This is a genomic window from Embleya sp. NPDC005971, assembly GCF_040629175.1.
Taxonomy (GTDB): Bacteria; Actinomycetota; Actinomycetes; order Streptomycetales; family Streptomycetaceae; genus Embleya.
Window position 1 is genome coordinate 1 of the sequence record NZ_JBEXUX010000051.1, and the last position, 57,671, is coordinate 57,671.

At 72.0% G+C, this 57,671-nt stretch carries 41 protein-coding genes (1 of these 41 running past the window's edge); 12 read left to right on the forward strand and 29 right to left on the reverse strand.

From position 1 onward, the window contains the following. Nucleotides 1–174: 174 nt before the first annotated feature. The 15 genes from ABZ374_RS34135 to ABZ374_RS34205 form a co-directional block, all read right to left on the reverse strand. Entirely contained in the window at nt 175–2,310 is a 2,136-nt protein-coding gene (locus ABZ374_RS34135) for a hypothetical protein (RefSeq protein ID WP_360318683.1), read from the reverse strand. 25 nt (nt 2,311–2,335) lie between these two features. After that, the gene (locus ABZ374_RS34140; protein ID WP_360318685.1) at nt 2,336–3,418 is read right to left on the reverse strand and encodes a hypothetical protein; all 1,083 of its coding nucleotides are present in this window, start codon (nt 3,416–3,418) and stop codon (nt 2,336–2,338) included. After that, entirely contained in the window at nt 3,415–5,871 is a 2,457-nt protein-coding gene (locus ABZ374_RS34145; protein WP_360318687.1) for a hypothetical protein, read from the reverse strand. Before ABZ374_RS34145 ends, ABZ374_RS34140 begins: the two co-directional genes overlap by 4 nt. Beyond that, nucleotides 5,868–9,692: a tubulin-like doman-containing protein gene (locus ABZ374_RS34150; protein WP_360318689.1), complete on the reverse strand. Its 3,825-nt coding sequence runs from the start codon at nt 9,690–9,692 to the stop codon at nt 5,868–5,870. Before ABZ374_RS34150 ends, ABZ374_RS34145 begins: the two co-directional genes overlap by 4 nt. Nucleotides 9,693–9,752: 60 nt before the next feature. Further along, nucleotides 9,753–12,062, reverse strand: coding sequence for a vWA domain-containing protein (locus ABZ374_RS34155; protein WP_360318691.1), 2,310 nt, complete (start codon nt 12,060–12,062; stop codon nt 9,753–9,755). 376 nt (nt 12,063–12,438) lie between these two features. Continuing rightward, nucleotides 12,439–13,425: a pseudouridine synthase gene (locus tag ABZ374_RS34160; RefSeq protein ID WP_360318693.1), complete on the reverse strand. Its 987-nt coding sequence runs from the start codon at nt 13,423–13,425 to the stop codon at nt 12,439–12,441. After that, nucleotides 13,425–14,096: an SMC-Scp complex subunit ScpB gene (gene scpB, locus ABZ374_RS34165; protein WP_360318813.1), complete on the reverse strand. Its 672-nt coding sequence runs from the start codon at nt 14,094–14,096 to the stop codon at nt 13,425–13,427. Before scpB ends, ABZ374_RS34160 begins: the two co-directional genes overlap by 1 nt. A 104-nt stretch (nt 14,097–14,200) precedes the next feature. Further along, the gene (locus ABZ374_RS34170; protein ID WP_360318696.1) at nt 14,201–15,214 is read right to left on the reverse strand and encodes a segregation/condensation protein A; all 1,014 of its coding nucleotides are present in this window, start codon (nt 15,212–15,214) and stop codon (nt 14,201–14,203) included. 132 nt (nt 15,215–15,346) lie between these two features. Further along, nucleotides 15,347–15,913, reverse strand: coding sequence for a hypothetical protein (locus ABZ374_RS34175; RefSeq protein ID WP_360318699.1), 567 nt, complete (start codon nt 15,911–15,913; stop codon nt 15,347–15,349). Then, a complete protein-coding gene (locus ABZ374_RS34180) occupies nt 15,898–16,872 on the reverse strand; it encodes an AAA family ATPase (protein WP_020555592.1) in 975 nt (324 codons plus the stop codon). The genes ABZ374_RS34175 and ABZ374_RS34180 overlap by 16 nt, the downstream gene beginning before the upstream one ends. A gap of 354 nt (nt 16,873–17,226) precedes the next feature. Then, on the reverse strand, nt 17,227–18,156 hold the full coding sequence (locus ABZ374_RS34185) for a tyrosine recombinase (protein ID WP_360318702.1): 930 nt from the start codon (nt 18,154–18,156) through the stop codon (nt 17,227–17,229). Between the two features lie 295 nt (nt 18,157–18,451). Continuing rightward, complete coding sequence (gene ald, locus ABZ374_RS34190; protein WP_360318705.1) at nt 18,452–19,567, reverse strand: alanine dehydrogenase; 1,116 nt, start codon at nt 19,565–19,567, stop codon at nt 18,452–18,454. A gap of 200 nt (nt 19,568–19,767) precedes the next feature. After that, nucleotides 19,768–21,888, reverse strand: a complete 2,121-nt coding sequence (locus tag ABZ374_RS34195) for a tetratricopeptide repeat protein (protein WP_360318708.1) — start codon at nt 21,886–21,888, stop codon at nt 19,768–19,770. 176 nt (nt 21,889–22,064) lie between these two features. Continuing rightward, nucleotides 22,065–22,706, reverse strand: coding sequence for an NUDIX hydrolase (locus tag ABZ374_RS34200; RefSeq protein WP_360318711.1), 642 nt, complete (start codon nt 22,704–22,706; stop codon nt 22,065–22,067). Between the two features lie 324 nt (nt 22,707–23,030). Further along, nucleotides 23,031–24,707, reverse strand: coding sequence for a CTP synthase (locus ABZ374_RS34205; RefSeq protein WP_360318816.1), 1,677 nt, complete (start codon nt 24,705–24,707; stop codon nt 23,031–23,033). A gap of 679 nt (nt 24,708–25,386) precedes the next feature. Here ABZ374_RS34205 and ABZ374_RS34210 point away from each other — a divergent pair. Next, nucleotides 25,387–27,207, forward strand: a complete 1,821-nt coding sequence (locus tag ABZ374_RS34210; protein ID WP_360318713.1) for a glycoside hydrolase family 15 protein — start codon at nt 25,387–25,389, stop codon at nt 27,205–27,207. Between the two features lie 121 nt (nt 27,208–27,328). Beyond that, entirely contained in the window at nt 27,329–28,708 is a 1,380-nt protein-coding gene (locus tag ABZ374_RS34215; protein ID WP_360318715.1) for a DUF2254 domain-containing protein, read from the forward strand. A gap of 66 nt (nt 28,709–28,774) precedes the next feature. Here ABZ374_RS34215 and ABZ374_RS34220 read toward each other — a convergent pair whose 3' ends face one another. From ABZ374_RS34220 to steA, 5 genes are read right to left on the reverse strand one after another with little or no spacing between them, the layout of a single operon-like run. Further along, complete coding sequence (locus tag ABZ374_RS34220) at nt 28,775–29,914, reverse strand: glycosyltransferase family 4 protein (protein ID WP_360318717.1); 1,140 nt, start codon at nt 29,912–29,914, stop codon at nt 28,775–28,777. Next, a complete protein-coding gene (locus ABZ374_RS34225) occupies nt 29,892–32,477 on the reverse strand; it encodes a lipid II flippase MurJ (RefSeq protein WP_360318720.1) in 2,586 nt (861 codons plus the stop codon). The genes ABZ374_RS34220 and ABZ374_RS34225 overlap by 23 nt, the downstream gene beginning before the upstream one ends. Before the next feature lie 13 nt (nt 32,478–32,490). Continuing rightward, on the reverse strand, nt 32,491–33,426 hold the full coding sequence (locus ABZ374_RS34230) for a hypothetical protein (RefSeq protein WP_360318722.1): 936 nt from the start codon (nt 33,424–33,426) through the stop codon (nt 32,491–32,493). After that, a complete protein-coding gene (locus tag ABZ374_RS34235; RefSeq protein ID WP_360318724.1) occupies nt 33,423–34,559 on the reverse strand; it encodes a copper transporter in 1,137 nt (378 codons plus the stop codon). Before ABZ374_RS34235 ends, ABZ374_RS34230 begins: the two co-directional genes overlap by 4 nt. After that, nucleotides 34,556–35,731 carry a putative cytokinetic ring protein SteA gene (steA, locus tag ABZ374_RS34240; protein ID WP_360318726.1) on the reverse strand — a complete coding sequence of 392 codons (1,176 nt, stop codon included), beginning with the start codon at nt 35,729–35,731 and terminating at the stop codon, nt 34,556–34,558. The genes ABZ374_RS34235 and steA overlap by 4 nt, the downstream gene beginning before the upstream one ends. 651 nt (nt 35,732–36,382) lie before the next feature. Between steA and ABZ374_RS34245 the strand changes: the two genes are divergently transcribed. The 3 genes from ABZ374_RS34245 (at nt 36,383) to ABZ374_RS34255 (ending at nt 39,401) form a co-directional block, all read left to right on the forward strand. Further along, complete coding sequence (locus ABZ374_RS34245; protein ID WP_360318728.1) at nt 36,383–37,474, forward strand: hypothetical protein; 1,092 nt, start codon at nt 36,383–36,385, stop codon at nt 37,472–37,474. 80 nt (nt 37,475–37,554) lie between these two features. Next, nucleotides 37,555–38,721: a histidine kinase gene (locus ABZ374_RS34250; RefSeq protein ID WP_360318730.1), complete on the forward strand. Its 1,167-nt coding sequence runs from the start codon at nt 37,555–37,557 to the stop codon at nt 38,719–38,721. After that, nucleotides 38,718–39,401: a response regulator transcription factor gene (locus tag ABZ374_RS34255; protein ID WP_360318732.1), complete on the forward strand. Its 684-nt coding sequence runs from the start codon at nt 38,718–38,720 to the stop codon at nt 39,399–39,401. The genes ABZ374_RS34250 and ABZ374_RS34255 overlap by 4 nt, the downstream gene beginning before the upstream one ends. 14 nt (nt 39,402–39,415) lie before the next feature. Here ABZ374_RS34255 and ABZ374_RS34260 read toward each other — a convergent pair whose 3' ends face one another. The 4 genes from ABZ374_RS34260 to ABZ374_RS34275 all read right to left on the reverse strand — a co-directional run bounded on the left by ABZ374_RS34260 (nt 39,416) and on the right by ABZ374_RS34275 (nt 42,173). Next, a complete protein-coding gene (locus ABZ374_RS34260; RefSeq protein WP_360318734.1) occupies nt 39,416–40,189 on the reverse strand; it encodes a hypothetical protein in 774 nt (257 codons plus the stop codon). Then, the gene (locus ABZ374_RS34265; RefSeq protein ID WP_360318736.1) at nt 40,186–40,776 is read right to left on the reverse strand and encodes an RNA polymerase sigma factor; all 591 of its coding nucleotides are present in this window, start codon (nt 40,774–40,776) and stop codon (nt 40,186–40,188) included. The genes ABZ374_RS34260 and ABZ374_RS34265 overlap by 4 nt, the downstream gene beginning before the upstream one ends. Before the next feature lie 157 nt (nt 40,777–40,933). Next, nucleotides 40,934–41,920 (reverse strand): hypothetical protein, encoded by a 987-nt coding sequence (locus ABZ374_RS34270; protein WP_360318739.1) that lies wholly within the window; start codon nt 41,918–41,920, stop codon nt 40,934–40,936. Nucleotides 41,921–41,927: 7 nt separating this feature from the next. Beyond that, entirely contained in the window at nt 41,928–42,173 is a 246-nt protein-coding gene (locus ABZ374_RS34275) for a hypothetical protein (RefSeq protein ID WP_360318742.1), read from the reverse strand. Nucleotides 42,174–44,693: 2,520 nt separating this feature from the next. Here ABZ374_RS34275 and ABZ374_RS34280 point away from each other — a divergent pair. Both ABZ374_RS34280 and ABZ374_RS34285 read left to right on the forward strand, forming a co-directional pair. After that, nucleotides 44,694–45,575 carry a helix-turn-helix transcriptional regulator gene (locus tag ABZ374_RS34280; protein ID WP_360318745.1) on the forward strand — a complete coding sequence of 294 codons (882 nt, stop codon included), beginning with the start codon at nt 44,694–44,696 and terminating at the stop codon, nt 45,573–45,575. A 3-nt stretch (nt 45,576–45,578) separates the two neighbouring features. Further along, nucleotides 45,579–45,770 (forward strand): DUF397 domain-containing protein, encoded by a 192-nt coding sequence (locus ABZ374_RS34285; protein WP_360318748.1) that lies wholly within the window; start codon nt 45,579–45,581, stop codon nt 45,768–45,770. A 98-nt stretch (nt 45,771–45,868) separates the two neighbouring features. On the opposite strand, the gene ABZ374_RS34290 is transcribed toward ABZ374_RS34285, so the two are convergent. Together ABZ374_RS34290 and ABZ374_RS34295 are read right to left on the reverse strand one after the other, a co-directional pair. After that, nucleotides 45,869–46,198, reverse strand: a complete 330-nt coding sequence (locus ABZ374_RS34290) for a hypothetical protein (RefSeq protein ID WP_360318750.1) — start codon at nt 46,196–46,198, stop codon at nt 45,869–45,871. Between the two features lie 440 nt (nt 46,199–46,638). Further along, nucleotides 46,639–47,037 carry a VOC family protein gene (locus tag ABZ374_RS34295; protein ID WP_360318752.1) on the reverse strand — a complete coding sequence of 133 codons (399 nt, stop codon included), beginning with the start codon at nt 47,035–47,037 and terminating at the stop codon, nt 46,639–46,641. A 92-nt stretch (nt 47,038–47,129) separates the two neighbouring features. Here ABZ374_RS34295 and ABZ374_RS34300 point away from each other — a divergent pair, with 92 nt between their 5' ends. The 3 genes from ABZ374_RS34300 (at nt 47,130) to ABZ374_RS34310 (ending at nt 52,684) form a co-directional block, all read left to right on the forward strand. Further along, nucleotides 47,130–48,119 (forward strand): WYL domain-containing protein, encoded by a 990-nt coding sequence (locus ABZ374_RS34300; protein ID WP_360318754.1) that lies wholly within the window; start codon nt 47,130–47,132, stop codon nt 48,117–48,119. Between the two features lie 3,057 nt (nt 48,120–51,176). Continuing rightward, a complete protein-coding gene (locus tag ABZ374_RS34305) occupies nt 51,177–51,479 on the forward strand; it encodes a hypothetical protein (protein ID WP_360318756.1) in 303 nt (100 codons plus the stop codon). 386 nt (nt 51,480–51,865) lie between these two features. Beyond that, entirely contained in the window at nt 51,866–52,684 is an 819-nt protein-coding gene (locus tag ABZ374_RS34310; RefSeq protein ID WP_360318758.1) for a class I SAM-dependent methyltransferase, read from the forward strand. Between the two features lie 33 nt (nt 52,685–52,717). On the opposite strand, the gene ABZ374_RS34315 is transcribed toward ABZ374_RS34310, so the two are convergent. Beyond that, nucleotides 52,718–53,782 carry an NAD(P)-dependent oxidoreductase gene (locus ABZ374_RS34315; protein ID WP_360318760.1) on the reverse strand — a complete coding sequence of 355 codons (1,065 nt, stop codon included), beginning with the start codon at nt 53,780–53,782 and terminating at the stop codon, nt 52,718–52,720. A gap of 201 nt (nt 53,783–53,983) precedes the next feature. Between ABZ374_RS34315 and ABZ374_RS34320 the strand changes: the two genes are divergently transcribed. Both ABZ374_RS34320 and ABZ374_RS34325 read left to right on the forward strand, forming a co-directional pair. Next, nucleotides 53,984–54,778, forward strand: coding sequence for a metal-dependent hydrolase (locus ABZ374_RS34320; RefSeq protein WP_360318762.1), 795 nt, complete (start codon nt 53,984–53,986; stop codon nt 54,776–54,778). A 127-nt stretch (nt 54,779–54,905) separates the two neighbouring features. After that, nucleotides 54,906–55,463, forward strand: coding sequence for a hypothetical protein (locus ABZ374_RS34325; RefSeq protein ID WP_360318764.1), 558 nt, complete (start codon nt 54,906–54,908; stop codon nt 55,461–55,463). A 48-nt stretch (nt 55,464–55,511) separates the two neighbouring features. Here ABZ374_RS34325 and ABZ374_RS34330 read toward each other — a convergent pair whose 3' ends face one another. Further along, nucleotides 55,512–57,125 carry an FAD-dependent oxidoreductase gene (locus ABZ374_RS34330; protein ID WP_360318766.1) on the reverse strand — a complete coding sequence of 538 codons (1,614 nt, stop codon included), beginning with the start codon at nt 57,123–57,125 and terminating at the stop codon, nt 55,512–55,514. 193 nt (nt 57,126–57,318) lie between these two features. Then, nucleotides 57,319–57,671, reverse strand: the 3' end of a protein-coding gene (locus tag ABZ374_RS34335; protein ID WP_360318768.1) for a LacI family DNA-binding transcriptional regulator. It continues 724 nt past the right edge of the window; the window shows 353 of its 1,077 coding nt (coding positions 725–1,077); its start codon lies off the right edge, out of view; it ends in the stop codon at nt 57,319–57,321.

Sequence of the window (57,671 nt, forward strand, 5' to 3'; positions counted from 1 at the left end):
CGGTCCATCGAGACATGGCTGTTCAGTCCCCGGTCCCACTCCCGAAGCTCCCGGGGATCCGGCGAGCCGGCGACCGGACCCATGCCCTGACGGCCGAACAGGTCCCCATAGCTCCACCGATACACGACCTGATCGAGCGGATCGCGCTCGTCCGCTCCGGTCCCCGACGCCATCTCACACCCCCACGCGTTCGACCCCGGCCTGGTCGAGCATGTCGCACATCGCCAGGATCGACACGACGGGTTCGAGAACACGACGCGGCCGAATGCCGCCGGGGAAGCGGCCGTCCCGGTCGCGCGCCCCGGTGGCGGACACGAAATGCATCGTGCAGCGCCGGAATTCCTCGAACGGACTGAGCCAGGCGACCGCGTCGTGGGCGTAGAGGAACGAGTACACGTCGCGGCTCTCGGCGTCCATCCTGGCCGGGTCCACCCGGCCGGGCCTGGGCGGGTGCGAGCCCAGCCAGGCGTCCACCGGCGGCTCGAACCGGATCAGGTCGGACTTGGTCACCGCGACCGCGACCGGCTGGGCGAGCAGCTCGGCCTCCCTCGGCAGCCGGTCCATCACCGCGGCGAAGGTCCGGTCGCCCCGGTAGGCACCGAACGGGTCCTCGCCGTCGCCGGTCAGCCGGCGCAGCTCGGGCAGGTCGACCGCGACCACGGGGTCCACCACGAAGACGAACGCGTCGGCGGCGGCCAGAAACTGCATCTCCCGGCCGCCCCTGGCCAGGTCCTCGCCACTGACGTCGAAGAAGGCGATCGGCCGGGTCCGGCCCGCCGTGCGCAACAGCAGCGCGTCGGCGAACTCCACCAGGTTGCCCTGGTGGTTGACCGTGGTCGCGAGCATCGTCCCGCGCCGGAGCGGGTCGACCCGATTGCGCAGGTAGTCCAGGTGCTGCTCGGGATCCACCGGCAGATGCGTCACGCCGTACGGGCGCAGTCCGCCCGCGTCGATCTCGGCGATCATCGCGGCGAGCAGGTGCGTCTTGCCGGACAGACCGTCACCGATCAGTCCGATCACCAACGGTGGTTCGTGGATCAGGTAGTTGGTCGGCAGGTAGTGCTCGCGGTCCTCGTCTCCGGCGGGGTTGGGACAGCGCATGAAGGTCGCGCGCATCCGGTCGTAGCGCTTGACCGGGTCGGTGACGGTGCTCAGGTCCACCCGTTCGTAGCGCAGCCGGTCGTCGCGTTCGTAGAGGTCGTTCTCGTTCCACCGGATCAGGTCCAGGCAATAGGGGCAGCGCACCTCGGGTCGATTCGGGTCGATGGGGCCGGTCGCCGCGGCGGCGGCCGGTGGGGCGGCGGCGGGCGCCGTCCGGGGTGGCACCCGGGGCATCTCCCGAGTGCCCGCCTCCGGCGGCTCCGCCCGAACTCCGGTCGTCGCGCGCCTGGTCCGGGTCTCCTGGCGGACGCCGAGCGCGTCCAGCCGGCTGCGGATCTCCGCCACCCGGTTCGCCTCGGGCAGCGTGTGCACCTCGGTGGGGGTGTTGAGCAACCGATGGAAACCCGCCCACCCCTCGCCCACGTAGTGCTTCACCATCCGCCGGGCGAGTTCGCGATGCGTGTCGAACGGCTCGTCGCGTCCGGTCAGGTCGACCCGGACCCGGGTTCCGGGCCCGGCGGCGGGCGTCCGGGGCAGGGTGACGAATCGGGGCGCGCCCTTGGGATCGGGGGCGGTGTCGTCGATCTCGAAGGTGGAGAACGTCCACGGCCCCGGCAGCAGCGCGGTGAGCAGGTGTTGCAGGCCCCACAGCAGCGCCGTGCCGTCCTCGGCGGAGGCCGGCAACAGGGCCACCCGGGCCCGGGGGCGGCGCAGCACCGCGGCGGTGAACACCTCCAGCGGGTCGCCGAGCCGGCGGGCCCGCTCGTGCAGACCGCCGGCGGCGAGTTCGAACGCCTCGGCCAGCCGCTCGTCGGCGAGCGGCCGGAGGCCGTAGCCGGCCGGGACCCGGTCGGGATCGAGCGCGCCCGGCGCCGACGCGTCCAGCGAGCCCCACGCGATGGCGTCGAACGGCGCGATGCTGTCCCGGGGACCGACCAGGACGTGCGCGGAGTTGTTCAGGCGTTGCCGGCGCGCGTCGGCGGTGAACGCGCGGCGCACCAGCGCCACGCCCAGCGGGGTGTCGAGCAGACACACGCTGGAGGCCGGGCAGGCCGGGTCGCCGTAGTCCATCGTGACCGCTTCGGCCAGCCGGGTGCGGCTGTGCCAGCCGAAGAGCTCGTCGCGGCCCAGGGAGGTGGCCACCGGGACGATGCCGCGCCGCCCGACCAGCCCGTCGGGGTCCCAGCGGTACACGATCTGATGCAACATCAGCCGACCTCACCTGCCGTCGCGTTCAACTCGGTTGGTTCTTTCCGAAGAGCCGGAACCGGCCCGGCCTCGGCTCGGGCACCGGTGGATTCGCCGGTTTCGGCGGGATGCCGCCCGGTGGCGGGAGGTGGACGGTCGGCGGGGTCTCGGGGCCGGTGCCCGACGGCGGCGGTTGGCCCTGGACCGGCATCCTTCGGCGTTTGCGCTGCAGGGCCGCCTCGTAGCCGCGGCGCCCCTCGGCGAGCGGGTCGTACTGGGCGTGGCCCTGTACGTACGGGTCCGGTTCGGCGAGCCGACGCAGCAGTTCCGCCGCGCCCGGCCGGCGCTGCGGGTCCACCTCGAACACGCCCTGGAACAGGTCGTACAGCAGACCCTGGCTCTCCACCCCGGCCGGGACCATGCCCTGTCGGACCGGGCGGCCGATGGTGACGTGATAGGCGACCTGGGCGGCCGACCACAGATCGTCGCGCGGGTCGGCCGGGCCGGGGCCGCGCAGTGGGCCCGGCGCGGCCCACAGTGCGGTGCCCAGGCTGCTGCGCGGCTCGCCCGCGAGTGCGGCGTGGTCGAAGTCGGCGACGTACAACCGGCGCTGCTCGCGTTGCCAGCGCACGCTGGTGGGGGTCAGGTCGCCGTGTACGACGCCGGCCGTCTCCAGGTGCCGGACGGTGCGAAAGAGCGCCCGTCGGAAGGCGTCCTGTTCCTCGGTCAGCAGCTTGCCCACCACGTCCTCGGCGGGCGGGCAGGGCACCGACTCCAGCAGCAGGAACGGCTCGACGCCGTCGAAGTCGTGCCCGGCGATGCGGGCCAGTTCACGCGGGTGATCGTGCGGCCCGAAGGTGCGCGCGAGCCGCAGCAGCACCCGGATCTCGGTCTCCAGGCCGGCCTCGGCACCGGCCCGGCGACGTGCGTCCAGCGCACCGAGGCGCTTTTGCACGAACGTGCTGCCGTCCTCCAGGTCCCGCACGTCGCGGACGCGGAAGAGTCGGCCGGGCACGGGCGGGTGGTCCGGGCCGAACTCGACGCGGCGTTCCACCGACCGGCCCTCGGGGTCGGTGTAGCCGAGCTTTTCCTCCCCGGCCTCGCCCGGCCGCCCGGCGGCCGGGCTCACGAGGCCCATCCGTCGTCGCGCCGGGCACTCGATCCGCCCGCGTGGTCCGGGCCGCCGCTCGGCCCGCCGTCGACGCTCTCCTCCCACATCCGCGCGTCGTCCACCGAACCCGGCAGCAGCGGCAGCAGGCGCAACACGCCGGCCATCCGACCACCGCCGGTCCACACCAGCTCGTGGTCCACGAGTTGGCCGTCGCCGCGCTCACGCAGGGCCTCGCGAACGGCCGGCCGGACCCCGCGCGGCGCGAAGCGCACACTGCGAATGTGCGTGGGGACGTGGTCGAGCAGCATCAACTGGTCGGTGGCGCACAGTTGCAGCATGGACCGGTCCGCAGGCTGGGCGAGCAGCCCGGCGATCCGGTCCGCGTCGCCGCCGGCCGCGTTCGCGACGTGCGGGCGGTCCTGGGTACGGCGCGCGAACGGCGGCGCGGCCTGGATCCCGTGGTGCGCCAAGTGGTCGGCGTACGAGCGCAACACGCGCCGCAGTTCGGCCTCCGTGCCCTGCCGGGACGCCTCCGCCGGGTCCCCTTCGAGCAGCGCCCACATCGGTTCGAACGCCGCGTGCAGCCCGTCCACCAGGTCGCCGAGCACGACGTCGTACAGACTCGGGCCCGCGCTCGGCGGCGGCGTCGAGGGCGGCGCGGGGCGACCGGGGGTCGGCGGGCCGCCGATGCCGTACCCGGTCGTGGTCGGTTCGGGACCGGCCGCCTCGGTGCCGAGTTGCCGCTCGACCGCGGTCGCGTCCTCGGCGAGCACCTTGGCGCTCTCCTCCAGCAGCGCGGCCAGCACGATCGCCCGGTCCACCGCCTCGCGGCGCGGACCCGCCAGCGCCCAGTCGTTCCACATCGTGCGCACCAGCAGCGCGTGCAGTGCGTGCAGCGCCCCGCCGGCCGCGCCGAGCGCCAACATCCGCTCCCAGCGCCGCACCCGCTGGGTCCAGTCCAGACCGGGCAGCACCACGAGCACGGCGAGGCCGAGCACGAGGGCGAGCGGACCGACGCCGGTCGGCGGCTCCCAGGCACGCCCGGCGAGCACCCCGCCGACCGCGCCGACCAGCGCGATCAGGCCGGCCGGCACGATCATCGCCAACGCCTCGGCGGGCAGCATGGCGTGGCCCGGCCGGTCGGGGCGGCGCAGCGCGATCAGCGTCGACCCGAACACCACGAGCAGCACCGCGAGCGCGGCGCCGACCACCGCGAAGGCGGGCCACAGCGCGGTCAGGAACGCACCGACCAGCAGCCCGCCGGCGACCCCGACGTGGGCCGAGCCGAGCGGGAAGGCGGGCGGGCGGGTGTAGTGCGCGAGGAAGGCGTCCGAGCAGATCCGGTCCACCTCGAAGGCTCGGGAGGCACCCGCGCCGGGGCTGATCCGGTCGGCCAACTCGCGCAGCCGCTCGGCCAGTCCGCGCAGCCCCTCGGGTCGGTCGAAGGCGGCGGCGGTGCGCTCGCGCAGCGCGCCGGCCACCGAGGTCACGCTCAGCCCGGCGGGCTCGGGGAGCAGCACGCCGACCTGGTCCAGCCAGGCTCGTCCGTCCGCGTCGAAGCCGGCCGCGCCCCGGCCCACGGTCTGCCGGACCAGGTCCCGATATTCGCCCAGCGCGGTCGCGGACTCGACGACCCCGTCGTGGATCGAGCGCCCGTCGCGACCGGCCGTGCCGTACAGCGCGAGCGGTCCGGCCAGCGCGGCCAGGCGCCGCTGCGCGTGCCCGAAACCCTGGTCGGCGTGCGCCCACCGGGCGCCGAGCGGGCTGTCGGCGCGCACACATTCGCGGATGCCGCCGCCGGCCGCGGCGAGCCCGGCGCCCTGGTTGTCGGCGAGGGCCGCGAGCGGCTCGGGCCAGGGCTCGTCCACCCCGCCCTCGGTGCCGACCAGCCGCTGTGTCGCGCGGATCCGAGCCCGCTGTACCGCGTCGTCGCGGATCCGGTGCACGAACGCGTTCAGTCCCGGCGCCGCGATCGAGCGGGGCATCTCGGTCACCCCGGCGAGCACCTGATCGAACACCTCGGGCTCGGTGAGCACGTCCACCAGCGGCGCGAGCGCGTCCGCGTCGTCCGGGCGCAGCGTGGTCCCGGGCGCCCGGCCCGGGGCCCAATCGGTGCCCCGGACGTCGCCGACCCACAACGTGGCCGCGTCGGTGCCCACGAGTTGGCCCGGGCGGCGCAGCACGATCGAGCCGTCCACGGGCGAGCCCACCGCGACGCACACGACCCGGATGTAGTCGCTGCCGAAGATGCGTTCGTAGGCCCGCCGGTGGGCGACCAGTTCGTCCACGGAGTCGAGCACGAGCACCCGGTCGGCGGCCACGTTCAGGGTGCCGGCGGGCACCCGGGTACGCGCGTACGCGGTCTGGACGTCGGCGAACCGCCGGGCCGCCATCACCGCTTCGTACTCGGTGCGCAGGTCGACCACGACCACCAACGGGTGTGGTGCGCCCGCGTCGACGGAGTGGGTCACCAGCCACCCCCGGGCAGTTCGCGCTCGTCGTGCTCGTCCGGCAGCGGCCGCGTGCGGTCCAGGCCGTCCAGCCGCACCGTGCGGTCCTCGGGGTCGCGGTCCTCGCGCCCGGCCCGCTCGCGCGGGTCGAACGGGCCGCGGGCGTCCCGGGCCCGGTAGGGATCGTGCGGATCGCCCGCGCCCCGCGCGTCCAGCGGCCCCCGGGTCTCGCGCGACTCCCCCGGGTCGTACGGGTCGTAGGGGTCGTACGGCTCCCGCCGGGACCTCCGCTCGGCGGCCGGCGGCCGATCCGGGCGGTCCGACCGATCCGGGCCGTCCCGCTCGTCCCGGTCGCGGTCGCGCTGCCCGGGCTTGTCCAGGTTCGGCCGGCGCACGTCGCCGGTCTCGGGCAACTCGCGCGGGTCGCGCGCCTCGCGCCACTCCTGCGGGTCACGCGGCGGTCGATCCCGCCATTCGCGCGGACCGCCCGGGTCGTCCCGATCATCGCGATCGTCGCGAACCGGCCGCGGGTCCCGTCGCCCGGTCCACTCGTCCCGATCGTCGCGCTCGTCGCGCACCCGCTCGGCCGACCGCCGCTCCCGGCCGGTGCCGCGCTCGTCCCGGTCCCGGTCCCGCCGATCGGACCCGTCGCCGCGCCCGCCGAACCCGTCGCCGACGCCCGCCGCCGGGTCGTCGTACTCCAGCTCGCGCAGCGAGTCCCGGGTGCTGCTCTGGTGCGGGAAGGACAGGTCGAGCGCGGCGGGCAGGGTGACCTCCCACAACCGCAGCAGCTCCTCCGCCCAGCCCCGACTGCGCTCCGGCAGCCGATCGCGCAGCTCCTTGAGCACCTTGATCTGTCGCGGTGCGACCTCGTGCACGAAGTGCCGGTACAGCGGCGCGGGTTCACTCACCCGCGAGCCCAGGCCCTCGGGATAGGTGAGCATCAGTTGCTTGGCGAACTCCCGGCGCACCGAGGCGTCGTCGGTCAGCGTCCACTCCTCGTAGGCACGCAGCAGGCTGCCCCACGAGGAGGCCCGGTCGAACGGGCGCAGCGGCAGCTTCATCACGGTCGGCCCGTGCGGCAGCCGGATGTCGATCACCTCGGGCGAGGACCGGTCCCCGCGCGCGACCTCGACCTGCCCGTTCCACATCGCGCACAACAACCGGTGCAGGATGTACGCCCGGTGCCCCTCGGTCGTGGCCAGCCAGTCGTAGGTGAAGCCCAGCCGCTGACGCCACTTGAGGAAGTCGACCGGATCCTGCCGGTCCAGCGAGCGCGACCACTGGGCGAGCACCTGGCGCACCTCGGGCACCTCGGTCAGGCTCATCGCGCTGCGGAAGAGCACCACCACGATCGACTCCTGCTCGACCGCGCGGAACTCGATCTTGCGGGACGGCTCGTTGGGGATGTTCAGCATGCGTTCCAGGTACTGCCGCACCTCCATGTCGTGCGAGGTGCCCGGGTGGGCGATCAGCACCTTGAGTTCGCCGCTGCCCTCGGGCGAGAAGCCGTTGGGCAACATGCCCGCGAGCTTTTGCACGAACTGTTCGAGGTCCTCCTCGCCCACTGCGGCGCCGCGCCGGGTGGCCGCCCGGGTGAGCAGGTCGCGCACCGGCGGCAACAGCGGCTGCGCGTTGAGCTCGCCGGCCTGCACGAACAGGGTCTTGACCAGTTGCTTGATCTGGTCGCGCACGTAGGTGACGGCGAGCTGGCCGCCCTCGCGCTCCTCGCCCAGTTCGTAGGCGCGCTGCCAGATGCCCGCGCCGAGCAGCTTGCCGACGATCTGCGCGGCGCCGGCCGTCTCGGGCAGCCGCTCGCGGTCCACGAAGCGGCGCAACACCTGGCGGTAGAACGACTCCAGGTTGCCCTGCGGCGGCAGCAGGTAGGAGACCCCCGAGCGCTGCCGGTACAGCTCGCGGGTGGCCCGGCCGAAGTTCGCCTCCTCCTGGTCGCGGTGGTCGTTGAACGCCTGTCCCAGGCCGTCCACCACCTGCCGCAGGTAGATCATCTTGCGGTCCCACACCTCGGCCTGACCGCCCCACTGGGCATGCCAGTTGCGCCGCGAGCGCCACTCGAACCACTGCTGCTGCGCACCCAGTGCGCGCTGCACCTCGGGGTCGCCCCACTTGGCCTTGACCACGCCGCCCGCGCGGTCCTTGATCGCCGGTATGTGCGGCGCGTTCACGGTGATGCCGGGGGGCGGGGTCGGTTCGGTGCTGCAGTGCGCGAGCAGTCCGGCCGCCCCGGGCCGATCCGAGTCGCTGTACAACCGTCGATCGCCGAAGAGCACCCGGCGGGCCCGGAACAGGTCGCCGTCGGCGAGCAGTTGCCGAATCCCGCGGGCGTGGTTGAAGTCCTCGGCCAACTGTGCGGTGTGCGAGCGCAGTTGGGCCTCCTGCTGACGCAGGGCCTGCTCCATCGCCCGGGTCCGCGCGTTGAGCGCCTGCATGATGCCCGCGGCGCCCTTGGCCGGCGCCGGGTCGGCGACGTGCGGCGGTGCGCACAACCACAGTTCGCCCAGGCCGGACACCGACATGAAGGACTTGATCTGCTCCAGGTTGGCCTCGGCCGACACCCGCACGTCCGAGGTCAGGTCGCGCACGGCCTGGGCGAGCAGTCGCCCCGCGACGATGTCGGCGAGTTCGTCCACCGGTACGGCCATCGAGGCGACCAGGCTGGTGGACACCCCACAGGCGCCGATCCCGCTGGGCGCCGGGATCTCGCGGCGGACCCCCTCGTTGATGAAGCTGTCCGCGAACGACTGGTACAGGTCGCCCTGGATGACCGCGTTTTCCAACTCGGGTCCGCCCGGGTTGAGTCCGGTGCCGATCAGCGACATCACCAGGGACACCACCGAGCGGTGCAGGTCCTCGCGCTCGATCCCGCTGGTGCGACTGAACAGGAAGCCGGTCTGGACGGTGCCCGCCTTGAGCCGGGTGGACTCCAGCCCGGGGTAGCGCACCGCCAGGTTGCCCGCCGGCGCGCCGAGCCCGGTGTCGAGTTCCTCCTGCGCGTACTGCCCGTTCTGGTCGTCGACCAGTTGGAACAGGTCGAGCAGCGCCCGTCCGGCGTTGAGCACCGCGGGTCGCCCGCCGCCGCGTTCGTCGTCGAACGCGGACGGCATCAGCACCAGCGGATAGATCTTGATCCCGTCGTAGCCCTGCGAGAACGCCTCGCCGATCAGGTGCAGGTAGTCGTAGAAGATCCCGCAACCGGTGCCGCCGGCGACCGAGAACGCGACGAAGACGTCGCACGTGTTGCGGTTGTTCTGGCTGCCGCTGAGCGCCATCAGGTGGTCGTTGCCGTTGCTGATCAGGCCGACCGCACGACGCAACGGGTCCATCGCGGGCGCGAGTCCGTGCCGGAAGGTCTCGAACAGGGCCGCGCGGCCGACGGTGGGCAACTGCCCCGCGCCGCGCCGCAGCGGCGTCACCCGCGGCTCGCCCTCGCGGGCGGGCAACCACGGGATGGTCTCCTCCGCCGCGTTGATCCGCAGCGAACGGGCCACCTCCGGATAGGTGTTCAGCGGCGGCACGAGCTGGGTGGTCAGGTGCGCGTTGCGGTCCGCGGCGGCCCGGTGCGCGGGCGGCGCGGCGCGCAGTCGCTGGCGCTGCAACTCGTTCTCGTTGAGGTCGGCGTAGACGAACTGGATGCAGTTGGGCAGTTGGTACGGGGCCAGTTGGCCACCGAGCCGCTGCATCAGGCCGGTGCCGTCGGCACCGCACAGCTCCTCACGCAGCCGGCGTTCGAGTTCGGCTCCGATCAGACATCCGGTACCGCCCAGACCCACGAACAGCATGGACTGGTGGATGGACATGCCCCTGCGGCCTTGCGCTGCCACGGGCCCTCCTCGAAAAGTGCGTGACGTGCGAGTTCAGGTGCCGGGGACCCCGGTTCGCGCTCAGCGCGGGGGTCCGTAGCCGAACGTGGTGTCGTCGGGGCCCGCACCGGGCGCGGGATCCGCGGCGGGTCCCGTGCCGTACGGGCCGTACGGGTTGTACGGCCGATCGGATCCGTAGGCGTTCTCGCCGTACGGTCGCGGCGACCCGGTCGGGGCCGCGCCGTACGAGCCGTAGGGATCACCCGAACCGGGACTCGCGTCGGCGGGCGGCCCGTGCTGGACCCGATCGTCGGTGAAGCCGAGCGCGAGCCCGGGCTCGACCTCGGTGGGCCGGCCCGCTTCCAGGTGCAGGTGTGCGCCGAGCGGAGTCTCCACGTCCAGAGTGCCGGTCGCCGCGGTTCGCCGCACGATCCACGCGGTTCCGGGTTCGTGCATGTACAGCGGAATCAACTGCGGCGGGAAGCCGGTGGTGTCCAGCCGGAACCACATCGCCTCGGCCCGCTCGTTCAGCGGCCGGGTCTCCACGCCGATCGGCTGCCCGTCGCGGTACAGCCGCAGCGCGATCGGTCCGATCCGACGTGCCCGCCCGCGCCGCTTGGCGAGGAAGCCGAACAACGCGAGCAGCAGTGCGAGCAGCACGACGCCCCCGATCACCAGCCACAGGTACTCGTCCCAAAAGCCCGGCGGCGGTTCGACGGTGATGGTGCGGGTGGTCTCGAAGAGCACCCGGTCGCCGTCGGTGGTGTCCAGCACCCGGACCCGGCCGGTGTGGTCGCCCTTGGCGATGTTCTTGCCGAAGGCGAGTTCGAAGCCGAAGTTGTCGGCGCCGGTGGTCACCTTCTGCTCGGCCCCGGTGATCCGCAGCCCGGTGTCGGCCGGGAAGTCGGCGATCACCCGCAGGTTGTGCGGCTTGTTGTCGTTGACCTTCCAGGAGACGGTGCCGGCCACGCTGCCGCCGGGTTCGATCGTGTTGTCGCCCCACTTGATCTCGGCCGAGACCGTGGCCGGTCCCCCGCCGAGGGTGACCGTCTTGACCTCCCGGGTGCCGGCCACGCCCGGCGCGGTGATGGTGCCGGTGAAGCTGACCGGGCCGGTGATGCCGCCCGGGATCCGGTAGTCGCTGAAGAACTCGCCCTTGTCGCCGGGGCGAAGCGGGATGTCCGCCTTGAGTCCGGGTCCCTCGACGTGGCCGGACACGGTGACGCCCTTGAGCGCGGCCGGATCGGTCAGGTTCTTCTCCCGGGTCTGGAGGAAGACGCTGAACTTGACCGACTCGTCGGCGCTGGGCTGCGGCGGGTTGAGCTGGACGTAGGACTTGACCACGCCCTGCCACAGCGCCGCCGCGCTGACCGGCCCAAAGACCCCGGGGCGGGCCTTGAGGTGGATCCGCCACTTGCCCGCGACGGGATCGGTGATCCGCAACGTCTCGGTGCGCGAGCCCTGCCCGCGCCGCTCGGTGCCGGGCGCGTTGTCGGCCTGCTTGCCGTCCGGATCGAAGAACGTGGTCTCGATCTCGCCGGCGGCCTTCTGCACCTGGATGACCACGTCGGTGGCGATCGCCGGGATCGTCACGTTCAGGTCGGCCTCGCCGTTCACCTCGGTCGAGTCGGTCTGGGTGACCCCGGCGCAGCGCGCGGTCGCGAACGCCTTCTGCAGGGTCTGCACGACCTCGCCGGAATCCTTGACCGTGATCGCCGCGGGCTTGTCCCCGGGCCGCTCCGAGCACGTCGACGGCGCGCCGCCGGCCGCCATCCGAGCCAGTTGCGCGGCGTCGATCCCGCTGCCGAAGCCCAGTGGCCAGATCTGTACGCCGGCCGCCTTCGCCTGGGCCAGCGCGGCGGTCAGGCCCTTGTCCAACTCGCCCGGGATCCGGGCGGGGTCGTTGCCGTAGCCTTCGCCGGGCCCGACCGACATCGCGCCGTCGGTCAGCACGAACAGCACCTTGGCCTGCCCTGCGGGTGCCCCGGCCAGCATGTTCACGCCCTGGCGCAGTGCGGCCGGGATGTCGGTGTTGTTGCCCTCCTGGTCGGTGCGCGCGTGGAGCTTCTCGGCACACTTGGCCGCCGCCGGGTCGGACACCACGGTCAGTGCGCAGACCACGTCCACCGGCGGGTTCGCGCCGGCGCCGCTGCCGAAGCCGATCACGCCCACTCGCGAGTCGGGTGAGAGTTCGCCGATCGCGGCGAGCGTCGCGGCGTCCTTCTCCCGGTCCAGGTCGGGGCCCTTGAGACTGCCGGACTCGTCGACCAGGACCGCGTACGAGATCGGCTCGACCTTCAGGCTCGGATCGCCCACCGCGGGGTCCGCCGCCCGGGCCGCGCCGGGTGTCAGCGCCACCACGAGCGCGCCGAACAGAACTGCGGTGGCCAACCGCCGTGGACGCCGTGTGGAGGGCGCCGGCCGTGGCGCTCCCCGGCGGACAGGCAGCACCAAAGTGGCGTCCCCCCTGCTGTCGGCCCCGCGTGCGCGAGGCACACCTCGGGTATTCGGCAACGTTCTAGCAGCACATGGGGGGTTGCGGGCACCGATCGCGATCACTGGCACACGCTCGGTTCCGAACCGTTATTCGGCCAATACCCGGGCACCCCCGTGCGGGCTTCCACGATGCACCATCGGGCAGGCCGGCGGAACCGAATCGGCCAGATACGAACAACGGCCGCAGCGGTTCCACCCGGAAGTGGAACTACTGCGGCCGTCAAGGCAGTTGGATGCCCGCGCCGAAACGCGACGAAACCTGCGAAGGGTCCTACAGGTCGACCTGGCGAAACAGCAGGCCGATCTCCTCGTTGGACAACCGGCGGGTGCGGCCCGGCTTCTGGTCGCCGAGTTGGATCGGACCGAACTGGGTGCGCACCAGCCGCTCGACCGGGAAGCCCAGCTCGGCCAGCATGCGCCGGACGATGTGCTTGCGACCCTCGTGCAGCACCACCTCGACGAGGTAGTTGTGCCCGACGCTGTCCACGATCCGGAAGCTGTCCGCGCGGGCGACGCCGTCCTCCAACTCGACCCCGGCCTTGAGCTTCTTGCCCAGGTCGCGCGGGATCGGGCCCTGGATCGAGGCGAGGTAGGTCTTGCGCACCTCGTACCGGGGGTGGGTCAGTCGGTTGGACAGCTCACCGTGGTTGGTGAGCAGGATCAGGCCCTCGGTCTCGGTGTCCAGCCGGCCGACGTGGAACAGGCGCTGCTCGAACTCGGTGATGTAGTCCGCGATGGTGAACCGGCCGTCCGGGTCGAACATGGTGGACACCACGCCGGTCGGCTTGTTGAACGCGATGTAGGTCTCCGCCGGGCGGGTCGGGATGCGCATCCCGTCGACCTTGATCTCCACCGTGTCCGGGTCGACCCGCTTGCCCTGCTCGGTGACCCGCTCGTCGTTGACCTGGACCCGGCCGGCCTCGATCAGGTTCTCGCAGTGCCGGCGGCTGCCGATGCCCGCGTCCGCCATCACCTTCTGCAGGCGGACGCCCTCCTGCTGCTCGCGCTCGTTGCGCTCGGTGGAGCGCATCGTGGTGGGACGACGGTCCGGGCGACCGGTGCTCGCCGACGGGCGGCGGTCCTTGCCACCCGCCGCGCCCGACTTCGGCTGCCCACCCGCGCCGCCTCGACGATTGTCGTCGGCGACCCGGCGGGGCTGCGGAGTGTTGCTGCCGCGCCCGGTGCCCCCGCGCTTGTTCACCGAGCGTTCGTTGCCTCGGTCGTTGCCGCCGGAGCCTTGCCTGTTGGTGGGTGCCATCAAACTTCCGTAGTCGTCTCGCCGTCGTCGAGGTCGGCGTGCACCGCCCCGGTATCCCTCCCAGTATCCCCGCTCCGCGCAAGCGGGGACGCCGCGCGGGTCGCGAAGCCGTCCGGGGGCCCTTCGCCCTCCGCCTCCAGCGCCTCGATCTCGGGCAGGAAAGGGGCCAATTCCGGCAACTCGTCGAGCGAACGCAGGCCCATCCGCTCCAGGAAGAACTCCGTGGTGCGGTACAGCGTGGCCTGGGTCTCGTACTCGACGCCGTATTCCTCCACCAGGCCGCGCGCCAGCAGCGTGCGCATCACCCCGTCGCAGTTGACCCCGCGCACCGAGGAGATCCGGCCGCGGCTGACCGGCTGGCGATAGGCCACCACGGCGAGCGTCTCCAGGGCGGCCTGGGTCAGCCTGGACTGCCGGCCGTCCAGGACGAAGCGTTCGACGGCGGCGGCGTGCTCGGGGCGGCTGTAGAACCGCCAGCCGCCGGCCACCTCGCGCAGGTCGAAGCCGCGGCCCTGGGCGGTGTACTCCAGCGCCAGGGTGCGCAGCGTGGCCAGCACCTCGGCGAGCGGGCGATCGAGCACCTCGGCGAGCAGGTGTTCGGAGACCGGCTCCTGAACCACCATCAGGATGGCCTCCAGAGCCGCCGGGAGCGGACCGTTGGACACCGGCAGGGTGGGCGGCGGGGTCCGGACCCGAGCGGCCCTGGGAGCGGGCACGGCGGCCTCCGGCCCGGCCGTCTCGTCGTCCGGCTCGATCCAAAAGCCCTCGTCGTCGCTCACGCGTCCTCCTCGCCCTCGCGCACCACCGTGTCGAACTCGTCGAACTCGGCGAACTCCCGGCCCACCATCGACTCCCCGTCCGAGCCGGCCGTCCAGCGCACGGTCAGCTCACCCAACGCCTCGGCCTGGTCGAACCCCACCGCCAACTCGCGAAAGAGTTCGAGCAGCACCAGGAATCGGGCGATCACGTGCAGCGTGTCCGGTGCGTCCCGGGCCAACTCGGCGAACGTCGCGCTGCCGGTGCGCCGCAGCCGTTCGACCACTATCGCCGCCTGCTCCCGCACGCTCACCCGCTGCACATGGATGTGTTCGATCGACACGATCCGCGGCGCCTTGGGGGTCATCGCCTTCGCCGCCAGCCTGGCGAACCTGTCCAGCGACGTGGTGATCACCACCTCGGGCAGCAGGCCCCGATAGCGCGGCTCCAGCGAGACCTCACGCGGATAGCGGCGGGACTCCTCCGCCCAGCGATCCTCCAGAATGCCCGCGATCTGCTTGTACGCCCGGTACTGGAGCAGCCGCGCGAACAGGAGGTCCCGGGCCTCCAGCAGGGCCAGGTCCTCCTCGTCCTCGACCTCGGCGGCCGGGAGCAGCCGGGCCGCCTTCAGGTCGAGCAGGGTCGCCGCGATCAGCAGGAACTCGGTGGCCTGGCCCAGGTCCCAGTCCGGGCCCTGGGCCCGGATGTGGGCGATGAACTCGTCGGTGACCCGGGACAGCGCGACCTCGGTGACATCCAGCTTGTGCTTCGCGATCAAGCCGAGGAGCAGATCGAACGGGCCCTCGAAGTTGGCCAGGCTGACCCGGAAACCGGTGCCGTCGTCCGCCGGGGGCCCAGGATCGGGCGCGGGAGCGGCGGGAGCGGGGACGGGGAGTGTCGCCGGGACGGGCCGCGGCGCGGATTCCGATCCCGTCCGCCCGGCCGCCGCGGCCGGCTCCCGGGGTGCGGCGGGCCGACCCGGGCCGCGCCCGAGGGTGCGTCGGGTGGGGTCGGGACGGTTGTCGTTGGACATGGTGCGCTCAATGGTGCGGGCCGCGACTGCGGGAAACGGCACGGACCCGCCGGGCGGTGGTCCGAATTGGGCCACTCGGGGGACCGGCGGGTCCGTCGAGACTTCGCGAAGCGGGGTTCGCTCGAATGTCGCTTAAGAGCCACGCAGACGACGGACGAGAATGCTCGCCTCGCCGCGCGCCTCCAGGTCGGCCAGGACCACCGCGACCGCCTCACGCACTATCCGACCGCGGTCCACGGCCAGGCCGTAGTCGCCGCGCAGGCTGAGGCGTGCGTGTTCGAGGTCCATCAGTTCCTCGGCCGACACGTAGACCGTGATCTTCTCGTCGTGTCGCTCGCGTCCGCTCGGGCGGCGCTGCGCACGTGTCCGTCGGTGCGCCGGGCGCGCGTTGGGATCGACTCCCGCGGCGGCGGCGGACATCGAGGACGCGCCCGAGGGCGTGGGTGCTTCCCGGCGACCGGGCACGGGATGCGGTTGTACGGCGTGCTGTTCGGCCTCTCCGGGGCCACCGTCCGCGCCGGACGACTCGTGTCGCTCGGTGCTGTCGGAACCTGCTCCGACCGGCGGGACCTGTGCGGGCACGGTGCCGCGCGACTCCCCCGAATCCCCGCCGGCGTTCTGCTGCTGTTGCCGCAGCATGGCGCCACCGGTGGTCCGGAACAGTTCGTCGGCACCCGGGAGACTCACTCGGCGCGACACCGGGCGAGCACCTCCCTGGCCAGTTGGCGATAGGCGGCTGCGCCCACCGAGTTGGAGGCGTAGGTGGTGATCGGTTCGCCCGCGACCGTGGTCTCGGGGAACCTGACGGTGCGTCCGATCACGGTGTGGAAGACCTGGTCGCCGAACGCCTCGGTGACGCGGGCCAGGACCTCCCGGCCGTGCACGGTGCGCACGTCGTACATCGTCGCCAGAATGCCGTCGAGCACGAGGTCGGGGTTGAGCCGCTCGTGCACCTTCTCGATCGTCTCGGTCAGCAGCGCGACGCCGCGCAGTGCGAAGAACTCGCACTCCAGCGGCACGATGACGCTGTTCGCCGCGGTGAGCGCGTTGACCGTGAGCAGACCGAGCGAAGGCTGGCAGTCGATGATGATGTAGTCGTAGTCGTTGACCAGCGGCCGGATCGCGCGCGAGAGTGTGGTCTCGCGGGCCACCTCGGTGACCAGTTGCACCTCGGCGGCCGACAAGTCGATGTTGCTGGGCAACAGGTCCATGCCGGGGATGATCGTCTTCAGCAGGACGTCGTCCGCGCTGAGATGACTCTCCATCAGCAGGTTGTAGACCGTGAGTTCGAGCTCCATCGGGTTGACGCCCAGGCCCACCGACAGGGCGCCCTGGGGGTCGAAGTCCACGAGCAGCACTCGTCGACCGTATTCGGCCAGCGCGGCACCCAGGTTGATGGTCGACGTGGTCTTGCCGACGCCGCCCTTCTGGTTGCACATCGCGATGATCTTCGCCGGGCCGTGCTCGCTCACCGGCGCCGGAATCGGGAAGTACGGCAGGGCGCGGCCGGTCGGGCCGACCCGCTCGCGCCGCTGCGTGGCGGCGTCGGGGGCGAGGGTCGCGGCGTACTCCGGATCCGGTTCGTAGTCCGCGTCGGGGTCGAACGGTCCGCCACGCAGTTCCTCGGCGTAGCGCAACTCGTCGTCGTAGTAGTACATGTCGTAGGCGTACTCGTGCGCGTCCGGACCATCGAGCCCGTCTTGCCCGGCCTGGTTGGCCGGGGCGGTCTGGCCCACCTGAGCGGCGCTGTCCGTGCGCGTCCCCTGCTGGTCCTGTAGGCCGTCGGCGGGCCCGTAGGAAGAGGTAGTCGGCGCTGCACGGCCCGGCGCCGCCCCTGGCTGGGCACCCCCGGGAGCAAATGTCGACTCGTTCACAAGTCGTCTTACCTCCTTGCCGACCAGGTCATTTCTTGCTTCGTCAGCCTGAATCCTTGCCGACGGATCGCGACTCTATGGCGTTGCGGACGGTCGCAGCAAGGCGAACCGCCCGACGTATGCAACATGTGAGGCGATCTAGTCAAGCGCCCGAGGGTGGGATCCTGCGTACACCTGACGGGGTCCATCGGGGGTTTCGCGGCCGTAGACCCGGGTCGTGGACACCGAGGAATGACCCAGGAGTTCCTGGACGACCCGGACATCGGCCCCACCGTCGAGCAAATGTGTGGCGAACGAACGCCGCAGTGTCCGCGGGGAGATGGGCTCCGACAGCCCGGCCCGCGCGGCGGCGCCGCGGAGCACGGCCCAGCCGCTCTGCCGTGACAATCGGCCGCCTCGCGCGTTGAGAAAGACGGCGGCGCCGCCGGGCCCCGCGGCGGCGAGTTCGGGGCGCGCCCGGGTCAGGTACACATCGAGCGCGTCCAGGACGGGCACGCCCAACGGCACCACCCGCCGGCGACCGCCCGGCCCGACCAGGGCGACGGTCCGCGCGGACAGGTCCAGGTCGTCCAGATCCGCCCCGATCGCCTCGGAAACGCGCGCACCGGTCCCGTACAGCAGTTCCAGCAAGGCCCGGTCGCGCGGCCCGTACGGCGCGGCACCCGTCGAGGCGGCGGCCAACAACGCCTCGACCCGCTCGACCGAAAGCGCCTCGCCCCGCCGCGACTTCGGCACGCCCGGCCGCACGTCCCGCGCGACGTCGACCGCGACCAACCCCTCGCGCAGCGCGAACCGATGCAACCCCCGCACCGCCACCAGAGCCCGAGCCACCGACGCCTCGGCCGCCCCCGCCTCCCGCAACGCACCCGCGAACGCGGTCACATCCTCCCCCCGCACCCCCTCCGGCGAACCGACCCCCCGCCCCCTCAACCAGGAGAGGTAACGCCGCAAATCCCCCCGATAAGCCGCAACCGTCCCCCGCCCCACTCCACCCTCACCGGCCACACAAGCCAAATACGCCCCGACAACCCCATCCACACCCTCATTCTGCCCCCCAAAACACCACATGCCGCACACCCACGCCTTTGTGGATGTACGGCACGCAATGCAACCAGCCCAACACCTCAACCCCAACCGAGCCCCTCAGCCCGGCCGGCGCATGAGGCCACCCAGCCCCGCCGGCGTTTGAGGCGAATCAGCCCCGCCGGCGCTTGAGGCGAACCCAGCCCGGCCGGCGCATGAGGCCACTCAGCCCCACCGGCGTTTGAGGCGAATCAGCCCCGCCGGCGCTTGAGGCGAACCCAGCCCGGCCGGCGCTTGAGGCCACTCAAGCCCGGCCGGCGCTTGAGGCCAAGCCCGGGCGTCAGCCCAGGACGTCCTCCAACGACACAGCCGGCAGGCCAAGTGCCTCGCCGACCGCAGCGTTCGTAAGCCGCCCCTCATGCGTCGAAAGCCCAAGCGCCAACGCCCGGTCCGCCTTCGCCGCATCCCGCCACCCACGGTTCGCAAGCTGCACGATGTACGGCAGCGTCGCGTTCGTGAGCGCATAGGTGGACGTGTGCGGCACCGCGCCCGGCATGTTCGCGACGCAGTAGAAGATCGAGTTGTGCACCTTGTACACCGGGTCGTCGTGCGTCGTGGCGTGCGAGTCCTCGAAGCACCCACCCTGGTCGATCGCGATGTCGACCAGCACCGAGCCCGGCTTCATCCGCGACACCAGCTCGTTGGTGATCAGCTTCGGCGCCTTCGCACCGGGAATCAGCACCGCGCCGATGACCAGGTCCGCGTCCAGCACGGCCTTCTCGATCTCGTACGTGTTCGACGCGACGGTCTGCAGGTGACCCTGGTAGATCCGGTCCGCGTCGCGCAGCGCCTGGATGTTGCGGTCCAGCAAAAGCACCTCGGCCTGCATGCCCAGCGCGATCGCCGCCGCGTTCATGCCCGAGACACCGGCGCCGATCACGACGACCTTCGCGGCGTAGACACCGGAGACGCCACCCATCAGGGTGCCGCGACCGCCGCCCTGCGCCATCAGGTGGTACGAGCCGACCTGCGGCGCGAGCCGACCGGCCACCTCGGACATCGGAGCGAGCAGCGGCAGCGCCCCGTTGGGAAGCTGCACCGTCTCGTACGCGATGGACGTGGTCCCGGCGTCGAGCAGCGCCTCGGTGCACTCCTTGCCCGCGGCGAGGTGCAGGTAGGTGAAGAGCGTCTGGTCCTTGCGCAGCCGCCCGAACTCCGACGCGATCGGCTCCTTGACCTTCAGGATCAGGTCGCCGGTCGCCCAGACGTCGTCCGCCGTGGGGAGAATGGTCGCCCCCGCGGCCACGTACTCCCCGTTCGGGATGGAGGAGCCGACGCCCGCGTCGTGCTCGATGTAGACCTCGTGCCCGTTACGCACGAGCTCGTGCACGCCGGCGGGCGTGATCGCCACGCGGTACTCGTGGTTCTTGACCTCGCGGGGGATACCGACCTTCACGGCTATCAAGTCCTGTCGACAGAGGGTTGGGCACCAGCGAGCCCAGGCATGCAAATGCACGCCGTACCTCGTGGTGTTCCTAGCTTAGTGCGGTTGGATCGCCCCGCCAACCTTACAAAGTGGCAGTGAGGGGCCTACCGCTTGTCTATTTCGTAGGTTGCGCCCGGGCGGATGGACGAGAGCGAGTACCCCCGACGGCGCTATTCGTCACCCAGAAAGCGGCGAACCTCGTCCACTTCGGGCGCGCCCGCGTCCACGAGCAGGGCCAATGCCTGCCGGCGACGCGAACGGGCGTCCCGGACGTCGCCGGCTTCGAGCGCCAATTCGGCGCTCTGCAACAGGGCGAGTGCCTCCAGGCGCTCGTCGCCCGCCGCCCGAAACGCCTCCATCGCGTCCCGATAGACCGCGAGCGCCTCCGCCGCGCGGCCCGCCTCGCCGAGCACCGCGGCGATGTCGGTCAGCACCCGGCCGATGTCGGCCGGGTCGCCGATCCGCCGGCGCACCCCCAGCGCGGCCCGGTGATCGCGGACCGACTGTTCGAATCGGCCCATCCGGGCGTGCAGCCGGCCCAGGTGGGACAACACCCGGGCCTGGCCGGCCGCGTCGCCGATGGTGCGGCGCAGCAGCAGCGAACGGTCGTACCAGTCGGCGGCACGTTGCAGGTCGCCCAGGTCGGCGTAGGCGTTGCCGAGGTTGACCATCGCCCGGCCCTCGCCGGCCGGGTCGCCCAGTCCGCGGGAGACCTCCAGGGCTGCCCGGTAACAGGACAGCGCCTCCTCCAGTTCCTGGCGCGCGACGTGCAGATTGCCCAGGTTGAGCAGGGCGACCGCCTCCTGCCGACCGGAGCCGGCCCGGCGGGCGGTGGTCAGCGCGAGTTCGTGCAGTTCGCGCACGTCGCTCCAGTGCGCGCGGCGATCCAGCAGCCGGGTGAGCACCGAGACCAGTCGACGGGTGGCCGCGTCCAGGCCGGCGGCGGCCGCGACCCGGGCGGCGGCCAGCAGTTCCGGGCGTTCGTCGCGCAACCAGGCGCGGGCCTCGTCGGCGGAGCCGAAACGCACGTCCGCGCCCGGATCCGGGCCGTCCGTGCCGACGATGATGCGCTCGGCGGACCGGGCCAGGCGCACGTACCGGTCGAGCAGGCGCACCCGCGCGTTGCGTCGTTCGCCGGGCCGCTCCTCCGCGTCCAGGCGTTCCTGTACATAACCGCGCACCAGGTCGTGGAAGCGGAACCGGCCCGGCACCGAGCCCTGCTCCAACAGATGCAGCTCGCGCAGCTCGATCAACGACCGGGTCGCCGCGTCGGGCCCGCAGTCGGCCAGCGCGGCGGCGGCGTCCGCGCCGAACTCGCGCCCGGGCACCAACGCGAGCAGCCGCAACAACCGCGCGGCGGAGGGCACCAGTTCGCGGTGGATCAGCGAGAAGCACGCCCGCACCGCGAGGTCGTCGCCGGCCTGCTCGTGCAACCGCAGCCGTTCGGCCCGCAACCGGCGACCCACGTCGGCCATCGCGTAGCGCGGCCGGGCCCGCAACCAGGCCCCGGCCATCCGCAACGCGGCCGGGTGGAAATCGCACAGCGCGGCCAGCTCGTCCGCGGCGCGCGGATCGCACGCGACCCGGGTGTGCCCGGCCAGGTTGCCGAGCAGTTCGGCCGAGGCGCGGGTGTCCAGCATGTCCAGCGCGCAGGTGCGCACGGCCGCGGCCCGGCCGAGACCGGTGAGCGGGGACACCGACGTGGTCACCACGAGCGCGGTGGGACTCTCCGGGAGCAGCGGGCGCAACTGCGCGGTCCCGGTCACGTCCTCCAGCAGGATCAGGAAGCGTTTTCCGTCCAGATGCTCCCGGAAGAGCCGGATCCGCTCCTCGTGCGCGGAGGGTATGGCCGGCGTGCCGAGCGCGTACAACAAGGATTCGAGCACGTCGCCGGGCGGGATCAGCTCACCGCGCGGCCCGGTCAGCCGGGCATAGAGCCGCCCGTCCGGGAAGTGTGGGGCCAGCCGGTGCGCGAGTCGCACCGCGAACTCGGTGCGGCCCACGCCGACCGGTCCGGTGATCGCGACCACCCGGTCGCGAGGCAGCCAGACGGTACGAGTGGTGCCCGGGTGCTCGGGGTCGGTCGGCGCGAGTTGCGCGGGGATCGCCGCACCCGGTCCGGTCACCCAGCCGTACAGGGTGTCCAGTTCGTCGGTTCGGCCAACGAAGTCGGGTCCTCCGGGCGGCAGTTGGTCCACGATGGCGGGCAACGCCTCGGCCGGCGCGCGCATTCCGGGAACCAGCCCCTCGGCCTTCGCGCAGCCGACCCCGGACTCCCCGGTCACACCCACCGCAGACGCCCCCTGTCTCACCCACACCCAGCCCGCAGGCTACGACCACGCGCGGGTCCACCGGGCCCGACTCGCCAACCCCGAGGCGCCGATTCCGCAGCGTTTCGGGCCGGACCGCGCGGGTGGGGCCGGCGAGTACGGGAATCCCCACTCCACCACGACGCGACCGCCGCCGGTCAATAGGGTCGGGCGGCCCACGGCGCGTCCGCGGCCCGAAGCGCGTCCAGCCCGTCGCCGGCCAGCGCGGCGGAGAGCGCCAGCGCGCCGGAAACCAGTATCGGATTGTGCAGTTCGCCCGCCAGGATCCCGGTGATCGCCTCGTCCAGGGGCAGCCAGGCCAGTTCCATCCCGACCTCCTCGTGCTCGACGGCGAATCGCTCGGCCCGCGACTCGGCCAGTCCGCGCGCGAGGAACACCCGGATCGCCTCGCCCGAGGAACCGGGTGTGGTGTAGACGTCCACCAGCACATTCCAGGTGCCGGCCTCGTGGTGGGCCTCCTCGAACAACTCCCGCTGGGCCGCGTGCAGCGGGTTCTCCCCCGGCACGTCCAACAGCCCGGCCGGGATCTCCCACAACTTGTGCCGGACCGGATGCCGATACTGGCGCAGCACCAGCAGTCGCCCCTGCTCGTCCAGCGCCACCACGCCCACCGCCCCGGGATGCTCCAGGTAGTCGCGCCGCGCACTGCTGCCGTCCGGCATCTCGACCAGATCGCTGCGCATCGACCAGGCCCGCCCCTTGAACGGCGTCTCGCTCTCCGCGACGGGCCACGCCTCGGCGGTATCGACGATCCTCGCCCGAGTGCCCGGGTCGTTCACGATGCGCTCCCCTTCAACAGCCGCCGGCCGAATACCGCCGCCCCGATCGATCACCCTAGTCCTCCGGGATCAAGCCACCCGTACCCGACGAGCCGAAGCCCGCCACCGCGACGCGCCGTCCGCCGCGGCCGGCCTCCGGAACCACCCGTGCCGTCGCCGCGCGCTTCGATCCCGTCCGTCGATCTCGCCGCGTTCCCCGGGTCCGTTCACCGGGTCCGTTCACCGCCGGGCGTGCCTACCGCCCGAACGCCGAGAAGCCACCCGCCCGGGGCCCGGGTGGGTGGCTTCCTCGCGTTGTCGGTCAGGTCGAGTGCCGACGATCGGTCAGGACGTGGTCTCCGCGACGCGGTCCTCGCCCTTGATCCGGCGGACCGCCGCCGCGACCAGGCCCGCGAAGAGCGGGTGCGGGCGGGTCGGGCGGGACTTCAGCTCCGGGTGGGCCTGGGTGGCGATGAAGTACGGGTGCTGCTCGCGCGGCAGTTCCACGTACTCCACCAGGCGGCCGTCGGGCGAGAGGCCGGAGAAGACCAGACCGGTCTCCTCCAACTGCCCGCGGTAGGCGTTGTTGACCTCGTAGCGGTGCCGGTGCCGCTCCTCGGACTGCGCCGCGCCATAGACCTCGCGGGCGATCGAGCCCTCGGCCAGGTCCGCGGTGTACAGGCCCAGGCGCATCGTGCCGCCCAGGTCGCCCTGGCCCGCGACGATGTCGAGCTGATCGGCCATGGTCGCCACCACCGGGTGCGCGGCCTCCGGGTCGAACTCCAGCGAGTTCGCGCCGGCCAGGCCCGCCAGGTTGCGCGCGGCCTCGATCACCATGCACTGCAGGCCCAGACAGATGCCCAGGGTCGGGATCCGGTGCTCGCGGGCGTAGGCGATCGCCTGCACCTTGCCCTCGACGCCGCGGTCGCCGAACCCGCCGGGGATCAGTACCGCGTCGCAGTCGCCGAGCTCGCGCGCGGCGCCCTCGGGCGTCGCGGTGTTGTCCGAGGTCACCCACTTGATCCGGGTCCGCACGTTGTTGGCGAAGCCGCCCGCGCGGATCGCCTCGGTGACCGAGAGGTAGGCGTCCGGCAGGTCGATGTACTTGCCGACCAACGCGACGGTGATCTCCCGCTCGGGCTGGTGCACCCGGCGCAGCAGGTCGTCCCACTGGGTCCAGTCCACGTCCCGGAAGTTGAGCCCGAGCCGGCGCACCACGTAGGCGTCCAGGCCCTCGGAGTGCAGGACCTTGGGGATGTCGTAGATGGACGGAGCGTCGATGGCCGCGACCACGGCCTCCTCGTCCACGTCGCACATCAGCGAGATCTTGCGCTTGATGTCCTGCGGCACGGCCCGGTCCGCACGCAGCACGATCGCGTCCGGCTGGATGCCGATGCTGCGCAGCGCGGCCACCGAGTGCTGGGTCGGCTTGGTCTTCAGCTCGCCCGACGGGCCGATGTACGGCAGCAGCGAGACGTGCAGGAAGAACACGTTGTCCCGGCCGACCTCGTGCCGGACCTGGCGGATCGATTCGAGGAACGGCAGCGACTCGATGTCGCCGACGGTCCCGCCGACCTCGGTGATCACGATGTCCACGTCGTCCACGGCCATGGCCCGGATCCGCGACTTGATCTCGTTGGTGATGTGCGGGATGACCTGCACGGTGTCACCGAGGTATTCGCCGCGACGCTCCTTGGCGATGACCGTCGAGTAGACCTGACCGGTCGTCACGTTGGCCGAGCCGTGCAGGTCGACGTCGAGGAAGCGCTCGTAGTGGCCGACGTCCAGGTCGGTCTCGGCGCCGTCGTTGGTGACGAACACCTCGCCGTGCTGGAACGGGTTCATCGTCCCGGGGTCGACGTTCAGGTACGGGTCGAGCTTTTGCATCGTGACCCGCAGGCCGCGCGCCTTGAGGAGCGCTCCGAGGCTCGACGCGGTGAGCCCCTTGCCGAGCGAGGAGGCGACGCCTCCGGTGACGAAGAGGTGCTTCGCCTGCCGGCTGCGACTGGGCGTCTGAGGCACTGCCAAGGAGGGGCTCCCGTGGTTGCGATCGAGGGGATTTCGAAGGGGACGCTGCTGGGCCGATGCGGGCCCGGAACAGTCCCACCAAGTCCACGGGATACCAGCCTAACAGCGTCCGGGGTCGAGGTCCCGCACCCGGTACGGAACAACTGCGACACCATACGGCGATTGCCCAGAGTGACAACGCACAGGAGATTCCGGGCACATGCCGACGGATCGGCCGAGTCGGATTCGACACAGAGTCAACGATCGGGTCGGCAAAAGCAGGCACGTTTCAGCGCCGACGGCGCACTATGCTACGCAGGCGGTGCACGAACCTCTCTCCGTTCGCCGACACCCGCGCGCAGCGCAAACGTACGCGCGCGACGGGTGCGCGTCCCCCGGATCCCGACGGGACGACATTTCGGGAGCACCGGTCGATCCGGCCACCGTTACGGCGGTCGATCACGCGCGCGTGGTGCACTCTGGAATGAATCGATCAACCGCTGATCAGAACATGTCGATCGGCGAGCGCGGTACGCAGGAAGCCAGCAGACACGCACGCAGCAGACAACAAACCACGGCCGAGCACAGCCCGTACGAAACCAGGCACGTACGAATCCAGCCCCCCAGCCGAACCCGGGACGCACAACGGGACAACCGGCGCCATCAGGACGACCAGGAACGGAAAGCGTTGCCCGTGACCAGCCGCATCGAGGACTACGCCCTCATCGGGGACATGCAGACCGCCGCTCTCGTGGGCCGCGACGGTTCCATGGATTGGCTCTGCCTCCCCCGCTTCGATTCCCCCGCCGTGTTCGCGGGCCTGCTCGGCAGCGAGGAACACGGGTCGTGGCGGGTCGCGCCGCTCTCCGGCGGCCCCGCGACCCGTCGCCGGTACCGCGGCGACTCGCTGATCCTCGAATCGGAATGGGAGACCCCTCGGGGGACCATTCGGGTGATCGATTTCATGCCTCCGGCGGACGCGCTGGTCGGCGCGCCGGTCGTGGTGCGGGTCGTGGAGGGCGTGTCCGGTCGGGTTCCGGTCCGCTCGGAGCTGCGCATGCGATTCCACTACGGCAAGGTCGTGCCGTGGGTGCGCCGCGAGGCGGACGGGCGCACCGTCGCGGTGGCCGGCCCGGACGCGGTGTGGTTCGCCAGTGACACCGAGACCTACGGGCGCGGCCTGACCACCTATTCGGACGTCACCCTCGGCGAGGGCGACCGGGTCACCTTCACCCTCACGTGGCATCCCTCGCACGTCGAGGGCCCGCTGCCCACCGACGCGTTGGCCGCGCTCGCGGACACCGAGGCGTTCTGGGCCGACTGGATGACCCGCTGCACGTACCAGGGCCCGTGGCGCGAGCCGGTGGTGCGCTCGCTGATCACGCTCAAGGCGCTCACCTACGCGCCGACCGGCGGGATCGTCGCGGCACCCACCACGTCGCTGCCCGAGGACGTGGGCGGGGTGCGTAACTGGGACTACCGCTACACGTGGCTGCGGGACGCGGCGATGACGCTGGGCGCGCTGCTCAAGACCGGCTTCGTGGACGAGGCCAAGGCGTGGCGCGAGTGGCTGCTGCGGGCGGTCGCCGGCGATCCGGAGAACCTGCAGATCATGTACGGCGTGGGCGGCGAGCGCCGGCTGACCGAGTACGAGGCGACCTGGCTGCCCGGCTACGAGGGCTCGCACCCGGTCCGGATCGGCAATGCCGCCGCCGAGCAGTTCCAGCTCGACGTGTACGGCGAGGTCATCGACGCGCTGCACCTGGGCCGGCAGGCCGGCATGGAGGGCAACGACCACGCGCACGCGCTCCAGCTCAAGCTGATGGACTACATGGAGCAGCACTGGCGCGACCCGGACGAGGGCATCTGGGAGGTGCGCGGGCCGCGCCGGCACTTCGTGCACTCCAAGGTGATGGCCTGGGTCGCGGTGGACCGCACCATCAAGATGCTGGTGGACGAGCCGATGGACTCGGACACCGAGAAGATGCTCGAACACCTCAGGGAGGTGCGCGAGGAGATCCACCGCGAGGTGTGCGCGTACGGATACGACGTGGATCGCAACACCTTCACCCAGTACTACGGCTCGACCGAGTTGGACGCCTCGCTGCTGCTGATCCCGCAGGTGGGCTTCCTGCCGCCGGAGGACAAGCGGGTGATCGGCACGATCGAGGCGATCCAGCGCGAGCTGACCGAGGACGGCTTCGTCCGCCGCTACCCGACCAACGGCACCAGCGTCGGCCTGGACGGCCTGCCGGGCGACGAAGGCGCTTTCCTGGCCTGCTCGTTCTGGCTGGCCGACGACCTGGCGATGATCGGCCGGGTGGAGGAGGCACGCGAGTTGTTCGAACGCCTCCTCGCGCTGCGCAACGACCTGGGCCTGCTCGCCGAGGAGTGGGATCCCCGACTCCAGCGCCAGGTGGGCAACTTCCCCCAGGCGTTCAGCCACGTGCCGCTGATCGACACCGCGCTGCGACTGACCGCGACGCTGCGCACGGAGAGCACCGACCAGGACTGATCGCGCGGGCGCGGCGTCGTGGCGACAGGACATCGCGGCGCCGGGGGCAGGGGTCCGGCCGGCTTCGGTGGGCGCGCCGTGCAGGTGTGCGCACCGGCCCCGGGTGGTACCTCCCGACACCATGACCCGCGAACGTTCCACGTCCGCAACAACGGGCGACGAGCCGACCGGCTCGTCGCCCGTCTCGTCGTTGCCGTTCCTGCCCCGGGCCCGGCGGCGGCGCCCGCTCACCCCCTGGCGCGATCACCTGCGCGACGGCCTGTGGTTCGCGCCGCTGATCGGGCTGGCCTCCGGCTGGGCGCTGGCCACGTTCATGCTGGCGCTGGACCGGTGGATCCCGAGCTACCTGGAGGACCACGACCGGCCGTGGTTGCGCGAGGGCTACGAATGGTTCCTGGACGTGGCGAGCGGGGCCAAGGAAGCCATCGGCACGATGAGTTCGGCGATGCTGACCTTCATCGGCGTGGTCTTCTCGATCACCCTGGTGGCCCTCCAGATGGCGAGCCAGTTCACCCCGCGCGTGGTCCGGGTCTACGTGCGCAGCCGGGTCACCAAGACCACCTTCGCGGTGTTCCTGATGACCTTCCTGTACGCCCTGCGGGTGCAGAAGGAGTTCGGCGGCTCGGACAGCGATCCGCCCGCGCTGGCCGCGTCGCTGGCGATGGGTCTGGTGGTGACCAGCCTGGTGGTGTTCGTCGTGTACGTGCACTCGACGATCCGGCTGATGCGGGTGACCTACGTGATCGGCTACGTCACCCGGGAGGCGCTGAACGTGCTGGCCGCACAGGCGTACGCCCCACCGGTGCCGGCACTGCCGGACGAACCCGTGGCGCTGATCCCCTACCGGGGGTCGCCCGGCGTGCTCCGCGACGTCGACGTGACCCGGCTGGTGTTCCTGGCCCGGCGGCACGACGTGGTGATCGTGCTGATCCCTCGGGTGGGCGACTACCTGACCCACGGCATGCCGCTCGCGGAGATCCACGGCACCCCCAACCGACGCGGCGCGCCGGCCGCGGCCAAGGTGTGGCCGTGCCTGAGCATCGGCGTCGAGCGCACCATGCACCAGGACCTGACCTTCGGTCTGCGTCAACTCGTCGACATCGCGAGCAAGGCGCTGTCACCCGGCATCAACGACCCGACCACGGCCGTACAGGCGCTGGACCGCATCCACGCGCTGCTCACCCTGATGAGCGGCATCGCCCTGGGCGACCGTGCCCACTTCGACCGCCACGACGTGCTCCGGGTGATCGAGCCGGTCGCCGTGTGGTCCGACGTGGTCGAACTGAGCCTGACCGAGATCCGGCTGTACGGCGCGGGCTCGCCCCAGGTGACCCGCCGACTCAGCGCGGTGCTCGGCGACCTGCTGGAGATCACCCCGTTGGCCCGCTGCCCGGAACTGGTCCGCCAACAGTTGCTGCTCCGCCAGGCGGTCGAACGCACCTATCCCGACACCGCCGGCCGAACCTTCGCGCTGGAACCGGACCGACAGGGCATCGGCTGAGCGGACGGGGTGCCGGGGGCGGGTGTCGTGGGGCGCGGCGGGCCGGCCCCACGACGGGGCGTGGGGTCAGACCGGGCCGAGCTCCTCGTAGATGCTCAGCACCTGGGCGATGGTTTCGCGTTCGTCCGGCCAGGTGGCGGCCTGGACGCGGCCCGCGTCGACCAGTTCGGCGCGCCGGGTCGGGTCGGCGAGCAGGTCGCGGACGGCGGTGGCGAGCACGTCCGGGTCGCCGGGCGGGACCAGGACCGCCGCGTCGCCGACCAGTTCCGGGATGCCGCCGACCTGGGTGGCGACCAGGGCCACGCCGGTGCGCAGCGCCTCCTGGGCGACCAGCGCCCGGGCCTCCCAGCGGCTGGGCAGCACCGCGAGATCGGCCGCGCCGAGCAGGTCGGCCACGTCCGCACGATGGCCCAGCAGGCGCACCGGCAACGCCTCGGCGTCGATCCGGTCCCGGAGCGATTCGTGCAGCGGCCCCTCTCCGGCGATCACGAGCAGCGGTACCGGCCGTTCGTGCGCCCACTGCGCGGCGGCGTCCAGGAGCACCGGGTAGTCCTTCTGCGGGGCCAACCTGCCCACGGCGACCAGCAGTGGCCGGTCCCCGGCGTCGAACTCGGCCCGCACCGCGGCCCGGTCCCGCTCGGCCGGCGGCAGCGGCGGCGCCGACACCGGGCCGAGCCGGGCATCGCGCGCGCCGAGCTGCCTGGCCCGGTCGACCAGGTCGGTGGAGGCGCCCAGGACGACGTCGGCGGCCCGCACCGCGCGGCCCTCCAGCACCCGGGTCAGCGCGCCCTTCGCACCGCCGACCAGGACCGCGTTGTGCAGCGTGAGCACCAGCGGCGTCCGGCGCACGCGATGCCGACCCAGCGCGTTGCCCGCCGCCAACCCCGCGCGCAGCCCGTGCGCGTGCACCACGTGCGCGGGTGCGCAGGCCGCGCGCAGCTCGCGCAGCGCCGCCCGATCGGTGGGCCGGGGCGCCGAGCCGATCTCGACCGCCCGAAATCGTGCGCCGGTGCCCGCGAAGTCGAAGTGTTCCTCGGTCGAGGCGGGCCCGCACACGGTCACCGCGACCCCCCGCCCGACCAGACCGGCCGCCAGCGAGCGCACGTGTGCGCCGATCCCGCCGGTGGACGTGGCCAGGACCAGGACCGCCCGCAGCCGGGCCGGCTCGGCGCGCTCTCGCGGCTCAGACTCCGTCGTCGTGTCCACGTCGCTGCTCCCCTTCCGATTCGGCCGCCCGCGGCCCGCGCAGCGTGGCCTTGACGGCCTCGCCGACGGTCACGGATACGACTCCCGCGAACACCAGGGTGCCCACGATGGCGGCAACCGCCGCGATGATCAACGTGAAGACGATGTCGCCGGTCCCGAATGCCCGCGACATCCCGAACCCGGCCGCGCCGGCGGCAAGCGCGGCGAGCGGGGCGCAGACCGCCGGCTTGACCAGCGCCGCGCCCGCCAACGCCCTCGGGCCGGCCGTCCGGACCACGGCGTAGGCCAACAACAGGCCAGCCACCGTCATCCCGATCGAGTTGCCCAGGCCGAGCGCGGCCACCGTCCACCGCGCGGGCAGCGCGAAGGCCAGCGCGGCGTCGGCGACCACGACCACCACCCACCCGGCCACCACACAGCCCGCGGCGGCGCGACCGTGGCCGGAGGCGTTCAGCGCGCGGCCCAGGTGTGCGATCAGCGCGTACCCGATCAGCCCGGGCGCGAACGCGGCCAGCGCCCAGGCCATTTGCTCGGGCTCGGTGGAGCCGGCCATGAACAGCGCGAAGAACCGACCCAACGGCGCGGCGGCGGCCAGCAGCATCGCGGTGCCGGCCGCGCCGACCAGGAGCACGGTGCGGGTGGTCGCGGCGACCGCGTCCGCGAACGCGTCCCGATCGCCGTCGTGCGCGTGTGCGCTCAGGCGCGGGAAGGCGGCGGTGGCGATCGGCACCGCGAGCACCGCGTACGGGAGCAGGTAGACCATCCAGGTGGTCTGGTAGACGACCAGGGACCCGTGCGTACCGCGCCCGTTGGCGAGCAGGATCACCGCGATCGTCGCGGCCTGCTGGGCGATCAGCGTCGCGACGCCGGCCAGCGCGAGGGTGCGGACCCGGCGGGCCACGCCGTCCGGGAAGTGCAGGGTGGGGCGCAGCCGCAGGCCGGTCGAGCGCAGCGGTACCACGGTGACCAGGGCCAGGGCCAGGACGCCGGCGGTGGTGCCGAGGGACAGGGTCAGTTCGGCGCCGCGCGGCAGGGTGGCGAGGTTGTCCAGGTCGACGTCGTAGCGATTCGCGAAGAGCAGGTAGCTGCCGGCCACGACCACGCTGGACACCAGCGGCGCGAGGGTGCCGGCCAGGAAGCGGTGATGGGCCTGGAGGATGCCGCCGGCGACCACCGCGATCCCGTACAGCAGCACCTGCGGCACGAACACGATCAACATCCGGGACGCGACGTCCGCGACGCCGGGGCCGTCCGCCTTCCCGGCGAGCAGCAGTTCCGCGATCGGGCGGGCCAGCAGCGCGCCGAGCAGCACGATCGGGGTCAGCACCAGGACGACCCAGGTCAGCAGCGCGGACGCGATCCGCCCGGCGTCCTGGCGCGCGCCCTTGGCCACCGGCCCGGCCAGCACCGGCACCACCACACTCGCCAACGCCCCGCCGGCCACGATCTCGAAAACGATGTTGGGCACGGAATTGACCGTGCTGTACGCGGTACCCAGCACGGTGTCCCCCACCGTCCCGGAAAACACCAACTGCCGCCCGAACCCGGCAAGTCGCGCAAACACCGTCACCACAGCCATCAACACAGCGGCCCCGGCGATCCCCCGGACGACAAACCGGGCCCGGGTGGCGCCGGGGGGCGGGGGGTCGACGCCGGCGGGTGCGGCGGGTGCGGGCGTGGGCGCGGCGGACGCAGGTGCGCTGGACGCGGGTGCGGCGGACCCGGGGGCGGGCGCAGCAGACGCAGGTGCGGGGGACGCGGGCGCGGCGGACGCAGGCCCGGCAGACTGGGGCGCGGAGGACGCAGGCCCGGCAGACTGGGGCGCGGAGGACGCAGGCCCGGCAGACTGGGGCGCGGAGGACGCAGGCTCGGCGGACCCAGGTGCGGCGGACCCAGGTGCGGGGGACCCAGGTGCGGGGGACGCAGGCTCGGCGGACCCGGGGGCGGGCGCGGCAGACGCAGGTGCGCTGGACGCGGGTGCGGCGGACCCGGGGACGGGCGCGGCAGACGCAGGTGCGGGGGACGCGGGCTCGGCGGACCCGGGGACGGGCGCGGCAGACGCAGGTGCGGGGGACGCGGGCTCGGCGGACGCAGGTGTGCTGGGCGCGGGAAGCGCGGCGTCGGCGGGGGCCTCGGCGGGCTCGGGGGGCACGTCGTCGGATCCCCTGCCGGCGGCGTCGGACGCGTCGGCGACCGGCTCGGGGGACGCGGCGGCGTCGGCGGGCGCCGGGAGCGCCGGGCCGGCAGCGGCCGAGGCGCCGGTCCCAGGCTCGGGAGACACGCCGGCGCGTTCCCTGTCGGCTGCGACGGACCCGTCCGTGGCCGGCTCGGGGCGCTCGGCGGCGGGGACGCCGCCGGGCCCGGGTGTGGCGGTGGCTTGGCCGTCGGTGGTGGGCTCGGGTGCGGGCGTGGGCTTGTTGGTGTTCGGCCGGTGGGGGCCGCCTTGGGTGGCGGTCATCGGTCGAGCACAGACGTCGGGTGGGGGGAGGTGGTCTGTCGGGGTGGTGCGCCGACGATCCGCCCGCCGGTCGCCGACCCGGGCCGGCGTGTGCCTGCGGGCCATCGATCGTTGCCGGTCATGCCGGGGCGACGGCTCCCTCGGCGGTCGGCTGCCGGGGCACCGAGGGCGTGGCGGCCGGGCGGCGGCCGAACATGTCGATCGCGTTCAGCGGCCGGTTGCCGGCGATGACCTTGGTGAAGCTGACCTTCTCGCTGGCGGCGGTGAGCGCACCGAGCACGAGCACCTTGGCCACCAGCCCCTTGCGCCCGGAGCCGGCCGCGAAGGCCACGCCCAGGGCCGCGCCGAGCGCGTTCGCGCCCGCGTCGCCGAGCATCGACTTCTCGCCCAGGTCCTCCGGCAACAACGCCGCCGCCGCGCCCACCGGCGCCGCCGCGAGGGCCGCCGCCGGCCCGCCCCGGAGCAGCCGCGGCGCGCCCGCGATCAGGACCGCCTTGGCCGCGCGGCCCGGCCGCAGGTCGAACAGGTTGATCAGGTTGGCCGTACCGGCGACCACCACGCCCGCGAGCAGCTTGTCCACCGGCCGTCGCTGCACGAGCGCGCCGGCCGCGAGGCCCGCCGCGCCGAGTCCGACGATCTTGACGCCGCCGCTGGTGAGTTCGCCCTTGGCGAGCGCGCCGAGGTGGCCCTTGAACCCGCGTCGATCGCTCGACCCGGCCATGTCGTCGTACGTCCCGAACCCGGCCCCGGCGACCGCCGCCAACACGCCGGCCGCACGCCACCGGCCCGGCACACCCGGCGCGCACGCGGCGGCCACGGCCGCGCCGACCGCCGTCGCGGGGCCTTCGAGCAGGGTCAGCACCTCACCGCGGTGATTGCGCCGCTCCCACAACGCGGCCTCGCCCGGCGGGCGGCGGGTCAGCGCGGCGTACGCGGCGCGGGCCGCGCCGGTCGCGGCCAACGCGGTCGCCAGGCGGCCCGGCCGGCCTCGGCGAACCGCGACCGGGCCCTCGACCCGATCCGTGACACGAGCGGGGGCAGCGGCCTTCGTCACGACGTCTCCTTCTTCGGCAGCTCCGGCAACGGACCGTCGGTGGTGCCCGTCGTACCGTATTGACCCGAACTGCCCTGCTTGTCCTCGACCACCAGCGACCACACCACCGCGACCTGACCCACAGGCGTGTCGGCGGTGTCCACGGTGGAAACGGCCTTGGCGGTTTGATCGTTACGGCGCAGCGCCCAGATCACGCCGTTCTCCTGCGCGGCGGACGCGGTACCGGCCATGACCGTACCGTCGTCGCCGGTGTCCAAGGCGCGCGCGAGCGAAAGATGGATGTTGTTGATCCGGCCCGGGTCGTCCCCACCGGTGGCCCCGGACGGCGCGACGATCACGACCAGGTCGGCGCCGGTGGCCGGGTTGTCCTTGACGTCGACGAAGCCGGCCTCCTTGAGCTTGGTCAACGTCTCGGTCGCGGCCTGCGTGTTGTGCGTCGCGGGGGTGGTGCTGCCGTTGTTCGGGTTGGTGTTCTGGCCCGGGGCGCCCGACGCCGGGGGCTGGCCCGACGTCTGGCCGCTCGGCGGCGCGGACGTGCCGCCGGTGCCGGTCGGCGGCGCGCCCGACGCGGTCGTGCCGGGCGTACCGCTCGCGGGTGGCTGGGTCGAGGTACCGCCGGGCGTACCGCTCTGCACCGGCGGCAGCGTCTCGGTGATCGCGCCCGCGAGCACCCGCGCCGCCCGGTCGGTCGCCGACCCGGTCGGGAAGGCGGTGGCGTTGGTGCCCAGCGCGGTGACCAGTTCGGCCTCGCGCTTGGGGTCGGTCCAGGCGCCCTTGATGCCCACCTGGCCGGTGACCGTCGCGGAGGCGCTGTCGAGCAGCTTGACCATGCTGTCGGTCAGCTTGGTGTCCGCGCCGGGCAGCGCGACCACGACCGCCTTGTGGCCGGCGAGCTTGCCCTTGACCAGCTCGGGCCCGACGGTGTTCATGATGCCGTTCAGGTACCGCGTACCGGCGTTCGCCCGATCGAGTTCGCGACGCAGCCCTTCGTTGTTCCGGGCCAGGTCCTGGACCTGCGTGTCGAGCCCGGTGACGGCCGCCTCCTTGAGGAAGGACGCGCCGAGTACGAGCCCGACCGACAGGGCCAGGAAGACCGCGATGATGGAGACGACGTGATATCTGAAGTCGATCAACTGAACAGTCCCTGGAGCCAGTAGACGAAGGCGTCCCACTGTGCGCCGAACACGTGGAAGTACGCGCGCCCGAGCGGGGTGACCCGCACGGTGACCGCGATGGTGACCAACGCGGCGAGGCACAACATGAGCAGCGACGTCGTGGAGATGCGGCTGCGGTACAGACGGCTGACGCCCTTGGCGTCCACGAGCTTGCCGCCGACCCGCAGTCGCGTGAGGAAGGTGCTCGCCATGCCGGCCCGGCCCTTGTCCAGGAACTCGACGAGCGTGAGGTGGGTACCGACCGCGACGATCAGACTCGCGCCGCCGTCGTCGGCGAGCAACATCGCGATGTCCTCGCTGGTCCCGGTGGCGGGGAAGGCGATCCCGTCCACCCCGAGTTCGTCGAGGCGTTCCATCCCGGGGGCGCGTCCGTCGCGGTACGCGTGCACGATGATCTCCGCGCCGCAGCGCAGCGCCTGGTCGGACACCGAGTCCATGTCGCCGACGATCATGTCGGGCTTGTAGCCGGCCTGGAGCAGCGCGTCGGCGCCGCCGTCCACGCCGATCATCACCGGGCGGTACTCGCGGATGTACGGCCGCAGCGCGGCGATGTCCTCGCGGTAGTGGTAGCCGCGAACCACGATGAGCACCTGGCGGCCGTCGATCCGGGTCCGGATCTCCGGGACGCCGACGCCGTCGAGGAGCAGTTCGCGCTCCTCGCGGATGTACTTGAGGGTGTTCTCGGCGAACGCCTCGATCTGCTCGGACAGCCCGGCCCGGGCCTCCTCCATCGCCGCCGCGACCGATTCCGCGTCGAGCAGGGTGCCGACGGCGATCGGGTCGTCGCCGCGATACAGGACGTTGTCCTCGACCCGGACCAGCTCGCCCTCGCGGACCCGGTCGAGCACGCTCCCGCCGACGTTGTCCAGGAGCGGTACGCCGGCCTCCACGAGGAGCTGCGGCCCGATGTTGGGGTAGCGCCCGCTGATGCTCTCGGCGGCGTTGACCACGGCGGCCGGCCGGCACTTGACCAGCGCCTCGGCGGCGACCCGGTCGAGGTCGCCGTGGTTGATGATGGCCACGTCTCCGGGCCGAAGCCGCTTGGTGAGGTCCTTGGTACGCCGATCGACCCGGGCAAACGAACCGGTGACCTCGGTATGCCGTCGACGACGCAGCGCGGGAATCCTCACCGGCGCAATCCTGCCATGCGCGGTATTTTCCAGCGGCCTCCGGCCATTCCTGTGAGACGGCTCTCCGGGCCGGTTCGGCGGCTCCGCCGCTCCCCCCGCAAGCTCGTCGACCGCTTCTCGCCGACCCGGTCACCGGCGCCGACCCGCCGAAAGCCGGCCCAATTCGCACCACCCGCGAGGCGGCGACCGGGCCGAGGTCGCACCGACACCCCGAGCAACGTGGCCTGCGTCACGGCCCGCCCCGGGGCGAAACCGGAGCACGCCTGTTACACGAACCACCCCGGACGACGAAGCCGACTCACGACGACGGGAGCCACGGGCCGGGACGCAACGGGATGAGGGGTGACGGAGCGCGCCGTGCTGCACCCGACGGCGGGTTGCGGGGGCCGGACCGGTCCACCTCGCGGCCTCTGCAACCCCAACCCTCCGCACCCGACGCGACGAATGGAGCGGGTGGGCACACAGCCCGGCCATCGAGGACGCAACCGCAACCCACCCGCGCAGCCCCGCCCCGTCCCCCATCCGGGGGATCGAGATCGATACGCACGCCGATGCGCCCACCCCCGCACCGCCGAAAAGCTGGTCCACATGCAGACCACGGACCCCACGACTCCTCCTGTCCCACACCCGACCCGCACCCACCCTCGGAGCGTGCTGCTGCGGCGCCGGCTCGCGTGGGCGGCGGTGCTCGCGTGTTCGCCGTATTTGGTGTTGAAGCTGCTCTGGGTCGTCGGGATCGACGTGGGTGTCGTACATCCCGACGAGCTGAATCGCGCACAGTGGGCGGCGGCGAACGCGCTCACGTTCGGGATGGACGCCATCGCCGCGGCGATCGCGTACACGCTCACCCGTCCCCGCGAGACCCGGATCCGGGCCTGGCTGATCACCCTGCCGCTGTGGGTGGCCTCGGGTCTGCTCGTGGTGATCATGCTGGCCGTGCCGCTCAGTCTGCTGGGCGCGGCGGTCGGAGACGCCGGCAATCCGTTCGCGGGCGACGATTTTCTCCGGCCCTGGGTGTACGCGATCGTCTACGGCGGCTTCATCGTGGAGGGCGCGGTGTTGATCGGCGCCTTCGGGCTGTACGTCCGCGAACGCTGGGGTGCGTTGTTGCGGACCCGCGTTCGAGCCCTGCCGGATCCGGCCGGCACCCGCGACGCGCAACGTTTCCTCGGTACCGCCGCCGCCGTGCTGCTCGGCGTCGCGGGGGTATTGCGGATGACCTGGGCACTGGGCTCGGAGCTCGGGATGAGCGGGCGGTGGATCGCCGACCGGAACGCGACCGGGCGCTGGATGGACGGCGTGCAGGGCGGCCTCGCCCTGATCGGCGCGGTGGGCCTGATCGTGCTGGTGTACCGGGTCGGTGGCGCGCGGGTCCGAGGCCCGTTGGCGATGGCCTGGTTCGGGGCCGGCAGCGCGTTCGGATGGGGCGGCTGGATGGGCCTGATCAGTGCCGGCGCCGCCCCCGACAGCACGTTGGCGGAGCGGACCTCCGCATTGCTCCACCTTGTCTACACTGCCGAAATGATCACCGGCGTACTGGCCCTGACCATCGGCTGGTTCTTCCTGACCGAATGCGCCCACTCCTTCGTCGCGAACCCGACGGCACACCCCGACCGAACCGACCGGACCGCGCAGCGCGAGCCGATCATCCAGGGCCGGCCGGCCGAACACACGGTCGCTGGGACGGCGTCGGGTCGCGGAGCGCGACCGGGTGGGTCCGTGGTCGAGTCGTCGGCCGGATGATCAGGAGGTCGGCACGCCGACTGCTCGGGCGGCGGGCTCGGTTGCGGTGGGTGCATCTGGTGCTGGGGGGTGCTCTGTTGATGCCCTTCCATCTCGCCGCGCTCACCGTGCTCGCGGCCACCGGACTGCTTCGGGACACGCCGGCCGAGCCGATCACCTCGCAGTTCGTCGCGCTGGCCTGGGCGCTGCCGTTCGTGGCGGTGGCCGGGCTGGTCCCCCTGGTCCGCACCCTGGAGGGGAACGCCGCACGGGTGTTGTGCGCCCCGAACGGCGAGGTGCTCAGTGCCCCGGCAACAAGTGCGGCGGCGCGGCGACGGGCCTCCGCGTGGTTCACGTTGCACGCGCTCGTGGGCGGTGTGGTCGCCGGTGTCTCACTCGCCGCGCCACCCGGCGGTGTGGTGTTGCTCGTGCTGCCGCTCGCCCCCGCGCTCGCCGACGTCTTCCCGTGGGCCGAACCGGCCCATGCGCTCCCGATCGCCTGGATACCCGTCGGCCTGGCGCTGCTGTTGCTCCCGCTGCCCGTATCCGCCGCCGCCGGCGCCTGGCTGGCCCGGCTCGCCCCGACCCTGCTCGGCCCGACCCCCGCCGACCGCCTCGCCCTCGCCGAGCAACGCGCCGAACGCCTGGCCGAACGGGCCGGGATCGCCCGCGACCTGCACGACTCGGTCGGCCACGCGCTCAGCGCGGTCGGCATCCAGGCCGCCGCCGCAGGTCGCCTGCTCGACCGCGACCCGGCCTTCGTCGCCCGGGCGTTGGCCGCGATCGAGGACACCGCCCGCGACGCGGTGGCCGAACTCGACCACGTATTGGGCCTGCTGCGGGAGGAATCCGCCCCGGCCGCCACCCCGGCACCGTCCCTGGCCAACCTGACCGACCTGATCGCCCGCACCCGCGCGGCCGGCGCCGAGGTCGACCTCGATCTCGAACTCGGCCCGGTGGGCGGGGTGGACGGCCTGCCCCGGCTGGTCTCCCGCGAGGCGTACCGGATCGTCCAGGAGGGCTTCGCCAACGCCCTGCGGCACGCGGGCGAGGTCCCGATCCGGCTGCACATCGCGGTCGTCGACGGCCGATTGGCGATCGACCTGAGCAATCCCGCCGGCGCGTCCCGGGCCACCCGCCCCGGCGGCGGACGCGGCCTGCGCGGCGCCGCCGAACGAATGGCCGTACTGCGCGGCACCTTCGCCGCCGGCCGCCACGACGGCCGCTGGCACCTGACCGCCCGCATCCCCCTGGAGGGACAACCGTGAACGACCCGGTACGCGTCCTGATCGCCGACGACGAAAGCCTCGTCCGCGCGGGCCTGTACGCCATCGTCGCCGCCGAGCCCGACCTGGAGGTGGTCGGCGAGGCCGCCACCGGCACGGCGGCGGTCGCGGGCGCACTCGAACTACGTCCCGACCTGATCCTGATGGACGTCCGCATGCCCGACCTGAACGGCATCGAGGCCACCGCCCGAATCCTGCGCGAGGCCCCGAGCCCGCAGCCGAGGGTGCTGGTCGTCACCACCTTCGAGAACGACGAATACGTCTACGACGCGCTGCGGGCCGGCGCCCACGGCTTCCTCCTGAAGCGGGCCAGGGCGGACGAAATGGTGCACGCGATCCGCACCGTCGCCCGCGGCGACTCGCTGCTCTTCCCCTCCGCCGTGCGCGACCTGGCCCTCAGCCGCTCGTCGGCCCGCACCGCGAACGCCGAGCTGCAAACCCGCCTCGCCCGCCTCACCGACCGCGAGCGGGAGGTGCTGCGCCTGATCACCTTCGGCCTGTCCAACACCGAGATAGCCGACCGCACCGGCCTGGGCTCGGAGACGATCAAGACGCATGTGGCCCGGGTGCTGGGCAAGTTGGGTGTACGCGACCGAACCCAGGCGGTGATCGCCGCCTACGAGAGCGGCTTCGCGACGGCAGGCGGGACCGGGTCACGGTAGCCGGCGAAAGCTACCTACCGCATCGGTGCCGGGCGCGCCGGGGTCGTCGAGGCCGGTGTGGGCGGCGGCACGGTGGGGCCGTTGTCGGTGGCCGGGCCCCGGGCGGTCGGGTCGTCGATCAGGGTGCAGGCGGCCACCGGGCCGTCGGCGAGTCGGTAGGTGCTGGTGCTGCCGGTGCTGTCCGAGGCGTATGCCCGGTGGCCGTCGCGGTAGCCAGGATCCGGGATGTCCTTGGCCAGGGTCTGGGTCATGGTCACGGTGATCACCAGGGTCGTGTTCGCCGGCATCAGCTCCGGGCGCACCTCGGTCCACAGTTGGCTGTAGAACTCCAACTCCTTGTCCGTCATCCTGCGATCCGTCGGCTCCGGGAGCCAGTGGTAGATCGCGTTCAGGTCGTCGTCGGCGATCGCATGGGGAGCGAACCGCCCGGGAGCGCACTTCCTGCCGTAGGGCACGTAGTCGACGACCGCCGGCAATCCCAGGTCTCGCAAGCGCTGTTCGAGGCCCTTGGGATTGCGGAACTCGTCCACCTTGAACAGGATCCCGCCGTCGGGACGCTTGACCACCTCGAAAGGTTGCGCCTCGGCGGAGCTGCCGCTGAACAACGGCGCGCCCAGGCCGATTCCGCTCGCGAGCACCGCAGACGCGGCCAGGCCGTACAGGGCACGCCTGCCGCGGCGGGAAGTCGCCGTGGCGGGTGGCGGCTCGGTCGCCGGTCCGCCGGCCGCGGCCGTGTCGGCGGCGAGCGCCTTGAGTTCGTCCAACGCGCGTTCCTCGAAATTGATCATGCCTTCGCCTCCGCCTGCACGTGTGCCGTCCGGGTCTCTCGGTGTGGCTCGGCCGGTGGCGAGCCCAGTTCCTTCGCGAGTCTTCGGCGGGCCCGGTGCAGTCGCACCCGCGCCGCGACCGGACCGATGCCCAGCACGCGCGCCGCCTCGACGGGGGTCAGGCCGTCGACGCTGACCAGTTCGACCATCGCGCGGTCGTCCTCGGACAGCCGCTCGATCGCGCGGTAGATGTGCCGGGCGGCCGCCGCCGCGTCGAGGCGCTCCTCCAGCCGCAGGATGTCGTCCTCGTCCAGCACCCGACGGCCCGCCATCCGCCGCGACGCGTCGGCCTCGCGGGCCGAGCGACGGCGCTCGCTCGCGACCACGTTGCGGGCCACCCCGTACAACCACGCCAACTCGCCGCCCGGGCCGCCCCGATAGGCCCCCGCCGAACCCATCGCGGCGATGAACACCTCGACGGACAGATCGGCGGCCGACTGCGGGTCGTCCACCCGGCGGGCCACGAATCGACCCACCGCGTCGACATGTCTGCGGTAGAACGCCTCCAGGAGCGCCGGGTCCCCGGCGATCCCCCTGACCGCTTGCACTTCCGGTCCATCCAAGGTGGGCTCCTCGCGCCGCGCCGTTGTTGCCTGTCACCTCTCTTGTGGCGGCCGGCGCCGAGAGCGTTACCGGTCGCCCGGCGCGGGACTCGGCACCGGGTGCGGCCCGCCCCGAACGGGTCGGGCCGCGAGATGACGCCCCCTACGGCGAGGTGGCCGGCCTCGGTATCAGGATGTTCGTCATGGGTAACGACCGGGGCTCGGGCAGGGTGGTCCCCACCAGGGCGCGGAACCTGCGCCAGGCGCTCGCCGGCTTCGACGGTCGCGCGGAGCCGGGCGGCGTGCTGTCGCCGTCGGTGACGGTGATCGTGACGTCGGTCTCGGCATGACCATCGGCGTCGGCATCGGCATCGGCATCGGCATCGGCGTGGACGTGGACGTGGGCCTCGGCGTCGGTACCGGCCGGGATCGCCGCCCCGGGAGCCGTGCGTCGGGCCAATTCCTCCCGCGTCCGGAGCAGTTCCGCCCTGTTGCTCTCCAATTCGTCGAGGATGCTTGCGACGGCCGTTCGGGCGCGCCGTCCCCGGCGGTGCGCGTCCGCCCGGTCCCAGGCTCGCGCCCAGGCATGCATGGCGGTGCTGTCCGGCCCGGCACCGGTGCAGACGCCGACGAGACAGAGCAGCATCTGCTTCGAGACCATGCGTTTGCCGGACAGAACCGCGCCCAGGGTGCTGTGCGGCAGGAAGCTGACGCCGTCCACCCGGGCGGCGTCCTCCAGTTCGCGCAACGAGCGGTAGCCGCGGGCCTTGCGCATCGCGCGCATGGCGTGCAGCAACTCCAGGGGTTCCGAGATGTGTTCCGGAGGCAGCACCGTGCGCGCCGCCGTGACCGGTTCGGCCCGTGCCGCAGTGCGGGCCACCGCGTCGGCCGCCGCGTTCCACAACCGTTGGGCCTTGTACGCGTTGCCGTCACACTCCTCGATGTAGGCCCGCACGGTCTGCCACTTGGGCGGCTTGATGCCCTGCTCGGCACGAAAGAGCTTGGTGTGGGTGACCGTCCAGTCCTGACCGGTCGTCTTCTGCGCCATCTGACGAAGACTCAACCCCGCAGCCAGGCGCAGTGACTTGAGCCACTGCGCCTGGACCATTACCGGGTCGGGCTTCGCCAGGGCGCCGGTGGGGCGCCCCACGCCCGGATCAGACGGTCCGGCGCGGCACGAAGACCGCGACCAGGCGACGGATGATCTCGGCGCCGATCACGCCGCCGACGGTGAGGATCGTGGTCACGCTCTCCATCGTGTACCCGCGGACGGTCAGGCCCGCGGCGATGACAAGGATGACGACGACGACGATGACGGCCGACCCGGGCAGCGCCGGGCCGGTCGTCGGGACGGGCGGGCACCCACACAGGGTGCGCCGATTCTTCAACGGATCCTTCTTCAAGGCAGGTACTCCCTCGACTCGTTGCCACTCGACCGAGCCCTCGGGGGTGGTGCTTCGCACGTCTTGCAGGACGGCGACAACCGAGTACTCAGGACCATCGTCAAGCCCTTAACCACACGGCGTAAAGGCGCGCCTACCCTGCGTGTTTCACGGTGTCCCACTTGGAAATGCAACAACTTTTCGCCATTGCCCGAGGTCAACGCCGCGAGCGAGGAACGACCCCGGTGCGTGTTCCGTGCGTAGTCCGCGATCTATCACCTACGAGGTCTGGCAACCCGAGCCCCCACGAGGCAACCTCAGTGCGTAACCGTTCCCGGAGGAGTCCCTCGGGGGAGAGCATGCTCGTTCCGCCGCGGGAGAGGTGACGATCCGATGATGTGCATGGCGATCTCCGTGCTGGTCCCGCTTCATGTGCGATCCGTCCCCGGCCTCGCATCGCGGTCCCCGCGAAGCGCATCCCGGCCGGCGCTCTTTCCGCAGGTGGCGCCGGAGCCTTGACCCTGATCCGGGCGGTCCGTGGCCGCCGCGCGAACGAAGGACGATGACGAAACCGCCTTTGCCCGGCGTGCAGGTCAGCGGGCAAGGAGCATCGTCGGTCGCCTTCCTTCCATGCCCATTTCCCGTAGCCCGGAAGGCATGGGGCCAAAGGCATGTCGCACCACTCCCGAGGTCACGCGTCTCCTTGAGCGCGGACCCTGGAACGCGGTCCACCCCGGCCGTTGCCACTCGACACAAACAGGGGAACGGATGTCTCTCGTTGCAGCGAAGGCATCCCTGGGCACGGCCACCTCGTGGTCGTGCACCCGGCTTCCGCGGCTGGTTCACCCCATCGGGCCGAACCACGATCGCGTATTCGACAACAGGTGGCCCCCGCCGATCCGAGCCCGCGCACGCCGCGTCCGTGCTGCGGGGCCGGGCTCGGCGGCGCGGAATGTGGCCGAATTCCCGGTCCCACACGGTCGACACCCGGGACGAACTCCCGGCCGTGATCACGGCCGGGGGCCGGCGAGGCCACGACCCGCTCCCCCCGCCACGCAGCCGGCGCGTCGGCGGAACTCGCCCGCGCCTTCGCCCTGCTGACGTCCACCGGCGCAACACCCACCGGGAGCAGGTGCCTCCGATCGGGGCGCGCACGACCTTCACCCACAAGGGCGTCTCGATCCGGCCCGGCGGGGGCCATCGGCACCCTTCCGTTCGCGCCGACCTACAGCCGAAACGGTAAGGGCGGCCCGCTTGCGGCGGGCCGCCCTTACGGCGGTGGCTGATCGGACTGCCGAGAGACGCACCGGCACCCGCTCGACATCGGCAGTGCGATCGGCCGCGAACGCGACTACCGCCAAGCCTCCGCCGACGGCGACTGCCGCTTCCCTGCCGTCAGCACGGGCGGTTCGGGAACATCACCGGATCCGGCGTCAATTCCGCCGCGGTGGCGTCGTACAAGGACTTGTCGGACCAGCGGCGAACGGTGTGGACGAGGCCGGCCTCGGTCTCGCGGATCCCGACGACCTCGCCACCGTCCGGCCAACGCGTGGGCCCGCGACGAACCCGGGCACCCAGCGCAAACGTGGGTGCATCCGAGACGGGTTGCCCGGTGCGCGCGGGCGGCGGCTCGACGGGATCGCCGGCGGGGGCCGTGAATCGGATCGTGCTGTCTCCGGCCATGGGGTGGCCTCTCGCTTTCATCGCGTACGGGCCCGAGCAACGAATGCGATCCGCATCGGCGCGTTGCGGGCATGGCGCCCTGGTGCCGGGGCGACGCGTGAACGAGAGCCGGCACCAGGGCAGTTCATGAACGGAAGCGGACGCCGGGTCGCCGCGAACGGCAACACGTACAACCCGGCGCCCCTCCCCGCCGCACACGACGCGGGACGCACCGTGCGCGGGGCGCTCCCCGCGAGACGGGCCCGGGCGGAACCACGGGGCCGTCGGGACATGGTCGCGGGGAGGAGAATCAGGCGCTACGCCGCTTCAGCGGACAGTCCACGAGCGGGCAGCCACAGGGCGGTTCGCGCTGCGCCCACCATGGCTCCTTGGCGTAGAGCTTGTGGCGCGCGTGCGGCACCAGAACCCGCACGCCCGTCGAGTCGACGCGATAGACGGCCAATGTGATGCAACTCCCCGGAGGTTCGGGGTACGGGTCGGCCCCGTAGCGAGCTGCATGGAGGTACCAGAGCGGGTCGTTCAACCACGACCTACGGGGAGACGGAGACATCGCGGATCCTTGCGTTCGATCCCGTGGAAGCTGTCCTCGCACACTCGCCGGGCATGCGGACGCACGTTCGTCGTCACGGATTGCATGGAAGTGAATGCAGTGTGTGAGATACGAGGATTAGCATGCCGGCATGAGCCCGACAAAAAGTATGGGCACAGCAGAATTTCGCTACTCAAATTCCGCGAGAGCTTTCGCCTGCCACCAGGCGAACTACCGCCGGCGCGAAGCCTCCCGCTGTGGCGCAGAACGTTTCTTGCTCCGGCGGAACATCCGCCGACACACTGGATCCGGTATGGAGAGGACCGCAGATGATCGGCGACAGCGAGTCCGCATCACCCGCCTTGTGGCGCCTGCAACTTGGCGCCGAGTTGCGTCGTCTACGAATCGAGGCCGGCCTGAAGTCCGCCCAGGTCGTCAAGAGGCTGCTGTGGAGCCCCTCCAAACTCACTCGGCTGGAAGCGGGCGAGAATTACGTCGTCGAGCCTTCCGACGTGATGGCCCTGTGTGAGATCTACGGAGCTGCGCCGGAAACCCGTGCGCTCCTGGATGACTACGCCGCCGTGACGAAGACGAAGCGTGACTGGTGGCAATCACAGCAGTACCGGCCGATCATCCGCCCAGGTCTCAAGGCATTCCTCGGGCTTGAGGCGACAGCCGCTTCCTTGCACAACTACGAGTCGGAGTTCGTACCGGGGCTGCTGCAAACCGAAGCCTACGTACGAGCGATCCATCAGATCTCACACGCGGCACTCCCCCCGGACGATGTCGATCGACTCGTTTCCATCCGAATGACGCGCCAGGAAGTACTCGTTCGGCAACAGGCGCCCCTGAAGTTGGTCGCCATCGTCAACGAGGCGGTGCTCCGTCGGCAGGTGGGTAGCGCGGCGCTGCTCCGTGGGCAACTCGACCACATCGCCGAGGTCTCCGAACTCCCCAACGTACGAGTCCAGGTAGTCCCGTACCGGCTGGGCGTGCACCCGGGGATGGCGGGCCCGTTCGTCATCCTCAAGTTCGCGAAAGGGGCCGCGCTCAAACCGATCGTCTACCTGGAGAATCTGGCGGACGCATGGGTCACCCGCCGGGAAGCCGATGTCGAGAAGTACGAGGAGGCGTTCAGCGATCTCCAAGCGCTCGCCCCGGGCCCCCAGGAGTCCCTGAGCCTGATCCATACGGCACTCAAGGAGCTTTGATCAATGACCGCCATGCCCGACACCGCTTGGTTCAAGTCGAGTTACAGCAACAACTCCGGCGGCCAATGCGTTGAGGGCGCCCACTTCGACCACGACACGATGGCCATCCGCGACTCCAAGGACCCCTCCCGAGGCACCTTCGTCTTCCCCGCCCCCACCTGGGAAGCCTTCCTCGGCTCCCTCAGGCAGCGCTGAAGCCGCCTCCCAACGTTCGTGCGGCGGTCGAGGGCACAACTCGACCTGCCGTAGCGCGCATGGGCGATGGTCAGGTCGGGCCCTGGGACCGCGCCCCGTCAGGACCATCGTCCGGCCGACGTGATCCGGTCGACCTGGTCCTCCGGCGGGACCTCGTAGGGGAGTTCGCGCGCCGGCGTTCCCTCGGGAGAACAAAGCCGTACCGGGCGAGCCGAGAAACGCATGCGGGCGAGGGTCTCGACGACCTGACCCACCTCAAAACGGTCGACTCGCCTGCGGCAATGCCCGCAGGCAGGTCGAACGCCGTCCGGCAACTGGTGGGCGAACTCGGTCTCGTCGGGATCCGGATCGTCGAGGCCGTCGCCCACGCCCTGTCGGCCGGACTTGCGGAGCGGATCGACGTAGTAGGCCACGGACGACTCGGTCACGGCCCCGACAGCCCCGCCCGGCAAAGCCCGTCGGCGATTCGGGTGTGCCACTCCCCTCCCAGGGCTTGGACGACGTCGTGGGGCTCCCACTCCGGAAGTCCCCGATGCCGTGGACTCCCACGATGGCACGCGTCATGAACTCTCATACGTGACGACGACGCCGGCGGATCAGTCCGCCGGGCCCACCGACAAACGACACGACAGCCGGAGGCGTACCGCGCCGGCTCGCTCCGTCGCCGATTCGGCCCTGGCACTCCACCGGGACGACCTGTGGGCCCGACCGCTCCATGGGAGCCGTCGGTCGTGTCGTCGGGATCGGCCTCCGTGCAGGGGTCGCGATGCGTTGTCGTGCACCCGCCTTCGGCGGGCCCGGGCCACCGGAGGCGTTCGTCGGGAGCCTCGGGATCCCCGTGCTCCCGCGCGGGGGACGGTGTCCGGCGTCAACGGGCGAACTTCTCGATGGCTGCCGGCGTGACCGGGGTGAAGAAGTTGACGAGGTTGCCGTCGGGGTCGCGGAAGAGCAGCGCCCGGTTGCCCCACGGCATCGTCGTGGGTTCGTTGACGAAGTCGGTGACGAGGCCGGCCAGGTTCTCGTACACGCGGTCCACATCGTCGACGAGGAATTCGAGAATCACGCTGTGGTTGTCCGCCGGGCGGGCGGACCCCGGAGCGAACATCGGGACCGTGCGGGTGCCGGCGATCGCGAGGGTGGCGCCGGTGGTGGTGAGTTCGGCGAAGTCCTCGGTGGCCCAGGTCGCCGGCACGCCCGTGGCCCGCTCGTAGAACTCGACGAGGCGCGCGACGTCGCCGGTGATGATGCGGATCGAGACGAAGTCCATGGTGTTCTCCCTGATTGTCGAAGCGGCTGTACTCCGCAGGCTAGGACAAATAGAGGACAGAATCCGCCCGGTATTCGCGTTAAGCTCCGAATATGTCCCGACCCACCGTGCGCGTGCTGACCCTCCTGGAGTTGCTGCAGTCGGGCGGCATCCGAACGGTGGCCGAACTCGCCGACCGGCTCGACGTCGACGGCCGGACCGTGCGGCGGTATGTGAACCACCTGCTCGACCTCGACGTGCCGGTGGAGGCGGTGCGGGGCCGCTACGGCGGGTACCGGCTCGCCCCCGGATACCGCCTGCCGCCGCTCATGCTCGGCGACGACGAGGCACTCGCCGTGCTGCTCGGCCTGGCTGCCGTCCGCCGGACGGGGCCGATGACGACGGCGGACACGGCGGCCGAGACGGCGGCGGCCAAAATCCGCCGGGTGCTGCCCGAGCGCCTGGCTCACAGACTCGACACGGTCCTGGAATCCCTCGCGTTCACGGCTCCGCCCGGCGGGTCCGCACACCCCGACGCGGAGGTCCTGCTCACCGTCGCCGACGCGGTGCGTCACCGACGGCCGATCTCCATCGCATACACCGACCGCGCGGACCGCCGCAGCGAACGCCCGCTGCACGCGTACGGGATCGTCGCCCATGCGGGCCGGTGGTACGTCACGGGCACCGACCCCGAGATCGGCGAGGACCGAACCTTCCGGCTCGATCGCATCGCCGCCGCGAGGACCCTGCCCGGCTCGTTCGAAGCACCCGCCGGACTCGATCCGGCACAGCGCGTGTTGTCCGGGTTCGCCACGGCCGAATACCGATACGAGGTGACGCTGCACATCCAGGCAACGGTCGAACAGATCCGCGCCCACCTTCCGGCGAGCGTGGCCACCCTGGCGGAGCCCGCCCCGGCGGCAGACGCGGATCCGGCGACCGAGCCTTGGCAGCACGTCGAGCTACGCGCCGAAAACCTCGACTGGCTGCCGCCGCTACTCGCCGCACTCGACCGCCCCTTCGTCATCGAGCGCCCCGACGAACTACGCAACCTCGTAACCGCCTTCGCCGACCGCCTCGCCTCCTACGCCCGCCGAGCCTGACGGCCCCCGGCCCGGCGCACCGCGACCATCCACCGGGTGGGCCCATGGTCGGAGGCTGCCGGCAGCATCGCCTCCATGAACGGCACCCACACCACCCCGCCACGGCCGCTCCCGATGCATGGGGTCGAGAATGCGCCGTCGGGGCCGACGGGGCTACTCCGTTGAGCATGATCACCATCGTGCCGACGTCGTCCCTGAGGAACATGGATCTCACCGGCGGCCATGCCCCGAACCGCGACGCGGCGGGACGGTGGTCCGGTGAGGTTCACCAGGGGGCTTTTCGGGTGGGTCGGGCGTTTGCGGCCTGCGGTCGCGTTTTGGTCGGCGGCGGGTGGCTTTGTGCTAAACGGTCGGCGTGGGCTGGTGGAGGTGGGCCCGGTCCCGGGGTCGCCGGTGGCCGGGAGCCTTGGGTTTCCCGGCGAGAGGTGGGTGTTGCTTGCCGGAAAGGCGCTGGCAACGGCGGAGCGGGTGGGTGCTTTCGTCGGGTTCGCCGGGGAGCCTTTCCGAGTGGGCCGGGTGTTCGCGGCCAGCGGTCGCGTCCTGGTCGGCAGCGGATGGCTTTGTGCTAAACGGTCGGCGTGGGCTGGTGGAGATCGGCCCGGTCCCACGGTCACCGGCGGTCAGGAGCCTTGGGTTTCCCGGCGAGAGGTGGGTGTTGCTTGCCGGAAAAGCGCTGGCAACGGCGGAGCGGGTGGGTGCTTTCGTCGGGTTCGCCGGGGAGCCTTCCCGAGTGGGCCGGGCCGTTGCGGCCGGCGGTCGCGTCTTGGTCGGCAGCGGGTGGCCTTGTGCTAAACGGTCGGCGTGGACCGGCGGAGATGGACCCGGGTCCACGGTCACCGGCGGTCAGGAGCCCTGGGCTCCCCGGCGAGACCCGGGCGTTGCTCGCCGGAAAGGCGCTGGCAACGGCGCGGAGGGAGGGCGGCCGGGTTGGGTTCGCCGAGGGACCTTTCCGAGTGGGCCGGGCGTTCGCGGCCGGCGGTCGCGTCTTGGTCGGCAGCGGGTGGCCTTGTGCTAAACGGTCGGCGTGGACCGGCGGAGATGGACCCAGGTCCACGGTTACCGGCGGTCAGGAGCCCTGGACTCCCCGGCGAGACGCGCGCGTTGCTCACCGGAAAGGCGCCGGCAACGGCGGAGCGGGTGGGTGCTTTCGTCGGGTTCGCCGGGGAACCTTCCCGAGTGGGCCGGGCGTGCGCGGCCGACGGTCGTGTGTCGGTGGGCAGCGGGAGGCTCAGTGCTAAACGGTCGGCGTGGACCGGCGGAGGTGGACCCGGGTCCACGGTCACCGGCGGTCAGGAGCCTTGGGTTTCCCGGCGAGAGGTGGGTGTTGCTCGCCGGAAAGGCGCTGGCAACGGCGCAGCGGGAGGGCGGCCGGGTTGGGTTCGCCGAGGAGCCTTTCCGAGTGGGCCGGGCGTGCGCGGCCGGCGGTCGCGTCCTGGTCGGCAGCGGATGGCCTTGTGCTAAACGGTCGGCGTGGACCGGCGGAGATGGACCCGGGTCCACGGTCACCGGCGGTCAGGAGCCCTGGACTCCCCGGCGAGACCCGGGCGTTGCTCACCGGAAAGGCGCTGGCAACGGCGGAGCGGGAGGGGAGCCCGGTGAGGTTCGCCGGGGAGCCTTTCCGAGAGGGTCGGGCCGTTTCGGGTTGTGGTGGGTGTGTGGTGGCGGGAGGGGAGAAGAAGAGCGGGCCGTGGGTGGGCGGTTGCGGTCGCCGGGGTGCACAACCCGGCCCTCGGCACGCGCTCTCGCCGCTCGGTCACGTAAAACCGCAGGTCAGAGGAACCCCGGGTGCGGGCAGCCGTCTCGGGATCCGGGCCCTGACCCTCCGGGCTCACAGACAGCTCTCCACCCGGCGGCACCGACCCGAAACGCCCACCGAGAGCCCTGACCCACGCGAAATCGGCCCCCTGCGTACGCAACCCGGCCCCCGGCACCTGCTCTCGCCGCTCGATCCCACAAAACCGCAGGTCAGCGGAACCCCGGGTGCGGGCAGCCGTCTCGGGATCCGGGCCCTGACCCTCCGGGCTCACAGACGGCTCTCCACCCGGCGGCACCGACCCGAAACGCCCACCGAGAGCCCTGACCCACGCGAAATCGGCTGCTTGCGTGCGCAACCCGGCCCCCGGCACCTGCTCTCGCCGGCCGGTTGCACAAACCGCAGGTCAGCCCCGAAACAGCGGGTCCGAAGGCGTCCCGCGATCCGGATCGAGACCCGCCCAACCCACGGGCAGCCTTTCCGCCCGCGCACCCACCCCGAAACGCCCGTCGAAACGGCCCCACCCACTCGGGAAGGCTCCCCGGCGAACCTCACCGGGCTCCCCTCCCGCTCCGCCGTTGCCAGCGCCTTTCCGGCAAGCAACGCCCGCGTCTCGCCGGGGAACCCAGGGCTCCTGACCGCCGGTGACCGTGGGACCAGGCCCACCTCCACCGGCCCACGCCGACCGTTTAGCACTGAGCCTCCCGCTGCCCACCAAGTCGCGACCGCCAGCCGCGCACGCCCGGCCCACTCGGCAAGGCTCCCCGGCGAACCCGACGAAAGCACCCACCCGCTCCGCCGTTGCCAGCGCCTTTCCGGCAAGCAACACCTGAGTCTCGCCGGGGAACCCAGGGCTCCTGACCGCCGGTGACCACGGGACCGGGCCCACCTCCACCGAGCCACGCCGACCGTTTAGCACAAAGCCACCCGCTGCCCACCAAGACGCGACCGCCGGCCGCAAGCGCCCGACCCATTCGGAAAGGCTCCCCGGCGAACCCAACTCGGCCGCCCTCCCGCTCCGCCGTTGCCGGCGCCTTTCCGGCAAGCAACACCCACCTCTCGCCGGGAAACCCAAGGCTCCCGGCCACCGGCGACCACGGGACCGGGCCCACCTCCACCAGCCCACGCCGACCGTTTAGCACTGAGCCACCCGCTGCCGACCAAAACCCAACCGCCGGCCGCAAACGCCCTCCTCGCCCTCCTCGCCCTCCTCGCTCTCCTCGCTCGCCGGGAACTCCCGACCCAACGGCCTTCGATGGGCCGGTTCCGAAGCTCGGGCTGCTGCCGTCGGGCAGCATCGGGCGATGAACCCTGACGACGCGGTGCCTCGGGAATTGAAGGTGCTCGATACGGCCGCGCTGCTCGGGCTGGAGGAGCAAGCGGCTCGGCTCAGGCTCAACCAGCGGCTGGACCCGGCATGGGTGCACGCGAATACGGCGCCCGCGGGGACCCACTACCTGTGGCCGTTGCTGTGGAACAGCACGCCCCATCGCCCGGACCTGCCCCGCCAGTTGCGGTGCGAATTGCTCGTCGTGCTCCGTACGGGAGACCGGGTGCGGAGCCTGTTGGACGTCGTACCCGCTGACTTCGCCCCCTGCCGAGAGTGACCTCGCGTAGCGAGGGCACACACGTCGGCAGACTCCTGGACCGCGCACCGAGCGTCAGGGAATGGCTCCTGGGCAAGGATGCACCGGGCATGCCTCGTCCGCCTCACGCCGACGGCGCCCCCTGACGGAGCAGGATCGCCCGGACAATGTCGTCGCGGGTGCCGCCGGCCGAGGTGCCGGCGAGCGGAATGCCGGTGGTGTCCAGGGGCAAGCGATGGAGGCCGAATTCGCTGGTGGCCCCGAACCCCCGCGCACTACCCTGCGCCGAGAACCCGGGGACGCGTCGGCCCACGCTCGCCGAACCGCCGCGTGGATCGCGGCCGGCGGTCGGCACGGCGAGTGTCGGTGGCGGTCGTGAAATCGACGGAAGGACGGATGCGTAAGCCATGGAGCCCGCCGACTTCTACACCGGCATCGTCGCCGAGTCCTACGCCCCGTTGCGATCACTCGACCCCGATCCCGAGGTCCATGCGGCCTTCATTCGCGAAGTGGGCGGACCGGCGCTGGAGTTGGGTTGTGGGGACGGTGATCCGTTGCTCGATCTGCGTCGCCGCGGGCTGGACGTCGAGGGGGTCGATTCCTCCGCCGACATGTTGGCGCGCTGCCGACGTCGGGCCGACGACGCGGGTGTCACGGTCACCCTCCACCACCAGCGGATGGAGGCGCTCGACCTGCCCCGCCGCTTCCGGGCGATCTTCCTCGCCGGGCCGACCTTCAACCTGCTTCCGGACGACGACGCCGCCGGCGCCGCGCTCGAAGGCATTCGCCGCCACCTGGTCGACGGGGGTTCCGCGCTGATCCCGCTGCACATCCCCGCCCCCACCCCTGCCGACCGGATCGGCGCGACCCGTACCGCCACCGCCGCCGACGGCGCACGGTTGCGCTTCACCCTCGTATCCGAGGAACGCAACGAAGCCGAGCGCACCCAGATCTCCCTGCTGCGCTACGAACGCCACGAGCACCACAAGCACCACGAGCACCACGAGCACCACGAGCACCACGCCCAGGACGCGAGCGCCGTCGTGGAACGGCCATGGCTGCTGCACTGGTACACCCGCGACGGATTCCGAGCGCTCGTCGCGGCAGCCGGACTGACCACGGTGTCCGTCACGGACTCGGACGGCAACCCTGCCCGGGACGACGCCGACTCCACGGTGTTCCGCCTGCGCGCCGACCACCACACCCCGCGACCGCCCACCCGCTGAGCGCCCGCCCCCCGAGCGCCCAGCGGGCCGATTTCAGCCCGTCGCCACCACCGGTACGCCGCTTGGGCGGCCTGCCAGGAGGGCCGCGATGTGGTCGGCGCAGCGGAGGGCCGCCGTGGCCATCGCGCCTTTGGTCATGCCGGCGACATGTGGGGTCAGCAGGGCGTTCGGCAGGCCGAAGAGCGGCGACGCGAAGGCCGCGTGCTCGTGCTCGAACGTGTCGACCGCCGCCGCCACCAGGGGCGCCGCCGGATCGCTCAGCGCGTCGGCCAGCGCCTGCTCGTCGACGATGCCACCCCTGGCGGTGTTCAGCAGGATCGACCCGGGTCGCATCGATGCCAACTCCGCCCGCCCGATCAGTCCTCGGGTCTGCGAAGTGAGCGGAAGATGCAGGGAGACCACGTCACTCGTCGCCAACAGGCCGGCGAGCGATGCCGCCCGAGGCACCGAGGACTCGGCCTCCGGACGCCGGGAGAAGCCCTGCACCGTCATGCCCAGCGCGCTCGCCCGCTCGGCCAGGGCCGACCCGATCCGGCCCAACCCGACGATCCCCAGGGTCAGTTCCGCCAACTCCACCGCGGGCGCGCTCGGCGCACTCCAACGCCCCTGGTGCGCGGCCGCGTTGTGCGCGGTGAGGTGCCGAGTCGACGCGAGCAACTGCGCCAGGGCGAACTCCGCGACCGCGTTCGCGTTGGAGCCCGGAGTGTGCGTGACCACGACACCGTGCCGGCCGGCGGCGGCCGACTCGACATGATCGGTACCCGCCCCGGCCCGCCCGATCACCCGCAGCCGATTGGCCAGCGTCGGATCGGTGGCCGCCGCGAGGAAGGCCGCACGCAACGGCACACCCGCACGGGACTTCACCGCGTGGTAGCCGATTCCGTCCCGCACGAACTCGGCGATCAGCGCCCCCTCGTCGAAGGCGTCGAAATCGGCGAAGTCCACCCGCCCACCCCAGCCCGCCCGCGCAGCGCCCCGGTCGCCCACCCGGCGCAGGTTCAAGGTGACGCCCAGCCCGTGCCCGAGCAGCCGGTCCAGTTCCCGGTCGAGCAACTCGCCGGGAGCCGCGTCCAACAACAGGACTCGCGCCCGCTCCACGTGCACCCCTTCCCCGCAAGGCCACCGACCCTACAGCGACCCGGGAACCACACTCGCCCGAGTCCTTCGACCACCACGGGCACCGCGAGCAAACTCCACACCCGACCAAGGCCGTTCGCGGCCACCATGATCGCCACCGCTAAGCTGCGGTCACTGTGCGGGCTCGGGGTTCGCCCGGGTTCACCAGAGGAGCACGACCACATGATGGGGCCGGCCCATTCCCTGTCCGGAGCATGCGCGTGGATGGCCGCCGGTGCCGCCGCCGATGCCTACGGTCGACCGATGCCCTGGCCGGTCCTGGTGGTCGGCGGGCTGATCTGCGCCGGCGCCGCCCTCGGTCCGGACCTGGACCACAAGGCCGCCACCGTCTCCCGCTCGTTCGGGCCGATATCCCTGATCCTGTGCGGCCTGGTCGACGCGCTCGCCACCGCCACCTACAAGGCCACCCGCAAGAAGGGCGACCCCCGCCGCAACGGCGGCCACCGCACCCTCACCCACACCTGGGTCTGGGCCCTGTTGGTCGGCGCCGGCGCGTCCGCGATCTGCGCGTACGGCGGCCGGTGGGGGGTACTGGGCGTCCTGTTCGTGCACATGGTGCTCGCCATCGAGGGCCTGCTGTGGCGCCAGGCCCGATTGCACAGCGACATCCTGGTCTGGCTGCTGGGCGCCACCAGCACCTGGATGCTCGTGGAGATCCTGAACCGCCCCGGCAACGGCTCGAATTGGTTCTTCACCGAACCCGGCCAGGAGTACTGGTGGGTCGGCCTGCCGATCGCCCTCGGCGCCCTGACCCACTGCATCGGCGACGCACTCACCATCTCCGGCTGCCCGATCCTGTGGCCCATACCGATCGGCCGCAAGCGCTGGTACCCCCTCGGGCCGCCGAAGTCCATGCGCTTCCGCGCGGGCGCCAAGGTCGAAGTCAAGGTCCTGATGCCCCTCTTCATGGGCGCCGGCGGCCTGGGCGCCGTCAGCGCACTGGGCTACCTCGGCTGAGTCCGAAGCCGGTCCCACCGCTCGGTACCCGCCCCCCACACCCGCGCCGACCCGTCGAAACGGTTTGCCTCGGCGCGCAATCGCCGCTGTCATGCCGGATGTTCCGGCTCGAACGACGGGAGCGTCGATGCGCGCGGAGGACGTGGCTGCGGTCGTGGTCGCAGTGGTGGTACCCGTACTGACCGCAGCCGTAGGGGTGTTCGCAGTCGCCTGGCAGGACCGTCAGGCGAGCCGATCGCAAACCGGCCGTCGGCTGCGCGCGTTCGAGGACGCGACCCGGCAGGTCGACTTCGCGGTGTTGTGGTGGGAGGCCCGCCAACGGCTTCCCGGCAGCCCGGAGGAGCTGGGCAACGCGATTCGCGTTGCCCAGCATTGGCTCGACCAGGCGAGCGCGCTCGTGGTCTCCGCAGGCCCGGGCAACGTCGACCCGCCGCGCCGCCTGTCGCTCGCTCGCCTCCTGCTGCTCTACCGATTCCGGTACACCGCAGCCAGGTTCATCCGCGCCGGCTTCTTCGCGATGCTCGCCCTGATGGCCGTGGCCGGCGTGGGCGTGCCGAGCGTGGCGTCGTCCGTCGGCAGCGGCGCCGACCTCGGCTGGTCACTGACCTGGCTGCTGCTCTTCGCGCTGATCACCCTGCTCCTACGCTTCCGGGCGGTCTCCGCGGACACCCTCCGCCGACCCTGAACCGGGCAGGACGCCAAAGCGCCGAGGCCCCGGGGCACCGCCCACCCCTCAATACCCCGCCGGCGCCGGCCAGTGACGCTCCACCCCGATGGCGTCCAACTCAGCCGCGAACTCGGTGAACAGGGCGAGGTCTTCGCGCACCGCATGCGGTTCCACGCCCCGCTTCAGGCAGTACGCCGCCAGGTGCCCCACCACCTCGCCGATGTTCCACTCCACCGGGTGCAGTCGATAGCACCCGTTGGAGATGTGCGTCGTCCCGATGTTCTTCGCCGCCGGCAGCAGGTTGCGCATCCGGATCGGCAACAACGCACCGAGCGGGATCTCGAACGGCACGCTGGCCACGTCGATGTAGTTGTCCCCGCCGGTCGAGGGATGCAGGTCGATCCGGTACGCACCCACCCCCACCGAGTCCGGGAAGTGGTGGATCCCGTGCGTGCCCAGGATGTCCCGGGAGACGTGGTGTTCGGTCACCGTGGTGACCGCGCGGATCCGCCGCGACTCGCGCACATACGCGGACTTGGCCAGCCCGTCGGCGGTGCCGACCACGTCGTGCCGCAACCGCAGTCCGGGATACCCGGTACCGCCGTCCGGCCGGGGCGCCTCGGTCTGGAGCCAGTACAGCACCGACAACGAGAGCTGCTTGGCCTCCCGATGCGCGGCGGCGGCCTCGTCCGCGCCGACCTCGATGATCGGCCGCAACCAGTAGTCGTTCAACGGCCAGTTCACCAGCGTGATGTCCGAGTCGACCGCGCCCGGCTCGAACAGCCCCTTGGCCAGGATCCGGCGGAACAACCACAGGTCGTCGCCGCCCGCGTTGGCGCTCTGGTCGGCGTTCACCGCGAGCGGGTCGCCCCCGGGTCGCGGGTCGAAGGTGCGCGCCTCCGGTTCCAGCGTGCGCGGATCGGGCGCGAGGAAGCCGAGCAGCGGGCCGGGCCAGAAGTCCGGCCGGTACGACCGCCAGAACTCGTAGTCCGCAGGCCGGTCGATCACGTGGTTCTCACCCTCGTGGTACGACACGGCGAAGCAGTACGTGATGCCCTGCATGTTCAACGGCTGGTACTGCGCGGGCGCGTTCGGCTCGTCGTACTCGTCCCGGGCCTCCGCGCCCGTGACGTACTCGGCCTTGGCCAGCGGCAACAACTCGCCGGTCTCGGTCGCGTCCAGCACGTACGCCGCACTGATCGTGTGCGACTCCTCGGTGCGCACGCCCCACAGGGTGACCGCGCGCACCCGGTCGCCGTCCGCGAACACCTCGGCGGGCACGTGCTCCAGGAGTATTCGCAGCCGCCCGGACGCCAGGTGCGGCGCGAGCAGTGCCTGCAACACGGCCAGCGAGGCCCGCGGTTCGTGGCACAACTTGCTCACGTAGCCGGCGCCGGGGTTGAGTTCACGACGGGCCCGGGCCGCGCCGGTGAGCGGATACCAGGTCCGGTAGTGCTCGCGGATCGCGGTGCGCAGTTCGCGATAGCTCGCCGGGGCGCCGTAGCTCTCGATCCAGGGATGCTCGTCCGGCGGCACCGCCTGTGCGGTGAGTTGGCCGCCGATCCAGTCGGTCTCCTCGGTCAGTACGACCGTGCGGCCCGCCCGGCACGCGGCCAGTGCGGCGGCGACTCCGCCGAGGCCGCCGCCGACGATGAGGACCTCGGTGCTGATTTCGGACATGCTGAAGCCTTCCGTGAACGCGCTGATGAATGGATGTACGGGCGAAACCGAATCCGGCACCGGCGACGCGGACCGGCGCGGGTGAAGGGGAAGACCGAAGCGGACCACCGAGGCGGGCGCAAGAGCGCATGCCGACAGGGCCGTTCCACCGATGCCGGCCCAACCTCACCGCGGCGGACTCACCGCGGCGATCTCACCGCACCGCCCCCGCCGTCTCCCCCGGCACCGGCTCGCAACTCATCAACTGATGCCTGGCCAGATTCGGCTCCCCCGCGATCAGTCCGGTGAGCAGGCGGACCGCCGCCGCGCCCATCTCCCGCCGCGGCACCGAGAAGCCGGACAGGAAGGCCGGCCCGGGCACCGCGTGTTCGGGGGCGCCCAGGGTGGCCAGGGACAGGTCCTCGGGGAATCGGTAGCCGGCGGTCGACGCGGCGGCCAGCACCGCCCGGTGCGCGGCGTCGGTGTCGGTCGCCTCGGTGACGATCGCGGTGACGCCCTGCTCGTACCAGCCGCGCAGCCGGTCCGCGCTCAGGTCCGAACCGTCCG

What these genes read in the sequence shown, in the direction of transcription:
- ABZ374_RS34185 (WP_360318702.1), bottom strand. Translation starts at nt 18,156, where the DNA reads ATGTGGTGTTTTGGGGGGCAGAATGAGGGTGTGGATGGGGTTGTCGGG.
- ABZ374_RS34310 (WP_360318758.1), top strand. Translation starts at nt 51,866, where the DNA reads ATGGAGCCCGCCGACTTCTACACCGGCATCGTCGCCGAGTCCTACGCC.
- ABZ374_RS34325 (WP_360318764.1), top strand. Translation starts at nt 54,906, where the DNA reads ATGCGCGCGGAGGACGTGGCTGCGGTCGTGGTCGCAGTGGTGGTACCC.
- ABZ374_RS34320 (WP_360318762.1), top strand. Translation starts at nt 53,984, where the DNA reads ATGATGGGGCCGGCCCATTCCCTGTCCGGAGCATGCGCGTGGATGGCC.
- ABZ374_RS34180 (WP_020555592.1), bottom strand. Translation starts at nt 16,872, where the DNA reads ATGTACTACTACGACGACGAGTTGCGCTACGCCGAGGAACTGCGTGGC.
- ABZ374_RS34135 (WP_360318683.1), bottom strand. Translation starts at nt 2,310, where the DNA reads ATGTTGCATCAGATCGTGTACCGCTGGGACCCCGACGGGCTGGTCGGG.
- ABZ374_RS34330 (WP_360318766.1), bottom strand. Translation starts at nt 57,125, where the DNA reads ATGTCCGAAATCAGCACCGAGGTCCTCATCGTCGGCGGCGGCCTCGGC.
- ABZ374_RS34285 (WP_360318748.1), top strand. Translation starts at nt 45,579, where the DNA reads ATGACCGCCATGCCCGACACCGCTTGGTTCAAGTCGAGTTACAGCAAC.
- ABZ374_RS34300 (WP_360318754.1), top strand. Translation starts at nt 47,130, where the DNA reads ATGTCCCGACCCACCGTGCGCGTGCTGACCCTCCTGGAGTTGCTGCAG.
- ABZ374_RS34170 (WP_360318696.1), bottom strand. Translation starts at nt 15,214, where the DNA reads ATGTCCAACGACAACCGTCCCGACCCCACCCGACGCACCCTCGGGCGC.
- ABZ374_RS34250 (WP_360318730.1), top strand. Translation starts at nt 37,555, where the DNA reads ATGCCCTTCCATCTCGCCGCGCTCACCGTGCTCGCGGCCACCGGACTG.
- ABZ374_RS34160 (WP_360318693.1), bottom strand. Translation starts at nt 13,425, where the DNA reads ATGGCACCCACCAACAGGCAAGGCTCCGGCGGCAACGACCGAGGCAAC.
- ABZ374_RS34280 (WP_360318745.1), top strand. Translation starts at nt 44,694, where the DNA reads ATGATCGGCGACAGCGAGTCCGCATCACCCGCCTTGTGGCGCCTGCAA.
- ABZ374_RS34215 (WP_360318715.1), top strand. Translation starts at nt 27,329, where the DNA reads ATGACCCGCGAACGTTCCACGTCCGCAACAACGGGCGACGAGCCGACC.
- ABZ374_RS34305 (WP_360318756.1), top strand. Translation starts at nt 51,177, where the DNA reads ATGAACCCTGACGACGCGGTGCCTCGGGAATTGAAGGTGCTCGATACG.
- ABZ374_RS34225 (WP_360318720.1), bottom strand. Translation starts at nt 32,477, where the DNA reads ATGGCCCGCAGGCACACGCCGGCCCGGGTCGGCGACCGGCGGGCGGAT.
- ABZ374_RS34295 (WP_360318752.1), bottom strand. Translation starts at nt 47,037, where the DNA reads ATGGACTTCGTCTCGATCCGCATCATCACCGGCGACGTCGCGCGCCTC.
- ABZ374_RS34260 (WP_360318734.1), bottom strand. Translation starts at nt 40,189, where the DNA reads ATGATCAATTTCGAGGAACGCGCGTTGGACGAACTCAAGGCGCTCGCC.